Origin of the sequence: Nocardiopsis mwathae (assembly GCF_014201195.1) — a bacterium.
In the GTDB taxonomy this organism is placed as follows: domain Bacteria; phylum Actinomycetota; class Actinomycetes; order Streptosporangiales; family Streptosporangiaceae; genus Nocardiopsis_C; species Nocardiopsis_C mwathae.
In genome coordinates, this window is sequence record NZ_JACHDS010000001.1 from 3,847,470 (window position 1) to 3,904,112 (window position 56,643).

Annotated in this window: 56 protein-coding genes (2 of these 56 running past the window's edge); 26 read left to right on the forward strand and 30 right to left on the reverse strand. The window is 72.3% G+C overall.

The genetic code is table 11. The features are described from left to right. On the reverse strand, positions 1-299 hold the beginning of the coding sequence (locus HNR23_RS16635; RefSeq protein ID WP_184076566.1) for a ferritin-like fold-containing protein. Its footprint begins 433 nt before the window's first position; the window shows 299 of its 732 coding nt (coding positions 1-299); it begins with the start codon at positions 297-299; its stop codon lies beyond the left edge, outside the window. A 704-nt stretch (positions 300-1,003) separates the two neighbouring features. Between HNR23_RS16635 and HNR23_RS16640 the strand changes: the two genes are divergently transcribed. After that, positions 1,004-2,407 (forward strand): DEAD/DEAH box helicase, encoded by a 1,404-nt coding sequence (locus HNR23_RS16640; RefSeq protein ID WP_343070762.1) that lies wholly within the window; start codon positions 1,004-1,006, stop codon positions 2,405-2,407. 293 nt (positions 2,408-2,700) lie between these two features. Then, complete coding sequence (locus HNR23_RS16645) at positions 2,701-3,585, forward strand: alpha/beta fold hydrolase (RefSeq protein WP_184076568.1); 885 nt, start codon at positions 2,701-2,703, stop codon at positions 3,583-3,585. Between the two features lie 228 nt (positions 3,586-3,813). On the opposite strand, the gene HNR23_RS16650 is transcribed toward HNR23_RS16645, so the two are convergent. The 6 genes from HNR23_RS16650 to HNR23_RS16675 all read right to left on the reverse strand — a co-directional run bounded on the left by HNR23_RS16650 (position 3,814) and on the right by HNR23_RS16675 (position 9,699). Next, a complete protein-coding gene (locus HNR23_RS16650; protein WP_184076570.1) occupies positions 3,814-4,800 on the reverse strand; it encodes an MBL fold metallo-hydrolase in 987 nt (328 codons plus the stop codon). A 189-nt stretch (positions 4,801-4,989) separates the two neighbouring features. Further along, positions 4,990-5,892 carry a PHP domain-containing protein gene (locus HNR23_RS16655; protein WP_184076572.1) on the reverse strand — a complete coding sequence of 301 codons (903 nt, stop codon included), beginning with the start codon at positions 5,890-5,892 and terminating at the stop codon, positions 4,990-4,992. Between the two features lie 46 nt (positions 5,893-5,938). After that, positions 5,939-6,592, reverse strand: a complete 654-nt coding sequence (locus HNR23_RS16660) for a DUF6758 family protein (RefSeq protein ID WP_184076574.1) — start codon at positions 6,590-6,592, stop codon at positions 5,939-5,941. Between the two features lie 164 nt (positions 6,593-6,756). Beyond that, on the reverse strand, positions 6,757-8,085 hold the full coding sequence (locus tag HNR23_RS16665; RefSeq protein WP_184076576.1) for a type II CAAX endopeptidase family protein: 1,329 nt from the start codon (positions 8,083-8,085) through the stop codon (positions 6,757-6,759). 64 nt (positions 8,086-8,149) lie between these two features. Beyond that, complete coding sequence (locus HNR23_RS16670) at positions 8,150-9,121, reverse strand: RNA polymerase sigma-70 factor (RefSeq protein ID WP_184076578.1); 972 nt, start codon at positions 9,119-9,121, stop codon at positions 8,150-8,152. Next, positions 9,118-9,699, reverse strand: coding sequence for a carboxymuconolactone decarboxylase family protein (locus HNR23_RS16675; RefSeq protein ID WP_184076580.1), 582 nt, complete (start codon positions 9,697-9,699; stop codon positions 9,118-9,120). The genes HNR23_RS16670 and HNR23_RS16675 overlap by 4 nt, the downstream gene beginning before the upstream one ends. 193 nt (positions 9,700-9,892) lie before the next feature. On the opposite strand from HNR23_RS16675, the gene HNR23_RS16680 reads away from it, so the two are divergent. After that, entirely contained in the window at positions 9,893-11,032 is a 1,140-nt protein-coding gene (locus tag HNR23_RS16680; protein ID WP_184076582.1) for an Mrp/NBP35 family ATP-binding protein, read from the forward strand. Between the two features lie 2 nt (positions 11,033-11,034). Then, positions 11,035-11,526: a nucleoside deaminase gene (locus HNR23_RS16685; protein WP_184076584.1), complete on the forward strand. Its 492-nt coding sequence runs from the start codon at positions 11,035-11,037 to the stop codon at positions 11,524-11,526. 61 nt (positions 11,527-11,587) lie between these two features. On the opposite strand, the gene HNR23_RS16690 is transcribed toward HNR23_RS16685, so the two are convergent. From HNR23_RS16690 to sigE, 4 genes are all read right to left on the reverse strand, one after another. Next, a complete protein-coding gene (locus HNR23_RS16690) occupies positions 11,588-12,715 on the reverse strand; it encodes a S1C family serine protease (protein WP_221308148.1) in 1,128 nt (375 codons plus the stop codon). Between the two features lie 964 nt (positions 12,716-13,679). After that, a complete protein-coding gene (locus HNR23_RS16695) occupies positions 13,680-14,729 on the reverse strand; it encodes a sigma-E factor regulatory protein RseB domain-containing protein (RefSeq protein ID WP_343070592.1) in 1,050 nt (349 codons plus the stop codon). Then, positions 14,726-15,457: a zf-HC2 domain-containing protein gene (locus HNR23_RS16700; protein WP_184076586.1), complete on the reverse strand. Its 732-nt coding sequence runs from the start codon at positions 15,455-15,457 to the stop codon at positions 14,726-14,728. Before HNR23_RS16700 ends, HNR23_RS16695 begins: the two co-directional genes overlap by 4 nt. A 4-nt stretch (positions 15,458-15,461) precedes the next feature. Continuing rightward, the gene (sigE, locus tag HNR23_RS16705) at positions 15,462-16,073 is read right to left on the reverse strand and encodes an RNA polymerase sigma factor SigE (protein ID WP_184076588.1); all 612 of its coding nucleotides are present in this window, start codon (positions 16,071-16,073) and stop codon (positions 15,462-15,464) included. 427 nt (positions 16,074-16,500) lie between these two features. On the opposite strand from sigE, the gene HNR23_RS16710 reads away from it, so the two are divergent. Continuing rightward, positions 16,501-17,112, forward strand: a complete 612-nt coding sequence (locus HNR23_RS16710; RefSeq protein ID WP_184080466.1) for a class I SAM-dependent methyltransferase — start codon at positions 16,501-16,503, stop codon at positions 17,110-17,112. 182 nt (positions 17,113-17,294) lie between these two features. On the opposite strand, the gene HNR23_RS16715 is transcribed toward HNR23_RS16710, so the two are convergent. Continuing rightward, positions 17,295-18,827 (reverse strand): leucyl aminopeptidase, encoded by a 1,533-nt coding sequence (locus HNR23_RS16715; RefSeq protein WP_184076590.1) that lies wholly within the window; start codon positions 18,825-18,827, stop codon positions 17,295-17,297. Positions 18,828-18,880: 53 nt separating this feature from the next. Beyond that, positions 18,881-19,048: a DUF3117 domain-containing protein gene (locus tag HNR23_RS16720; RefSeq protein WP_184076592.1), complete on the reverse strand. Its 168-nt coding sequence runs from the start codon at positions 19,046-19,048 to the stop codon at positions 18,881-18,883. Positions 19,049-19,329: 281 nt separating this feature from the next. Between HNR23_RS16720 and HNR23_RS16725 the strand changes: the two genes are divergently transcribed. Next, positions 19,330-20,121: an enoyl-CoA hydratase-related protein gene (locus HNR23_RS16725; protein ID WP_184076594.1), complete on the forward strand. Its 792-nt coding sequence runs from the start codon at positions 19,330-19,332 to the stop codon at positions 20,119-20,121. A 106-nt stretch (positions 20,122-20,227) separates the two neighbouring features. On the opposite strand, the gene HNR23_RS16730 is transcribed toward HNR23_RS16725, so the two are convergent. The 4 genes from HNR23_RS16730 to HNR23_RS16745 all read right to left on the reverse strand — a co-directional run bounded on the left by HNR23_RS16730 (position 20,228) and on the right by HNR23_RS16745 (position 24,002). Then, the gene (locus HNR23_RS16730; RefSeq protein ID WP_184076596.1) at positions 20,228-21,880 is read right to left on the reverse strand and encodes a serine/threonine-protein kinase; all 1,653 of its coding nucleotides are present in this window, start codon (positions 21,878-21,880) and stop codon (positions 20,228-20,230) included. A gap of 134 nt (positions 21,881-22,014) precedes the next feature. Next, positions 22,015-22,596 (reverse strand): flagellar basal body-associated FliL family protein, encoded by a 582-nt coding sequence (locus tag HNR23_RS16735; RefSeq protein WP_184076598.1) that lies wholly within the window; start codon positions 22,594-22,596, stop codon positions 22,015-22,017. A 213-nt stretch (positions 22,597-22,809) separates the two neighbouring features. After that, on the reverse strand, positions 22,810-23,376 hold the full coding sequence (locus HNR23_RS16740) for a DNA-3-methyladenine glycosylase I (protein WP_184076600.1): 567 nt from the start codon (positions 23,374-23,376) through the stop codon (positions 22,810-22,812). Positions 23,377-23,411: 35 nt separating this feature from the next. Next, entirely contained in the window at positions 23,412-24,002 is a 591-nt protein-coding gene (locus HNR23_RS16745; protein WP_184076602.1) for a hypothetical protein, read from the reverse strand. Positions 24,003-24,085: 83 nt separating this feature from the next. Between HNR23_RS16745 and HNR23_RS16750 the strand changes: the two genes are divergently transcribed. Beyond that, positions 24,086-24,427, forward strand: coding sequence for a hypothetical protein (locus HNR23_RS16750; protein WP_343070593.1), 342 nt, complete (start codon positions 24,086-24,088; stop codon positions 24,425-24,427). A 58-nt stretch (positions 24,428-24,485) separates the two neighbouring features. On the opposite strand, the gene HNR23_RS16755 is transcribed toward HNR23_RS16750, so the two are convergent. The 3 genes from HNR23_RS16755 to HNR23_RS16765 form a co-directional block, all read right to left on the reverse strand. After that, positions 24,486-25,262, reverse strand: a complete 777-nt coding sequence (locus HNR23_RS16755) for an LOG family protein (RefSeq protein WP_184076604.1) — start codon at positions 25,260-25,262, stop codon at positions 24,486-24,488. Positions 25,263-25,351: 89 nt separating this feature from the next. Continuing rightward, positions 25,352-26,467 (reverse strand): succinyl-diaminopimelate desuccinylase, encoded by a 1,116-nt coding sequence (dapE, locus tag HNR23_RS16760; protein ID WP_184080470.1) that lies wholly within the window; start codon positions 26,465-26,467, stop codon positions 25,352-25,354. Positions 26,468-26,650: 183 nt separating this feature from the next. Further along, positions 26,651-27,487, reverse strand: coding sequence for a 2,3,4,5-tetrahydropyridine-2,6-dicarboxylate N-succinyltransferase (locus tag HNR23_RS16765; RefSeq protein WP_184076606.1), 837 nt, complete (start codon positions 27,485-27,487; stop codon positions 26,651-26,653). 255 nt (positions 27,488-27,742) lie between these two features. Here HNR23_RS16765 and HNR23_RS16770 point away from each other — a divergent pair, with 255 nt between their 5' ends. Beyond that, a complete protein-coding gene (locus tag HNR23_RS16770) occupies positions 27,743-28,597 on the forward strand; it encodes a hypothetical protein (protein ID WP_184076608.1) in 855 nt (284 codons plus the stop codon). A gap of 63 nt (positions 28,598-28,660) precedes the next feature. Here the strand turns inward: HNR23_RS16770 and dapC are convergent, their stop codons facing one another. Together dapC and fdxA are read right to left on the reverse strand one after the other, a co-directional pair. Continuing rightward, the gene (gene dapC / locus HNR23_RS16775) at positions 28,661-29,779 is read right to left on the reverse strand and encodes a succinyldiaminopimelate transaminase (protein ID WP_184076610.1); all 1,119 of its coding nucleotides are present in this window, start codon (positions 29,777-29,779) and stop codon (positions 28,661-28,663) included. Between the two features lie 241 nt (positions 29,780-30,020). Next, positions 30,021-30,341 (reverse strand): ferredoxin, encoded by a 321-nt coding sequence (gene fdxA, locus HNR23_RS16780; RefSeq protein WP_184076612.1) that lies wholly within the window; start codon positions 30,339-30,341, stop codon positions 30,021-30,023. Positions 30,342-30,515: 174 nt separating this feature from the next. Between fdxA and HNR23_RS16785 the strand changes: the two genes are divergently transcribed. The 3 genes from HNR23_RS16785 (at position 30,516) to HNR23_RS16795 (ending at position 33,398) form a co-directional block, all read left to right on the forward strand. Next, entirely contained in the window at positions 30,516-30,788 is a 273-nt protein-coding gene (locus tag HNR23_RS16785; protein WP_343070594.1) for a putative acetyltransferase, read from the forward strand. Positions 30,789-30,932: 144 nt separating this feature from the next. Continuing rightward, on the forward strand, positions 30,933-32,267 hold the full coding sequence (locus HNR23_RS16790; protein WP_184076615.1) for a hypothetical protein: 1,335 nt from the start codon (positions 30,933-30,935) through the stop codon (positions 32,265-32,267). Between the two features lie 153 nt (positions 32,268-32,420). Further along, a complete protein-coding gene (locus tag HNR23_RS16795) occupies positions 32,421-33,398 on the forward strand; it encodes a site-2 protease family protein (protein WP_184076617.1) in 978 nt (325 codons plus the stop codon). 69 nt (positions 33,399-33,467) lie between these two features. On the opposite strand, the gene HNR23_RS16800 is transcribed toward HNR23_RS16795, so the two are convergent. Both HNR23_RS16800 and mshB read right to left on the reverse strand, forming a co-directional pair. Then, complete coding sequence (locus tag HNR23_RS16800; protein WP_184076619.1) at positions 33,468-33,926, reverse strand: hypothetical protein; 459 nt, start codon at positions 33,924-33,926, stop codon at positions 33,468-33,470. Between the two features lie 89 nt (positions 33,927-34,015). Beyond that, on the reverse strand, positions 34,016-34,876 hold the full coding sequence (gene mshB, locus HNR23_RS16805; RefSeq protein WP_184076621.1) for an N-acetyl-1-D-myo-inositol-2-amino-2-deoxy-alpha-D-glucopyranoside deacetylase: 861 nt from the start codon (positions 34,874-34,876) through the stop codon (positions 34,016-34,018). Positions 34,877-34,998: 122 nt separating this feature from the next. Here mshB and HNR23_RS16810 point away from each other — a divergent pair, with 122 nt between their 5' ends. The 8 genes from HNR23_RS16810 to HNR23_RS27540 all read left to right on the forward strand — a co-directional run bounded on the left by HNR23_RS16810 (position 34,999) and on the right by HNR23_RS27540 (position 44,509). Next, positions 34,999-37,164, forward strand: a complete 2,166-nt coding sequence (locus HNR23_RS16810; protein WP_184076623.1) for a S9 family peptidase — start codon at positions 34,999-35,001, stop codon at positions 37,162-37,164. A gap of 644 nt (positions 37,165-37,808) precedes the next feature. Next, complete coding sequence (locus HNR23_RS16815; RefSeq protein WP_184076625.1) at positions 37,809-38,987, forward strand: alpha-lytic protease prodomain-containing protein; 1,179 nt, start codon at positions 37,809-37,811, stop codon at positions 38,985-38,987. A gap of 234 nt (positions 38,988-39,221) precedes the next feature. Beyond that, on the forward strand, positions 39,222-40,415 hold the full coding sequence (locus HNR23_RS16820; RefSeq protein WP_221308151.1) for a S1 family peptidase: 1,194 nt from the start codon (positions 39,222-39,224) through the stop codon (positions 40,413-40,415). A 348-nt stretch (positions 40,416-40,763) separates the two neighbouring features. After that, positions 40,764-42,056 (forward strand): MFS transporter, encoded by a 1,293-nt coding sequence (locus HNR23_RS16825; protein WP_343070595.1) that lies wholly within the window; start codon positions 40,764-40,766, stop codon positions 42,054-42,056. A 77-nt stretch (positions 42,057-42,133) separates the two neighbouring features. Further along, positions 42,134-42,514 (forward strand): DUF3054 domain-containing protein, encoded by a 381-nt coding sequence (locus HNR23_RS16830; RefSeq protein ID WP_184076629.1) that lies wholly within the window; start codon positions 42,134-42,136, stop codon positions 42,512-42,514. 75 nt (positions 42,515-42,589) lie between these two features. Further along, entirely contained in the window at positions 42,590-42,967 is a 378-nt protein-coding gene (locus HNR23_RS16835) for a hypothetical protein (RefSeq protein ID WP_184076631.1), read from the forward strand. 76 nt (positions 42,968-43,043) lie between these two features. Next, positions 43,044-43,715, forward strand: a complete 672-nt coding sequence (locus tag HNR23_RS16840) for a TrmH family RNA methyltransferase (RefSeq protein ID WP_184076633.1) — start codon at positions 43,044-43,046, stop codon at positions 43,713-43,715. Positions 43,716-43,870: 155 nt separating this feature from the next. Further along, positions 43,871-44,509 carry a GNAT family N-acetyltransferase gene (locus HNR23_RS27540; RefSeq protein WP_184076635.1) on the forward strand — a complete coding sequence of 213 codons (639 nt, stop codon included), beginning with the start codon at positions 43,871-43,873 and terminating at the stop codon, positions 44,507-44,509. Positions 44,510-44,681: 172 nt separating this feature from the next. Here the strand turns inward: HNR23_RS27540 and HNR23_RS16850 are convergent, their stop codons facing one another. Genes HNR23_RS16850 through HNR23_RS16860 form a run of 3 tightly spaced genes read right to left on the reverse strand, consistent with a single transcriptional unit; the run spans position 44,682 to position 48,067 of the window. Continuing rightward, positions 44,682-45,428 carry a succinate dehydrogenase/fumarate reductase iron-sulfur subunit gene (locus HNR23_RS16850; protein WP_184076636.1) on the reverse strand — a complete coding sequence of 249 codons (747 nt, stop codon included), beginning with the start codon at positions 45,426-45,428 and terminating at the stop codon, positions 44,682-44,684. Further along, entirely contained in the window at positions 45,425-47,365 is a 1,941-nt protein-coding gene (locus HNR23_RS16855; RefSeq protein ID WP_184076638.1) for a fumarate reductase/succinate dehydrogenase flavoprotein subunit, read from the reverse strand. The genes HNR23_RS16850 and HNR23_RS16855 overlap by 4 nt, the downstream gene beginning before the upstream one ends. Then, entirely contained in the window at positions 47,366-48,067 is a 702-nt protein-coding gene (locus tag HNR23_RS16860; protein ID WP_184076640.1) for a succinate dehydrogenase cytochrome b subunit, read from the reverse strand. 79 nt (positions 48,068-48,146) lie between these two features. Here HNR23_RS16860 and HNR23_RS16865 point away from each other — a divergent pair, with 79 nt between their 5' ends. The 4 genes from HNR23_RS16865 (at position 48,147) to HNR23_RS16880 (ending at position 53,324) form a co-directional block, all read left to right on the forward strand. Further along, positions 48,147-49,094: a LysR family transcriptional regulator gene (locus HNR23_RS16865; RefSeq protein WP_184076642.1), complete on the forward strand. Its 948-nt coding sequence runs from the start codon at positions 48,147-48,149 to the stop codon at positions 49,092-49,094. Between the two features lie 509 nt (positions 49,095-49,603). Then, a complete protein-coding gene (locus tag HNR23_RS16870; RefSeq protein WP_184076644.1) occupies positions 49,604-50,422 on the forward strand; it encodes a hypothetical protein in 819 nt (272 codons plus the stop codon). Positions 50,423-50,550: 128 nt separating this feature from the next. Further along, positions 50,551-52,512: a fumarate reductase/succinate dehydrogenase flavoprotein subunit gene (locus HNR23_RS16875; protein WP_184076646.1), complete on the forward strand. Its 1,962-nt coding sequence runs from the start codon at positions 50,551-50,553 to the stop codon at positions 52,510-52,512. A gap of 8 nt (positions 52,513-52,520) precedes the next feature. Further along, entirely contained in the window at positions 52,521-53,324 is an 804-nt protein-coding gene (locus tag HNR23_RS16880; protein ID WP_184080474.1) for a succinate dehydrogenase/fumarate reductase iron-sulfur subunit, read from the forward strand. 57 nt (positions 53,325-53,381) lie between these two features. Here HNR23_RS16880 and HNR23_RS16885 read toward each other — a convergent pair whose 3' ends face one another. Beyond that, positions 53,382-53,813 carry an NUDIX hydrolase gene (locus HNR23_RS16885; RefSeq protein WP_184076648.1) on the reverse strand — a complete coding sequence of 144 codons (432 nt, stop codon included), beginning with the start codon at positions 53,811-53,813 and terminating at the stop codon, positions 53,382-53,384. A gap of 88 nt (positions 53,814-53,901) precedes the next feature. On the opposite strand from HNR23_RS16885, the gene HNR23_RS16890 reads away from it, so the two are divergent. Both HNR23_RS16890 and HNR23_RS16895 read left to right on the forward strand, forming a co-directional pair. Next, on the forward strand, positions 53,902-54,666 hold the full coding sequence (locus tag HNR23_RS16890) for a GntR family transcriptional regulator (protein WP_184080476.1): 765 nt from the start codon (positions 53,902-53,904) through the stop codon (positions 54,664-54,666). Between the two features lie 85 nt (positions 54,667-54,751). Then, positions 54,752-55,297 carry an ATP-binding protein gene (locus HNR23_RS16895; protein ID WP_343070596.1) on the forward strand — a complete coding sequence of 182 codons (546 nt, stop codon included), beginning with the start codon at positions 54,752-54,754 and terminating at the stop codon, positions 55,295-55,297. Between the two features lie 127 nt (positions 55,298-55,424). Here the strand turns inward: HNR23_RS16895 and HNR23_RS26870 are convergent, their stop codons facing one another. Continuing rightward, entirely contained in the window at positions 55,425-55,949 is a 525-nt protein-coding gene (locus tag HNR23_RS26870; protein ID WP_343070597.1) for an FAD-dependent monooxygenase, read from the reverse strand. 34 nt (positions 55,950-55,983) lie between these two features. On the opposite strand from HNR23_RS26870, the gene HNR23_RS16905 reads away from it, so the two are divergent. Further along, complete coding sequence (locus HNR23_RS16905) at positions 55,984-56,436, forward strand: TetR family transcriptional regulator C-terminal domain-containing protein (protein ID WP_184076651.1); 453 nt, start codon at positions 55,984-55,986, stop codon at positions 56,434-56,436. A gap of 34 nt (positions 56,437-56,470) precedes the next feature. Here HNR23_RS16905 and HNR23_RS16910 read toward each other — a convergent pair whose 3' ends face one another. Next, positions 56,471-56,643, reverse strand: the 3' portion of a protein-coding gene (locus HNR23_RS16910) for an FAD-dependent oxidoreductase (RefSeq protein ID WP_184076653.1). It continues 1,000 nt past the right edge of the window; the window shows 173 of its 1,173 coding nt (coding positions 1,001-1,173); the start codon falls outside the window, past its right edge; it ends in the stop codon at positions 56,471-56,473.

Sequence of the window (56,643 nt, forward strand, 5' to 3'; positions counted from 1 at the left end):
TCGGTGCGGGTGTGCCACGCGTTCAGCGGCTCGACGAACGGCCGCATCGCCGCCTCGGGGTCGACGCCCAGCTCCGCCAGGCGGTCGCGCAGCAGCTTGTAGTGCGCGTACTCGGTCGCGGCGACACCGGCCAGTTCGCCCTTGGCCGCGAGGTCCGGGGCCAGCCCGGCGTCGTCCGCGAGCCGGAAGAAGGCCACGAGTTCGGCGTAGGCCATCATCGCGAGCAGGTCGATCACGCCCCGGCCGGGCTTCTCGTCGGGGTCAACCGCAGCGTTGTCGGAGGCAGGGCCGTTCGTCATGCCGCACAGATTAGCGTCCGCCGGGGGTCGGCCGACCCATCGGGATTATCCGGCCCCGGATCGGCGTTGCGTGGTGCGAGGCGTGAACGGCGCCGCGGCAGTGGTGCGCGACCGACCGGCGCATGTGGTACGGACTCCTATATCCGGGCGGAGTGGCCTCGGGTTAGACTCTATGACCAGTGACCGGCCACTGCCGGTCATCGCGCGGAGTCCCCCCGTCGCACCTCGAACGCGGAGAATCGTGAAACTCGGCGCCGACACGCGGCGCCTCGGGGCACGGGCCGATCGCCCGGTGTTCTCCGCCGCGCACCATGACAACACGCGCGCGACGGCGACCGGAGGAGGGGCCGGAGCGCGACAGGACAAGACAGCGGACGACTCCGTGCACTGGCCACGAATCCGTGACCCGCGGCGGCGACGCCGCGGCCGCAGACCAGACGCGCCGAGGCACCGGACGGTATTCCGGTCCTCGTGCCGCGCCGGATTCGTCCCCGACCTGGCATTCGGGGACCCGAGGGAGCGGTGACACATCCCGCTCACGCGCCGCGAGCCGTCCGACCCACCGGGCCGCATCTTTCGATGGCAGGCCCGCCCAGATGGAGGCATGAGCCCTGACAACCACAGATTCGACCAACGAACCCGGACAGACCTTCCGCGATATCGGTGTCAGCACCGAGATCGCGGACGCTCTCGAAGCCGAAGGGATCGTCGATCCCTTCCCCATCCAGACCCTGGCCCTCCCGCTGGCGCTGGCCGGCTCCGACATCATCGGCCAGGCCCGCACCGGAACCGGCAAGACCTTCGCCTTCGGTCTTCCGCTGCTGCAGCTCGCGCAGAGCAGACCGGGTGAGTCCAAGCGGCCGCGCGCCCTGGTGGTCGTGCCCACCCGCGAGCTCGCCATCCAGGTGGCCGCCGACCTCGGCACCGCGGGCAAGCGCACCGGAAGCCGCATCCTGACCGTGTACGGCGGCCGCGCCTACGAGCCGCAGATCGACGGCCTGAAGGCCGGCGCCGACGTCGTCGTCGGCACTCCCGGCCGCCTGCTCGACCTGGAGCAGCAGAAGCACCTCAGTCTCAGCGGGGTGGGGGCCGTCGTCCTCGACGAGGCCGACAAGATGCTCGACCTGGGCTTCCTGCCCGACATCGAGCGGATCCTGAAGAAGATCCCGGAGCAGCGCCAGACCATGCTCTTCTCGGCGACCATGCCGAGCGAGATCGTGTCGCTGTCGCGGCGCTACCTGCGCCGCCCCACCCACGTGCGGGCGGGGGACGACGACGAACCCGGCCAGTCCACCACCGGCCAGATCGAGCAGCACGTCTACCGGACCCACCCGATGGACAAGCCGGAGCTGCTGGCCCGGCTGCTGCAGGCCGAGGGCCGCGGCCTGAGCATGGTGTTCTGCGAGACCAAGCGCGCTTGCGACAAGGTCGCCACGGCGCTGGAGGGGCGCGGCTTCGCCGCCGCGGCCGTGCACGGCGGGCTGGGGCAGAGCCAGCGCGAGCGGGCCCTGCGGGCGTTCCGCAACGGCAAGATCGACGTGCTCGTCGCCACCGATGTGGCCGCACGCGGTCTGGACGTCGACGACGTCACGCACGTCGTCAACTACGAGTGCCCGGAGGACGAGAAGACCTACACGCACCGCATCGGCCGGACCGGCCGCGCGGGGCGCTCGGGCACCGCGGTCACCTTCATCGACTGGCAGTCGACGGCGCGGTGGAAGCTCATCAACACCGCGCTGGACCTGCCGTTCGCCGACCCGGAGGAGACCTACTCCACCTCGCCGCACTTCTTCTCCGACCTGAAGATCCCCGAGGGCACCAAGGGGACACTGGCCAAGGACCGCCGCGAGCGCGCCGGCCTGGAGGCCGAGGAGATCGAGGACATCGGCGACACCGGCCGACCCCGCTCCGAGGACGAGCGGGCCCCGCGCGGCCGTTCGCACAACCGCCGCCGGACCCGCCGCAAGCCCTCGGGCGAGGGCACGCGCGCGGCCGCCGCGCCGGAGCGCACCGAGAAGGGCGCCGAGGGGGCCGACAAGCCCGCTCCGCAGCGCCGCCGTCGCCGCCGCACCCGCAGCGGTGTGGAGGTGAACAAGGAGCAGGACTAGCGGTCGCACCGCAGTCCTCGACGTTCGGGGGAGGCGTCGCGGACGCACCGGCACGGTCGGCGGCGCACTGCCGGAACGACCTGCCGGTGGCATCGGGGCGCACGGGCCGGCGGAGGGGCCGGTTCGGAGCCGCAGGCCACCGCCTCGGCCCCCGAATCGGTACGGCCCCGGAGGAATCCGGCCTCTGGGGCATCACACCGCAAGGTGACCACCCGAATCCGGGCCAATCTCCGAAAAATCCAAGGCCAACGGACGACCCACCGGCCCCGGAAGATCGTCTAAGGTAATCCGTCGTGAGTACACCTCGGTTTCTGGACCTCCCGCCTGGTGTCCGACGGATCGACGTCCCGACGGCCCTCGGCCCGATCGCCGCACTGCACGCCATGCCCACGGCCGGGGGCACCGACCGCCAGACCGCTGTGCTGGTACCGGGGTACACCGGCAGCAAAGAGGACTTCATCGCGCTGCTGCAGACGCTGGCGCAGGCCGGGCGGTCCGTACTCGCCATCGACATGCCCGGCCAGTACGAGTCCCCTGGCCCCGCCGACCCCGCCTCCTACACCCGCGAAGGGCTGGGGCGGGCCGTCGCCGAGCTGGTCCGCGCCCTCGATGAGGGCCCGGTACACCTGCTCGGGCACTCCTTCGGCGGGCTCGTGACGCGCGAGACGGTGCTGGCCGGCGACGTTCCGCTGCTGAGCCTCACCCTGATGAGCTCGGGGCCCTCGGCCATCAGCGGGCTGCCCGCGGCCGACGCCCAGCGCCTGAAGGCCGCACTGGAGGACTCCCCCACGCGCGACCGCCTCCGCCGGATCTGGGAGGAGCACCTGGACCGGCCTGCGCGCTCCAGCGGCATCAGCGAGGAGATCCACGCGTTCCTCCGCGCCCGTATGCTCGCCAACCACCCCGAGGGCCTGGTGCGGATGGCCGGGGCTCTCCTGGACGCCCCCGACCGCTGCGCCGAGCTGAACCGGCTGACCCTGCCGAAGCTGGTGATATACGGCGAGAACGACGATGTGTGGCCCACCGACGTCCAGGCCGACATGGCCCGGCGTATCGGCGCCCGCCGCGTGGTCATCCCCGGCGCCTGCCACTCCCCCAACGTCGAGGCGCCGGAGACCACGGCCAGCGCTCTCACCCGCTTCTGGCACGGCGCCGAGACCCCGGGCCGCGCCGACTGACCCCGTCTCTCCGCCTCTTGCGTCGATCTCGGGGATATCGGGGTGATGATCACGCGCGGTACCCCGATATCCCCGAGATCGACGCAAGAGGTTCGGTGACCGAGCGGCCGTCCGGGCGGCGCTCGCACGCCGCTTCACGAAGTCGAGTCAGGTCGGCTTGACGAGTGAAGCGGCGCGGCGAGCGTCGTTCCGGTGGCCGTGAGCCGGGAATGATCCGCCGAACACGCCCTAAACCCAGGTCTCGAAGTTCTTGCTCTCGGCCGCGACCGTGGTCTCGGGGCCGCGGTCGGGGAGGATGCGGGTGTCCGGCGGGAGGGACATCAGGACCTCGCCGACCGAGTGGAGCTGGCGGGTGTAGTCGACGTAGCCCTCGCCGACGGTGCCCAGTTCCCCCTTGCGCAGGGTGTCGCCGCTGAACACGGCGCCGAGCTCGGAGATGTAGTAGGCGACGCTCCCGGTCGAGGTACCGGGCAGCGGGAGGATGTCGATCTCCTTGTCGCCGGCCTGCAGCGAGCCGCCGCCCTCCACTTCGAGGTCGGGGCGGTGTTCGGCGCCGTGCACGCGGCGCCAGGGGCGGATCTCGCGGCGGTGCAGCGCGATCGGGGCCTGGTCGCGCTCGGCCACCTCCACGGCCGCACCGATGTGGGTGTTGTAGCCGTTGGTGCAGGCGACGAGGTAGATCTCACGCTCGCCGACGGCCTCCAGGACGGCCTTGGCATCGTGCGCCGGGTCGATCACGACGACGCCCTCGTCGTCGACGTCGACGATCCAGGTGTTGCTGACGACGTCGTACTCTTCACCGTCGACCTTCAGGACGCCGGCCGTGCGGACACGCTGGATGCCGTCCGAGTCGGGCTCGTCGGTGCCGGGGACCTCGGGCTCGCGCTCCTCCTCGGTCGCCCCCTCCGCCTTCGCCTCGGCCTTCTCGCCCGCCTCGGCCTCCCCGGCTTCCTCGGCCTTCGCCTCCGCATCGGTCTCCCCGGCCTTGGCGGGCTTCTCGGCGTCGGCGTCGGTGGCGGCGTCGGTGGCGGCGGGCGTCTCCTCGGCCGCCACAGCGGTGGCCGCCGTGTCCGCGCCCTTGTCCTCGGCGGACTGCGGCTCGTCGCGGGGCCCGTCAGCGTCGTCGGCGCCGTCGGCCGTCACCGTCGAGGGCGTCGTGCCGCCGGCCTCGGCCTCCTCGACGTCCTTCTTCTTGTTCTTCCGATTCCAGAACACGGTGCCGACCCTTCGCTTCGCTGGTTGGGAACTCATCGCAAAAGTTGCGCGGGACCATTGTTCCGGCCCTGCGGTGCGGTCGGGTACCCCCTCCGCACGGCCGGTGAGGATCCCACACCGACGCTAAACGGCCGATAAGACGCGGCGGTCCCGCTTCGGCCGGTCATCATGCCACGTCAGGCCGGGATTCTAGCCCCTCGGTCCGATGATGGGCGCCGCTCCGGTGGCGGGGGCGACCAGCTCCTCGTAGGCGGCCGGATCCGTCGTGCGGGCCCCGAGCCGGTGCCCGGTCAGTTCGCCGTGGTCGTCGCTGGACCCGGTGACCACCAGCCCGAGCCGGCCGGCGACCGCGCGCCAGTGCTCGGCCTCGGCCTCGTCATGCGCGGGATGGTCCGCCTCGATTCCGCCGAGTCCCGCCCGGGCCATCTCCGCCACGACCTCTTCGGGGACCGCACCGGTCAGGGCTCCCTCACCCCGCGCGGGGTGGGCGAGCACGCACACCCCGCCCGCCGCCCGCACCAGTCGGACCGCGCGCACCGGGTCCAGGGCGTAGCGGGCCGCGTAGGCGGGGCCGCCGGAGCCGATCCAGCGGTCGAACGCGTCCTGCACGTCCTCGGCGGCGCCGGCCTCCACGATGGCCCGGGCGATGTGCGGGCGCCCGACGACGACGTCGCCGGGCGCGGCACGGCCGACACCGGTTCCCGGCTCCAGGCCGTGGGCGATCTCCCGGACCCGCTGCCAGGTCACCTCGACACCGGCCGCACGCAGCAGCCGGACCATGGTCTCGGCTCGATCGGTGCGGTCGCGGCGGATCCGCCGCAGCTCCTCGGTCAGCTCGGGGTGGTCGGCGTCGAAGAGGTAGGCCAGCAGGTGGACGCTGGCGCCCCGATAGGCGCAGGACAGCTCCATACCGGGGACGAGGGTGAAGCCCGGCGGCACGTGCGCGGCGGCCGCGGACAGCCCGGCGACCGTGTCGTGGTCGGTGAGCGCGAGCACGTCGAGCCCCGCCGCGACAGCGCGGCCCACGACCTTCTCGGGGGGCTCGGTGCCGTCGGAGACAGAGCTGTGCGAATGCAGGTCGATGCGCATCACCCGACGATACAGGGGACATCTCCGCACGGGAGGGGGCGGCTCCCCGTCAGTCCATCGGCCGCAGCGCGGAGGCGAGGAAGGGCGAGGGCGCCCCGAACGGCAGCTGCCGGGACAGGCCGCCCTGGTGGTCCCGGAGGTCGATGACCGCCTTCAGCTCGCAGATCTGCACGCCGACGTCGGCCGGGTTGAACACGATCCACATCCAGCAGCTGTTGGCCTCCCCGGCGTAGACCGCGCGCTCCGTGCCACCGTCGACGCTCCACAGGGCGATTTCGTGCCCGTCGTGGCGGATCTTGGCGTCCGGCGGACCGGCATCGAACCCGCTGCCCGGGTCGGAGCCGTCGAACCCGGCCAGGCGCGCGCCCAGCCCGATGCCCGGGTCCTCGGCGACGATGGCCATCTCGCCGACACCGCCGAGCGGGGCGGGGCCGGAGAGCGCGACCGCGATACCGAGTGCCCCACTGCGGTCGTCACCCGCCTCGGCGAAGCCCGTGACGACCCACCCGGCCGGCAGCGGCCAGGGCATCCATACGGGGACCTCCGCGGACTTGACCAGCAGGTCGACCGTGGAGTCGCCGAGGGGGCGGATCCGGCGCAATGGTGCGACGGGGCCGTGCGCGTCGCACAGCCACGCGCTCGTCCACACGTTCGGCGGATGGATGGCACGGCCGCACCGAGGGCAGGATGGATCCGTTCTCATGGCTGGTGGGAGAGATACCCCGGTGGCCGGTACGGAAACTCCCGGCGCCCAGGGCACAGGCGTCCCCCGCGCCCCGGGCCTCCTGGGACGTGTTCGGCGGATGCTCTCGGGTGAGCGAGCCGCGTTCCGGCGGCCGGGGGTGAGGATTCGGTACGCCGTACCCCCTACGGCGTACCGGGGTCGGCGGGCGGCGGGTGGGCGTGCCCGCCCATGGTGCCCTGAGAGCCGGACAGCCCCGCTGCTCCGGGGGTGCCGCGGCCGCCGAGACCGGGGGCGGGGCCGCCCGGCCGGGGCCGGAGAGGCCGGCTCGGGGCGGGTCCCCGGGGCGGAGCGCCCGGCAGGGATTCCGCGGCGTCGCCGGGCGCGGTGCGCCGGATGCCCAGTCGGCGCACCAGCCACACCACGACGAGGATGAACAGGCCGACCTCCACGGCCGTACCGACCACGCCCTCCCACGACCCGGGGCCACGGGCGGCGGCGTCGAGCGTCCCCTCGTAGGCGCTGATGGAGAAGACCAGCATGTTGTGCAGCACGTGCAGCGCGATCGCCGCCTCCAGCCCGCCGGTGTACCAGGTCAGCCAGGCCAGCCCGGCGCCGAGGAGGGCGACGTTGACCAGCCCCCAGCCGGTGTACTCGTGCAGGGAGGTGAAGACCGCGGTGGTGATGATGATGCCGAGGACGGGTGTGCGCAGGAACGCCGCCCACGCCCCGTCGCCGCGCCGCTCGCCGGGCTCGGCGCCGTAGCCGCCGACCAGCTGCAGCAGGAAGCCGCGCAGCGCGAACTCCTCGGCCGAGGCTTGGAACGGGACCAGCAGCACGATCGCCACCAGGGCGGGGATGAACGCGGCTCCCCCGCCGAAGTCGGCGACGAACGCCTCGCCGGGGGCGGTCAGCCGCTGCAGGACGTACAGCGCGGCGGTGAACACCGCCAGCACCGGGAGGGCGGCCAGCATGCACACGAGCAGCCAGCGCCAGCGCATCCGCCCTTCGACCGAGATCAGCGTGCCGACCGGCCGCCGCTGGATCAGCCGCACCGCCAGCATCACCACCGGCGTCATCAGGGAGATGGTGACCAGCAGGAACACCAGGTCGGGGACGGTGGCGCCGAGCGGCGACTCGGGGCTGAAGCGGTGCCCGTGGAGCGCCGCGATGATGGCGGCCGCGACGCCCATGATGGTCTGCACGAGCAGGTAGAGCGCGGCCGCGAAGATGAACGCCACGATCGGGATCCACCAGCGGTGCCGCCAGGTGTGCCCCATCCGGTGGTAGGCGCTGCCGGGCCGGGGCAGCGCCGGGCCCGACGGCCGGGGCGGTCGGCACCGCTCCGCCGGTGGCGGCCATGCCCAGGCCTGGGCGGGCTGGGCACTGGCCGCCGGAGTCCCGGGCGGCCATGCCCACGCCTGTTCGTCCGGGTTCGCTGACGTCTCCCGTCCGCCGGACTGCCGCGGATCGGGCTGCCAGGACGAACCAGGCGGTGGCGGCGTATTTCTCATCGTCTGCCGAGATTACTATCCGCCCGTGTATCGGCGGCGTTAAGGACGCAGGGCGATCGATCGGCTACTCACCGATGCCTCCGTCGTGCCCGTGTCCGGCGCCCCGCCCGGCCGTGTCCGCCATCAGCCGCCGTAGGTGCGTCAGCTTGTCCGGGTTGCGGACCATCAGCACCTCGGTGATGGCGCCGTCGGTGACCTCCACCAGGGCGACGGCCTCCACGTGGCCCTCCGCGTCGCGGAAGACGATGCCCGGCGCGCCGTTGACCTCGGCCCAGGCCACCAGCCACCGTTGCTCCTGGAACCGGGGGCCGATCCCGGCCATGAAGCGGGCGCACCGGTCGGCGCCGAACAGCGGGCGGACCGCCGCCGCGGCCTTGCCACCGCCGTCGGTGAGGACGATGGCGTCCGCCGCGAGCAGCTCCTTCAGCCCGGCCACGTCACCCTCCGAGCAGGCGGCCAGGAACCGTTCGGTCAGGCGGCGCCGCTCGTCGGGCCCCGCGGTGTGGCGGGGGCGGCGGGCGTGCACGTGCTCCCGCGCCCGGTGGGCGAGCTGGCGCACGGCCGCCTCCGACTTGCCGACGGCCTCGGCGATCTCGGCGTGCGGCACCCCGAACACCTCGCGCAGTACGAACACGGCACGCTCGACCGGGTTCAGCGTCTCCAGGACCACCAGCATCGCGTAGGAGACCTCGTCGGCCCGCTCCACCTCGTCGGCGACGTCGGGCGCGGTGACCAGCGGCTCGGGCAGCCACGGGCCGACGTAGGACTCGCGCCGGCTGCGCGCCGCGCGCAGCCGGTTGAGGCTGAGGTTGGCGGTGATCCGGACCAGGTAGCCCTTCGGGTCGGCCACATCGGACCGGTCACCCCCGGTCCAGCGGATCCACGCCTCCTGTACGCAGTCCTCCGCGTCGGCGACGCTGCCCAGCATGTCGTAGGCGACGGTGAACAGCAGCCGCCGGTAGCGCTCGAAGACCGCGGTGCCGTCGGTGCCGTCGGTGCCGTCGGCCCTCCGCTCGGCCGAGTCGACCGTGTTCACGCCTGTTCCTCCTGTCGTGCGTGCGGTACCGCCTGCGCCACCTCGCAGGTGTCCGTGAACCCCTGGCTGGTGAGCCCGAGGGCGTGGTTGAACCGCGACCTCCGGTTCTCCACGGCGACGATCGCGGTCAGCTCGACCAGTGCGGCCTCGCCCAGTTCGGCGAGCAGCTCGGCGACCATCGCGTCGGTGGTCTCCATCGGGTCGGCGCTCATCGCCTCCGCGTACTCCATCACCCGCCGCTCCAGCGGGCCGAACAGGTCGCTGTCGCGCCACTGCGGGACCGCGCGCAGCTTGGCGGGGTCGAGGCCCCGGTGGGTGTGCTCCCAGTAGCCGAAGTCCATGCACCAGGAGCAGCCGATGCGCGCCGCCGACGCGGTGACCGCGAGCGCCTTGAGCGTCGGATCGAGGCGCTTCCACGTCGCCACACCCGTCTCGTTCAGGAGATCGGTGACGAGGACCCGCCCGTTGTGCGCCATGGCCTTCCCCGGGTCGGGGACCATGCCGAAGCGGCGCCGGGCCAGGGGCATCAGCAGGCGGTTGAGCAGGGTTCGGGGCGGTTCCAGTGAGATGCGGGCCATGACGGCCTTCCTTTCCCTCCGCGTTCTCCGATGATTCCCCCATAGAGACCCGCGGCCCCCCGCAGACGTGACAGGGCTGGGAAAGAAGAATCGCCGGAGATCCGGGAATACGCCTGTGACCTGGGGGAACGCGTTTTCCGGCGAGGCGTGCCCGCTGGTGTGTGCACGCGCAGGCTTCACTACCATGGAGTACATGTCCTCCACACCCACCACCGAGCAGGTGCACGCGGCCCTGGCGACCGTCCAGGACCCCGAGATCCGTCGTCCCATCACCGACCTCGACATGGTCAAGAGTGTCGAGATCGCCGACGGCGGCGTCGTGAACGTCGGCATCTACCTCACGGTGGCCGGTTGTCCCATGAAGGGGCGGATCGAGAAGGACGTCACCGAGGCCGTCTCCACGGTCGACGGCGTCACCGCGGTGCGGGTCGAACTCGACGTCATGAGCGACGAGCAGCGCAAGGCGCTGCAGACCAAGCTGCGCGGCGGGCAGGCCGAGAAGGAGATCCCCTTCGCCAAGCCGAACTCGCTGACCAAGGTCTTCGCGGTCGCTTCCGGCAAGGGCGGTGTGGGCAAGTCCTCGGTGACCGTGAACCTCGCCGCCGCTCTGGCGGAGCAGGGCCACAAGGTGGGCGTGGTCGACGCCGACATCTACGGCCACTCGGTGCCGCGCATGCTGGGTGTGTCCGAGCACCCGACCAAGGTCGAGGACATGATCATGCCGCCGTCGGCGCATGACATCAAGGTCATCTCCGTGGGCATGTTCACCCAGGGCAACCAGCCGGTGGTGTGGCGCGGCCCGATGCTGCACCGCGCGCTCCAGCAGTTCCTCGCCGACGTGTTCTGGGGCGACCTGGACGTGCTGCTGATGGACCTGCCCCCGGGCACCGGCGACATCGCGATCTCCGTGGCCCAGCTGCTGCCGAACGCCGAGATCCTCGTCGTGACCACGCCGCAGCAGGCCGCGGCCGAGGTCGCCGAGCGCGCCGGCGCGATCTCCGCGCAGACCCACCAGCGTGTGGCGGGTGTCATCGAGAACATGTCGTACTTCGTGGCCCCCGGCAGTGACGAGCGCACCTACCTCTTCGGCGAGGGCGGCGGCCGGACGGTCGCCGAGGGCCTCACCCGGTCGCTGGGCGCCCAGGTGCCGCTGCTCGGCCAGGTCCCGCTCGACATGCGGATGCGCGAGGGCGGCGACGAGGGCGAGCCGCTGGTGCTGACCGACCCCGAATCCGAGGCCGGCGGCGTGCTCCGCCGGATCGCCGAGGACCTGGTCGGCAAGCCGCGCGGGCTGTCCGGCATGCAGCTGGGCATCACCCCGGCCGGCCGCTGACCATGACCGGAACCGACACCCGGAGCACCGCTGCCACTGCGCGCTACCGCGACTGGCTGCGGATCGCCGTCGAGGAGGCCGAGGCCGGACTCGCGGAGGGCGGTATCCCCATCGGGGCCGCGCTGATCGGCCGCGACGGCAGGGTGCTGGGACGCGGCCGCAACCGCAGGGTGCAGGACGGCGATCCGTCCGTGCACGGCGAGACCGCGGCGTTCCGCAACGCCGGTCGGCAGCGCTCCTATGCCGGGACGACGATGGTGACCACGCTGTCGCCGTGCTGGTACTGCAGCGGCCTGGTGCGGCAGTTCGGCATCTCCCGCGTGGTCATCGGCGAGTCCACCACGTTCACCGGGGGCCACGACTGGCTGGCCGAGCACGGGGTGGAGGTCGTCGTCATCGACGACCCGCGCTGCGTGGAGCTGATGACCGGCTTCATCGCGGCCCACCCCGAGCTGTGGCACGAGGACATCGGCGAGGACGGCACCGGGGCCTGAGCACGGCCCCGCCCCGTGCGCCGACCTCGGGAGAGGTCGGCGCACGGGGCGGGGAGACCGGTCAGTCCTTGGCTTCGCCGAGGGTGATGGTGGTGGTGCGCTTCTCGCCGTCGCGCTCGTAGGCGACCTCGACCTTGTCGCCCGGCTGCTTCTGGGAGAGGAGCAGCCGCAGCTCGGTGGAGTCGGAGACCTTCCGGCCGTCGAACTCCACGATCAGGTCCCCCGCCTTCAGGCCCGCCTTGTCCGCCGGGCCGTCCGGGACCACCGCGTCGCCGCCGGCCTGCTCGTCGGAGACGATCGGCGCGCCGTCCTGGCCGAAGCGCATGTCCAGGACAGCGCCGATCACGGCCTGGCGTATGTCGCCGTTCTCGATGAGCTCGTTGACGACCCGCTCGGTCTGGGACGACGGGATCGCGAAGCCCAGCCCGATGCTGCCGCTCTGCTCGCCGGGCATCGCGCCCATGGTGGCGATCGCCGAGTTCACGCCGATGACGCGGCCCTGCGCGTCGACCAGCGGCCCGCCCGAGTTGCCCGGGTTGATGGCGGCGTCGGTCTGCAGCGCGTTGATGAACGTCTCCTGGCCCTCCTCGCCGACGGTGACCGGCCGGTCCACGGCGCTGATGATGCCGGTGGTGACGGTCCCGGCCAAGCCGAGCGGAGCGCCGATCGCGATGACCTCGTCCCCCACCGTGACCTGGTCGGAGTCGCCGAACTCCAGGGCCTCGACGTCGATGGGGTCCTTCAGCTTGAGCACCGCCAGGTCGGCGCTGGGCGCCGAGCCGACGACGTCGGCGCCGCTGGTGTGCCCGTCGCTGTAGACGACCTCGATGCCGCCGCGCTCCAGTGCCGAGGAGACGTGGTTGTTGGTGACGACGTGGTCGCCCTCGATGACGAAGCCCGAACCGTTGCCGCTCAGCCCGGGGCCGCTGGCCTGGATGGAGACGACGCTGGGACTGACCCGCTGGGCGACTCCGGCGATGGTGTCGGGGGCACGGCTCGGGGCGCCCGTGGGGGGCGGGTCGTTGAGCGACGGGCCGCCGGCCGCTGCGGACTCGCCGTTGCTCAGTCCCACCTGGGCGCCGACGGCGCCGCCGACGCCGGCTGCGGCCACGGCGACCAGCGCGACCACGAGTACAACGGACCAGACCGGCACGGTGCGGCGTCGGCGCTGCGGGGCGGGCAGGTGCATGATGGCGGTGCCACCGGGGGTCGTGCCCCACGGGCCGCCGCCGGGAAAGCCGTCTGCGGGGCCGCCGGGACCGGGGGGCCGACCGGGCCCGCCGGGAGCACCGGGCCCTGAGGGACCGCCGAGGCCGCCGACGCCGTGAGGCAGGCCGGGGCCGCCGGTGTTCCCGGGACCGCTCGGGCCCATGGGGCCACCGGGGTACGGTGGGCGGACCGATCCACCGGGGCCACCGAAGCCGCCCGAGGCGAAAGCGCCGGTCGTGCCGGGTGGGGTTCCGCCGAACGCCCACTGGCCGGTTCCGGTCGGCGGCGGGCCGGGCATCGCGCCGCGGCCGCCATCGCCGCGGGGTGCTCCTGGTGGTCCCGGTATCCCCGATCCGGTCTGCGGGCGGGCGGGCGGCCCCTGGCCCGCAGGGTCCGAGTCCGGGGCCGGCCGCTGGTCATCGGGGGCCGAACCGGGCGACGCCAGTAGGTCGCCGCTGTTCGGCGGAGCTGAGTCGGCGCCTACCTGGGGCTGTCGTTCCGGCGCCGCGTCCGCCGCTCGGCCGCGCTCGTCCGCGCGTTCCGCTCCGGGCGGAACCGACCAGGTCTGCTCCCCGTCCGCGGCCGGGGGGCGGGGTCCGGTCTCATCCGTCATGAATTCTCCGTGTTGTCGCTGCCGCCTCCATTGTGGGGCGACCGACATAAGCCGTTGGTTAACAGACCCTCGGTGGGATGTGCCTACTGGCGCACCTTACGCCCCCACCGGGGCATTCGTACTCTTGGTGGTGTCGGCCGGTGGTCGACGCTCAGGTAACCTGTGCCACCTAGGGCGTGTTTGACGGATCATTCCCGGCTCGCGGCCACCGGAACGACGCTCGCCGCGCCGCTCCACTCGTGAAGCCGACCTGGATTGACTTCGTGAAGCGGCTTGCGAGCGCCGCCCCGGACGGCCGCTCGCTCACCGGAAAGCATCCGCCAAACACGCCCTAGGCGCCCGGCCAGGAGCCGATCCGCTCGAACCCGCGCGCCACCCGGGACCAGAACCCGCTCCCGTCCGGGCCCGGAAGGCCCCCGACCGCCGCCGCGACCGTCTCCTCGGGGGCGTCGGCCAGCACGGTGAAGACGAATCCGTCGGCTTCCCAGACACGGCGCCGCTGCCCCGCGTCATCGACGAGGACGGTGCCGCCCCCCTCTACGACGGCGGTCAGCCCGTCCCCGGTTCCCCCCGATTCGTGATCGAGCCGCCCACGCTGGACGAACACGGACACCACCGACAGCCCATCGGAATAGGACAGGTGCAGGACCCGGTCCTCGGCCTCGCCCTTCGACCACACCTCGATCAGCCGGAGATCCCAGTCCAGGTGGTCGGGCACGGGCCAGCCGTCCCCGCGCGGCTCCTCGCCCGAGGCGACGGCGGTCCACGGCCACGCGTGGTGCGCCGACATGGGGGCGGCGTCCGCGCCGACATCGGTCCGGAATTCGGTGAACTCGGTGGAGTGGGCGATCCGCCCGGCCGCGTCACGGACTTCCCGGCGCAGCGGCAGCCCGGTGGTGTCGTCGATCCAGAAGCGCCCGGCGACCGTGTCGTTGGCGCGCCGCGCCTCCACGACGGTCGCCGCCCGGCCGCAGATGGTGCCGCTTCCGGCGCGGGTGACCCGGTAGTTGTCGGCCAGGGCGCGCAGCAGCTTGCCGTCCATCTCCAGCAGGGTCGACGAGGGCGCCACCACCACGGGCGCGGCCCCGGTCGTGCCGGGCGGGCCGCCGTACTCGGTGCCGCTTCCCGCCCGGTGCACCACCTGGACGACGCGGGTCTCCGCCTCGGGGCCGGTCCCGGAGGTCACCGCCTGGACGCCCGCGTAGGAGGTCTCGTGGGCCGCCTTGGCCGCGCGGCGCAGCCACGCCATCCCGTCATCGTCACCGTCCGGTGGCGCCTGCCCCGCCCGGGACGACGAGGCGGCGGTCACCGGCACCAGGATCAGCAGCGCCAGCAGGACCAGCACAAGGGCCGGAGGGCGCCATCGGTCCTCGCCGCTCACCGGGGCCGGGGCGCATCAGGTCCGGGGGCGTCGGGCGCGGGGCCGCTCACCGGAGCGCGGACGACCGCATCGACGCCGGCCGGGGTGGAGGCCGGCGCGGGAGCGGTGGCCCCGGGGAGCGCCCCCTGGCGGGCGGTGACCGCGTGTTCGACCGCGAAGTCCTCCAGCGCGGGCCTGACGACCGGAGCCGGCTGCTCGTCGCCCCCCGCGACGAAGGCCGTCCCCAGGGTCAGCGCGACCACGGAGACGCCGGCGACGGCGAAGCGCGCGCCCGGCCACCCCGGGCGCAGGACCGACAGCGGCTCGGCACCGCGCCGTCTGCGCAGCTCCCGCAGGGCGGAGGAGGCAGAGGGCGCGGGAGCGGGTCCGGTGGTCGCACCGAGCGCGCCGGATGCCGGGGAGGGCAGCGGGTCCGCGCCGAGCGGGGCGCGGCTACCCAGCGGCCGACTGAGGACGCCGGGGCCGCCTCCGGGGGTCGTGCCCCCGAGCGGCGGCCCCGCGGGTGGTTCCGCGGGCGGCGGTCCGTTCAGTGCGGACAGGCGCCCCATGAAGTCGGTGGAGGGCGCGGGTTCGTCGAGCCCGTGCAGGCGCCGCTTGAGTCGGCGCATCATCTCGGCCTCGAAGCGGCAGGACTCGCAGGAGGCCAGATGGATCAGCGCGCGGTCGCGCTCGGCCTCCCCCAGTTCGCCGTCGACGAGAGCTGACAGCCGTTCCCCCAAGTGGTCCATTTGTTCACTCCACCTCCCGGCCCCAGCCATGAGCCTGTGTCACGTTCGCGTGGGCGGCGCCTTCCTCGGCGGCGATGCGCTTGCGGTGCTCCAGTGCCTTGCGCAGCTGGGCGCGGCCGCGGTGGATGCGGCTGCGCACGGTCCCCAGCTTGACCCCGAGGGTGGCGGCGATCTCCTCGTAGGAGAGGCCTTCGATGTCGCACAGCACCACGGGCGCCCGGAACTCGGCGGGAAGCGCGTCGAGGGCGCCCTGGATGTCGGCGTCGAAGTGCTTGTCGTCATACGACTGGGCCGGTGAGGGTTCCCGGCCTTGGAGGCGCTCGTCGGCGTTCTCGGCGAGACCTTCGAAGCGGATACGCGCCTTGCGGCGTGCCATGTCGAGGAAGAGGTTGGTGGTGATGCGGTGCAGCCAACCCTCGAAGGTCCCGGGGGTGTAGTTCGCCAGGGAGCGGAAAACGCGGATGAAGACCTCCTGGGTGAGGTCTTCGGCGTCGTGCTGGTTGCCGGTCAGGCGGAAGGCGAGGCGGTACACGCGTGCCGAGTGGTTCCGCACCACCTCGTCCCAGCTGGGCGGCTCCCATTGCTCGAAATCCACAGCAGAGTCGGAGCCTGCCACCGGCTACCCCCTATCTTCGGCGCGATCCCGTCGGCGCGGCGTCCCCGTCCGGCCGCGTCAGCGATCGGCCGGATCGCCCGGATCGCCCGGACGGTCCGTCGGCGTCCGCGAGGACCCTTCACCCGATTGCAACGCCGCGCGGCGGCAATTAAGTTCCCTCGGCCCCGTACCGCTTGCGTACGGGCTAGTCTTTGCCCAGGAACATCGTCTCACCGTAATCACATGACGACACTGAGTGACGATCGCGGTGGTCGCGTTCCGCATTCCACACCGGAAACTCTCCTAGCCGGGCCGTGCCGCCCCGTCCCGACACGACTGAGCGCCCCCGCACCCTCCCCACCGCGGGGTCCGCCCGGCGAGCAGCCGTCATGTCCGTATCCATGCGCGGGAGGCCGCCATCGCCAGCCGAGACGACACACTCGCTTACATCGATTCCTACGTCACCGAGGACGACGCCCTGTCCTCGGCCCGCGAGGCCGGGAGCCGCACGGACGCGCGCCCGATCAGCGCCGCCGGCGGAGCCTGTCTGCGCTTCCTGGCCACCGCGATCGGCGCTCGCGCGGTCGTGGAAGTGGGCACGGGGTGCGGGAGCTCCGGGATCTGGCTGCTGCGCGGCATGCGGCCGGACGCCATTCTCACCACCGTGGACGTGGACCCCGAATACCAGGAGATGGCCCGGGCCGCCTTCCGGAGGGCCGGGTTCCCCGCCAACCGCGCCCGGCTGATCCAGGGGCGCGCCATGGACGTGCTGCCCCGGCTCACCGACGGCGCCTACGACATGGTCTTCGTCGACGCGGCCAAGGAGGAGTACCCGCGTTTCCTCACCGAGGCGCTGCGCCTGCTGCGGGTCGGCGGGATCGTGGTGTTCAACAACGGGCTGGAGGCGGCGCCCGTCCCCGACGGACCGCTGAGCGTGCCCGGGGCCCAGCGGTCCGTGCGCGAGGTCGGCCGCCTGATCAGGGAGGACGAGAGCCTGGTCCCGCTGCTGCTCCCGGTCGGCGAAGGCCTCCTCGCGGCGATCCGCGAGGAGGCCTCCTGAAGCGTGTCCGGTTCCGCGGCGACGGCGGCGTGTTCGGCGGGAGCTCTCCGGTCGGCGATCGGCCGTCCGGGGCGGCACCCGCGGGCCGCGCCCCGACGTCGATCCTCGGCCGGACGGGCGGAGCGGCGCAGCGAGCGCCGCTCGGGTGGCCGCGAGTGAGGATCCGACCGGCCGGACACGCGTTACGGCATGGCCGTCAGCCAGTGCAGCAGCAGCCGCGTGGAGAAGCCGGTGCCGCCCTTGGTGATGGGACCGTCGTCTCCGGTGGCACGGCCCGGCCCGGCGACGTCGAGGTGCGCCCACGGCAGGCCGCCGGAGAACTCCCGCAGGAACAGCGCCGCCTCCGTGGCACCGGGGTGGCCGTAGTCCTTGCTCGTGCCGATGTTGGCCAGGTCCGCCACGGTCGAGTCGAGCGTGTCGCGGTACTCCTCCACCAGCGGCATCCGCCACACCGGTTCCCCGGAGGTGCGGCCCGCGGCTTCGAGCGCCTCGGCCAGCGCGTCGTCGGAGCTGAACAGCGCGCCGGTCTGGGTTCCCAGCGCCACCTTCGCCGCCCCGGTCAGGGTGGCCACGTCGACGATGGTGTCGGGAGCCAGCCCCGCGACGGCGTAGGCCATGGCGTCGGCCATCACCAGCCGACCCTCGGCGTCGGTGTTGAGCACCTCGACGGTGCGCCCGTCGTAGGTGGTGATCACGTCGCCGGGACGCTGCGCCGAGCCCGAGACGGAGTTCTCCGCCAGCGGGATCAGGCCGGTGACGCGCACCCGCGCCCCCAGGTCCCCGAGGGCCGACAGCACGCCCAGCACGATCGCCGACCCGCTCATGTCGGTCTTCATGAGCACCATGTTGTCGGTCGGCTTGATCTGCAGACCGCCGGTGTCGAACGTGATGCCCTTACCGACGAGGACGACGTGCGAGGTCGGGTTCTCGGGCCGGTAGTCGAGCCTCACCAGCCGCGGCGGCCGGGCCGAGCCCTGCCCCACGGCGACGATCGCGCCGAAGCCCTCGCGCTCCAGCCGCTCCTCGTCCCACACCTCGACGTCCAGGCCGGCCTCGGCACCGATCTCCTCGGCGCGCCCGGCGAGCCACTCCGGGTCCTTCTCCAGCGAGGGCATGTTGATCAGGTCGCGGGCCAGAGCGGTGGCCCGGGCCAGCGCCGTGCCGCGCCGCACCGGCTCGGCGGCGGCGCCGTCATCCGCCACGAGGTCGATGGCACCGACGGGCCGCGGCCCCTTGTCGGCCGACTTCATGGTGAACGTGTAGGAGGCCAGCAGCGCCCCCTCGGTGAACGCGGACAGCGCGGCCGCGCGGCCGGACGCGTCATCGGCGCCGCTCCGGCCCTCCTGGACCAGGGACGGGGCCGCGACGGCGGCGCGCTCGCGCCCCTTGGCCAGGCGGGCCAGAGCGGCACCCGCCGTCCGGAGGTCGTCGGGCGAGGACGCGCCGACGCCGAGCAGGGCCAGCCGGACCAGCCCGCCGCCGAGGTCGGCCGCCAGGGAGGCCGTCTCACCGGGCTTCCCGGTGAGTTCGTAGTGCGCGATCAGGTCGGCCAGTGGGGCCGGAAGCCGCGCGTCGAACTCCTCCGGGGAGTGGCCCGTCCCGGCGGTGACCGCGACGGGGCCGTCGTCACCGGAGCGGACGGGTACCGCCACCACGTCGGCGGCGGAGTCGGCGAGGCCGCCCGGGACCGGGCGGATCTCCGTAGCGAAAGGCACGGGCGCTCACAATCTTGGCAAGAGGGCGGATAGGGGACGGCCGGGGCCGGTCGCTAGCCGACGGCGCCCTCCAGAGCGGACTTCAGGTCGCGGGCCTCATCCGGAGTGAGCTCGACGACGAGGCGGCCGCCGCCTTCGAGCGGGACCCGCATGATGATGCCGCGACCCTCCTTGGTGACCTCCATCGGACCATCACCGGTCCTCGGCTTCATCGCCGCCATGTGCGTATCCCCTTTCGTAAGGAAACTCTCGCGGGTGAATGGGCCACACCGTCGGAGGGGGCGCGCCTGCGGCGAGCCGGGTCCGCTCCATCGAGCCTCATCCGCGTGACTCAGGGAATGAATCACTGTTCCGTCATTATCTCAAGCTTTCGGACCTGAATGGGAACGATCGGACAGCCCCCGGGCCCTCGGCTGCTGAGAATCCGAACAGTAAGGTTATAGCCGCGGCGCCGGACCGTGGGCGCCGGGACCTTTCGGCCGACCGCACCAGGGAGATCCGCGTGCCCGAGTCAGACAGCGTTGTCTACGACCTCTCCGATGGCGTCGCGACGATCACGATCGACCGCCCCGACGCGATGAACTCGCTGACCACCGAGGCGAAGGACGGCCTGCTCGCCGCCGTCGAACGCGCCAGAACCGACTCCGGCGCCCGCGCCGTGCTGCTGACCGGCACCGGAAGGGCGTTCAGCGCAGGCCAGGACCTGCGCGAGCACGCCGACAGCCTGGGCGCCGGCAAGGGCCTCGACGAGACGGTCCGCAAGCACTACAACCCGATCGTCCTCGGACTCACCCGTATGCCCAAACCCGTCGTGGCCGCCGTCAACGGGGTGGCCGCCGGCGCCGGGGCGTCACTGGCCTTCGCCTGCGACCTGCGGGTGGCCTCGGAGAAGGCGTCGTTCCTGCTCGCCTTCGCCAACGTCGGGCTCGGCTCGGACTCGGGCGCCTCCTGGACGCTGCCCCGGCTGGTCGGCCACGCGCGCGCCATGGAGCTGCTGATGCTCGCCGAGCCCGTCAAGGCCCAGCGCGCCCTGGAGATCGGCCTGGTCAACAAGGTCGTCCCGGCCGAGGAACTCGACGCGGCCGCCCGCGAGCTCGCCGTACGGCTGGCCAACGGCCCCACGGTCGCCTACGCGGCGATCAAGGCCGAACTGACCTTCGGCTCCGGGCTGGACCTCGCCAACGCCCTGGAGATGGAGGCGAACCTGCAGGACCAGTGCGCCGAGACGAGCGACCACATGAACGCCACCCTGGCCTTCCTGAAGAAGGAGAAGCCCGCCTTCGAGGGCCGCTGACCCCCGCCCCCGTCCCCCTTCGGTCGGTCTCGGTGATGTGTGCCGCATCACGGCGATCATGCGGTGCGCGTCGCCCAGACCGGCGAGGGACACACGCGGGGGAAGGTCAGTAGGCGGTGCCGGCCGCGTTGAGCAGGCCGACGACCAGAAGGCCCGCGAGCACGGCCACCACGGCGACGCCGCCCAGGACACCGAGCAGCAGGCCGACGTTGACCCGCCGCGGCGGCACCGAGGGAACAGGGTGCCGCGGCCGCGGGGGCGCGCCGGGAGGCGGCAGCGGACCGTGGGGGCCCGGGTAGGGCACCGCGTGCGGACCGGTCGACGGCGGCATCGGCCCGCCCTGCACCGGGCGGCCGGGCGGACGGCCGCCGGAGGCGGAGGGGTGGCCGCCGGTCGGCACGGATGGGTGGGCAGGCGGCCGCGGGTGCGGTCCCGCGGGCGCACCGGGCCACACGGGCGCCCCGGGCCGCATCGGGACCTGTCCGCCGGTCCCCGGCGGCGGGTACGGACCGGACGGTGCGTAGTGACTCGGCGCGGCACGGCCGACGAAACCCGGCTGCGGCCCCGATGCCGGGCCCGGCCCCGGACGCGGCCCGGACGGCGGACCGCCCGGGGGCGCCATCGGCCCGGCATACGGCCCCGGGGCGCGGTGGGAGCCCGGGGGCGCGGCCGCCGGGGCGGCCTGCCCGCCGGCGCCGCTCCGAGGCGCCCTTTCCGAGCTCCGATCGCGCGTTCCGGGGTCGGAGACGTCGACCGGCAGCGGTCCCACTCCGGGGTGGGACCGGTGGACCTCGGCCGCCGCGCGCCGCTGCGCCTCGGGCCCGGCCGCGGTCACCACGCCCACGGCCAGCGTCTGCAGGGGGACCGCCGCAGTGGCGTCGGGGGCCGAGGCGGCGGCCTCCTCATCGTCCACCGCGGCACCGGCGGAGGTGCCGGGTGCCGCCCCCACCGACTCGATCCCGAGCAGCTCCATCAGCGTCTCGGCCGCCCCGGGGCGCACCGCGGGATCCTTGTCCAGGCAGCGTTCGGCGATGCCGCGCAGCGCCCCGCCCAGATCGCCCAGCTCGGCGGGTTCGTTGCAGACCCGGTGCAGGACCGCGCGTAGCGAGTCGTGGCCGAACGGCCCCGTGCCGTTGGCCGCGTACACGATGGTGGCGCCCCACGCGAACAGGTCGACCGCGGGGCCCAGGCGCCCGCCCGTGATCTGCTCGGGCGCCATGTAGGCGGGGGTTCCGGCGACGTTCTCGGTGAGGATGGCCGTCCCCTCCAGTACCCGGGCGATACCGAAGTCGATCACCCTGGGGCCGTCGGGACCCATCAGGACGTTGCCCGGCTTGAAGTCGCGGTGCACGATCCCCGCCCGGTGGATCGCGGCGATGGCGGTGAGCGTGCCGATGGCCAGCCGCTCCAGGGCGGCCCCGGACAGCGGGCCGTCGCGCCGCACGGTCGCCCGCAGCGACGACCCCTCGATGTACTCGCTGACGACGTAGGGCGGGTCGGCGTCCAGGTCGGCGTCGACCACCTGGGCCGTGCAGAACCGCGCGACCCGGCGCGCCAGGTCGACCTCCTCGGCCAGCTGTTCGCGCAGCCCGGCCACGTCCAGCGCGTCGGCGTGCAGCGTCTTCACCGCCACCGGCACCTCGTCGGGCCCCTGGCCGAGATAGACGACGCCCTGGCCGCCCCTGCCCAGCCGGCCGGTCAGCGCGTAGTCACCGATGCGCCGGGGATCCTCATCGGTGAGCAGGGCGACACCGCTCATCTTCCCTCCTCGGCCCCGCCGCGCCGACGCGCGGACCTCCGCCGTCACCCTAACAACGGCTCGTAGGTCCGACGGCGTGCGGGAGCGGGCCCCCGGCCGGCGGGAACGCGGGGCCGCGCGGCGAGCTGCGCCGACTAGCGGAGGGTCCCCCTGGAGGTCATCGCGGTGCCGTCGTGCGAGACGGCATTCCAGGTCGCTTCCAGCGTGCCGTTGATCTGCCCGGGGCGCAGCACCAGCTCGGACTCGTCGATGCAGCGCGAGTCGGGGTCGTAGGTCTCCACGTAGTCGAAGACGAGGCGGTCGCCGTCGCGGGTGGTCAGGGTGAGACTGCCCCGGCAGTTCAGCGTCGTCCACACCGCGACGCCCCGCTCGGCACCGGACTCCAGCTTGACCTGGGCATCCCAGTCGAGGATGTGGTCGCCGTCGGCGTTGCGCTGAATCATGGTCCCGGTCCACGTCCCGGCGTGCGAGTCGGGGACGCTGGTCTCGGTCGCGACCGGGGGTTCGGAGTCGCCGCGCAGCGCCCAGGCGGCCCCGCCGACGCCGCCCAGCAGCAGGACCGCGGCCGCGCCCAGGAACAGAGCGCTCCTGCGCCGCTTGCCGCTGTGCCGGCTGGACCTCGGCGGGGGCCACAGGGACATCTGCCGGATCGGCGACGCGCCGGTACCCGCGCCGGCACCGTCGGGGGCCGGCCGATCGGTCGGCGCGCTGCTCACCAGGGGTCCCCGGGCAGGCGCGCGGCGGTGCCGGTTGCGTTCGTCATCGCGTGAGATTCCTCCAGGGCGAACGGCTGCCGAAGAACCGCTCGCGTGTACAGCGACAGAGAATAGGGCACGCTGGCCCTCCGCAGGCAGGGATGCGCCGTGAGCGGAGGCCCGGGGCAGGGGTCCGAGCCCAGGTCAGAGGTGGGGCGAACGGGTTTATCCGACTCAGCGGAAGCAGTCGGCGAGGTGGTCGTCGACCACCCCGGTGGCCTGCATGGCCGCATAGGCGGTGGTGGGGCCGACGAACCGGAATCCGCGCTTCTTGAGGGATGCGGCCAGCGCCGCGCTCTCCGGGGTGGAGGCCGGAACGTCGGCCACGGTCGCGGGGGTCGGGTGGTCCTCGGGCGCGTGCCGCCACACCAGGTCGGCCAGGCCCTCCGGCAGCTCCAAGGCGGCCCGCGCGTTGCCGATGACGGCCTCGATCTTGGCTCGGCTCCGGATGATCCGCGCATCGCCGAGCAGCCGCTCGACGTCGCCGGGGCCGTACCCGGCGATAGCGGCGGGGTCGAAGTCGGCGAACACCTCCCGCAGCGCCGCGCGCTTGCGCAGCACGGTCAGCCAGGACAGCCCCGCCTGGAAGCCCTCCAGTGCCAGGCGCTCGAACATGCCCCGGTCATCGCGTACCGCGACACCCCACTCGGTGTCGTGGTAAGCGAGCAGGTCCGGGGTGGCCAGCGCCCAGTGGCAGCGGCGCAGCCCGTCGGCTCCGGGCCGGGCGGTCATGTCGGTCATCGGGTCGTCTCGTCGTTCGTGGCGGGCGGGATCGGTCAGCCGTGCCGCGCGGAGCGCGCGGCCGGGGCGTCACCGTCGGCGGGGTGGTCGGCGGGGTGGTCGGCGGGGTGGTCGGCGGGATCGGCGGCGGGGGGGCCGGCCGGCTCCGACGGCTCGGAGTGGGCGGACGGCTCGGGCAGGTCGGGCCGCTGCGTCCCCTCGGCCTCGCCGTAAGCCGACGCGGCGCCGCCCGCCGGCGCGGCACCCTCGGCCCGCGCGGCGGCGTCCGGGGCCGCGGCGTCGTCGGGGTCGATCCGCGGGTAGAGCAGGCGCGGGCCGGTGGAGGTTCCACTCTCACGTACCCGGCGTTCCAGCTCGGCGATGCGCGCGTCCCGCTCGTCGAGCGTCCCGGACAGACGCACCAGCAGCTCGTCGACCGCCCGCACGTGGTACCCCCACAGGGCCAGCGGCAGCGTGACCCCGCTCATGTCGGAGCCGGTCAGCGGCCGATCGGTGGGCAGGTCCAGTGGAGGGTGGTCGGCCTCGAAGCGGGCCAGTTCGCCGCCCTTCCCCATGACCACGTACGCCACACCGGCGAGGACGGCGAGCGCGGCCACGGCGGTCAGGATGAGGATGGTTGGATTCACGGCACCGATGGTGCCACACCTTCGACACCCCGAGGCGGGCACCCGGTTACCCGATCCTCCGGCGCGATGGCAGACTCTGGGGCGTGGGCGCGGATATCCCCTTCCAGGTCGTGGCCGTCGACGCGGTGGTCGACGGTGCTTTCGACGCAGGTCACCGCCCGAGTGCTCGCCGGGTCCGCGAGCTGGTGGCGGGCGGTCGCCCGGTCCTGGTGCGCTGCGCGACGGACCCCGCCGACGGCGGGACCGCCGCCCGGGACAGCGCGGCGGCGGCCGCCGAGGTCATCGCGCTCATCTCCGTCTACGCCCGGCTGGGCGTCCGGTACTTCGCCACCGACCGGCCACGCGACGCACGCCAGGCCCTGGACATGGTCGCGTCGATCGAGGGAACCCGACCGCCCGCCGTCGCCCGTCGCGGCCTGGCCTGATACGGCGCGGTCCCGGCGGTCGCACCGCTCCCGGCGGGCACGGCTCCGGCGGGCACGGCTAGGTGCCGTTCTCCGTCTCGGCCTCCGCGTCCTTGCGGGCCAGGTTCACGTGGGCGTCGCGGATGATGGAGACGACGTCGTCGGGGTCGTCGGTGAGGTACATGATGTCGGGGTCGCCGGGCGAGATCAGCCCCTCCTCCAGCAGGTTCTTGCGGATCCAGTCGCGCAGTCCGCCCCAGAACGCGGTACCGACGAGCACCACGGGGAACCGCGTCACCTTGCCCGTCTGGACCAGGGTGATCGCCTCGAAGAGCTCGTCGAGGGTGCCGAACCCGCCCGGCATCACCACGAACGCCTGCGAGTACTTCACGAACATGGTCTTGCGCACGAAGAAGTACCGGAACGTCACGCCGATGTCGATGTACTCGTTGAGCGACTGCTCGAACGGCAGCTCGATACCGAGCCCGATCGAGGTGCCCCCGGCCTTCTGGGCGCCCTTGTTGGCGGCCTCCATCATGCCGGGCCCGCCCCCGGTGATGACCGTGTACCCGGCCCCGGCGAGCTTGGCGCCGACCGTCTCCCCCAGCGTGTAGTGCGGGCTGTCCGGCCGCGTGCGCGCCGACCCGAACACACTCACCGCCTGGCCGACCTCCGACAGCAGGCCGAAACCCTCGACGAACTCCGACTGGATGCGCATGACGCGCCACGGATCGGTGTGCACCCACTCGGCCGGCCCGCGGCGGTCCAGCAGGCGCTGGTCGGTCGTGGTCTCTGGGATGGCTTCACCGTGGAAGGTCAGCGGACCCGCCCGGCGGATTTTCCGTGATTCCGTCATGTCGCAAAACTATCCGGATCTTGGGCACGCCCGCTGAATCCCAGGTCACCTCATGTCGTCGGGTCGGACAACGATCGCGTCGGCGCCGGTCAGGCGGCGCCCGCCTCCCCGGCACCGGACTCCACGACGGCGCTGTCCTGCGGCTCGGCCCCGGTGAGCCAGCCGACCATGCGGCGCTCCGCGTCGACGATGGCGTCGAGGACCACGAACTCGTCCTTGGTGTGGGCGAGGGTCGGGTCGCCCGGGCCGTAGTTGACCGCGGGGATGCCCAGCTCCGACATCCGCGCCACGTCGGTCCAGCCCAGCTTGGCGCGGGCCTGACCGCTGCCGACCGTGCGGACGAACGCGGCCGCGGCCGGGTGGTCGAGCCCGGGGCGCGCCGACGGCGCGGCGTCGGTGACGCGCACGTCGAACTCGGCGAACACCTCGCGCAAGTGCGCCTCGGCGTCCTGCACGCTCAGGTCCGGGGCGAACCGGTAGTTGACCGAGACGACGCACTCGTCGGGGATGACGTTGCCCGCGACGCCGCCGGAGACGAACACGGCGTTGAGGCCTTCGTGGAAGCGGAGTCCCTCGACCTCCGGGCGGCGCGGCGCGTAGGCGCGCAGGATGTCGATGATCCGCCCGGCCTCGTGGATGGCGTTGTGCCCCATCCAGGAGCGGGCGCTGTGCGAGCGCTTGCCCCTGGCGGTGACCTCGACGCGCATGGTCCCCTGGCAGCCGCCCTCGATATAGCCGCCGGTGGGCTCCATCAGCACGGCGAAGTCGCCGTCCAGCCACTCGGGGTGCTGGGCGGCGAGCCGGCGCAGACCGTTGCGCTCGGCCTCGATCTCCTCGCAGTCGTAGAAGACGTAGGTGACGTCGTGCACCGGCTCGGGTACCGCGGCCGCCAGCTTGAGCTGGACCGCCACCCCGCTTTTCATGTCGCTGGTCCCGCAGCCGTACAGCCGGTCGCCGTCGACATGCGAGGGCACATTGCCCACGATGGGGACGGTGTCGATGTGGCCGGCGATCACGACACGCTGCTCCCGGCCCAGCTCGGTGCGGGCCACGACGGCGTCGCCGTCCCGGTACACGGTCAGATGCGGCAGGGCGGTGAGCGCCTGCTCGATCGCGTCGGCGAGGGCGCGTTCGCCGCCGCTGACCGACTCGATGTCGACGATGCGGGCGGTGAGGGTCCGGACGTCCGAGGTGAGATCCAGCATGTCGGGCACGCTTTCGTGGTCGGGGCCGATGGGGCCTCCCCGGCATCCTTGCCGTCGATCTCGGGAGAACGGTCGGAGTTCTCGCCGGATCTCCGACCGTTCTCCCGAGATCGACGGAAGGACCGGGGGCACGGCGGGCCGGGTGGCCGCGGCCCTGCGGGTCGCGGCCACCCGTGCCGTTCTTCAGGCGTTGACGCCGTGCTCGCGGAGCATGTCGTTGAGGGCGAGCTTGTCGTGCTCCTGGCCCTCCTCCAGGCGCTTGAGCACGAGCAGGACCGGCATGCCGAAGTCGCCGCCGGGGAAGCTCTTCACCCGGTTGGCGGTGACGCACACCGACCAGGCCGGGGCCTCGCCGCGCGCCAGCTCCTCGCCCGACTCGGCGTCGAAGACGCGGGTCGAGGAGGTCAGGATGGTGCCGGCGCCGAGCTTGGCGCCGCGGCGGACCCGCGCACCCTCGACGACCATGGTGCGCGAGCCGAGGAAGGCGTCGTCCTCGATGACGACCGGGGCGGCCTGCGGCGGCTCCAGCACGCCGCCCACACCCACACCCCCGGACAGGTGCACGTTCTTGCCGACCTGGGCGCAGGAGCCCACGGTGGCCCACGTGTCGACCATGGTCCCGGAGCCGACCCAAGCGCCGATGTTGGTGAAGGACGGCATCAGCACGACACCGGGGGCCAGGTAGGCGCCCCAGCGGGCGATGGCGCCGGGGACGACGCGGACGCCGTCGAAGCGGGTCTTGAGCGGAATGCGGTCGTGGTGGTAGAAGTCGCCGACCTTCGACTCCTCCATGCCGAGGACCCGGAAGCCCAGCAGGATCGAGCGCTTGGCGCGCTCGTCCACGACGACCTCGTCGGTCGCCTCGTCCACGAACGCGACCCGGGCCCCGCCGGCGTCGATGTCGTCGATGGCGCCCACGATGATGTCGCGGGCTTCCTTGTGGTCAGGGGTCAGCTCGGTGCGGCGCTCCCACAGGTCGTCGATCTCCTGGGGCAGCGGACTGATGAACGCGGTGGTCATGGCCCCCGAGCCTACTGCGTCCGCGCGCGGGAGAACCAACCCGAACCGGTGCGCCGGCACCGGTGTCGCCGCAGCGGCGCGCGCCGGTGGAGGAGCGCCGCCACCGGCACGCTCTACTATTCGGGGAGTACGCCACTGTCCCGGTCGTGCGGTCCCCCGGCCCCGTGGCCTGTACCCGGGCGCATCGATCCCTGTCAGCCAGGCCGCTCCGGCGCCCCGCCGGGCGCGGCCGCCGATGAGCAAAACGGTCTGCCTGTGCCTCGAAAACAGCGAAGAATCTCCGCCTTCTTCAAGATCATGGCCGTGCTAACCGTCACCTGCGGCCTGCTGGTCGCGGGCGGTTACTACGCCATCACCTCGCTCCAGCCGCTCCAGGTCGCCGAGCCGGAGCCGACGGAGAGCTGCACGGTCACCGCCCGCGGAGACACCGACAGCCTCGACGTGGACCAGGCGGCCAACGCCGCCACGGTCAACGGCGTGGCGTTCGCCATGGACATGCCCGAGGACGCGGTCGTCATCGCCTATGCGACGGTCTGGCAGGAGTCGAAGTTCTTCAACATCGACTACGGGGACCGCGATTCGCTCGGCCTCTTCCAGCAGCGCCCCTCCCAGGAGTGGGGCGAGCCCGAGCAGATCATGGACCAGGTGTACTCCACCCGGGCGTTCTACCAGGGGCTGCGGGAGGTCCCCGGCTACCGGGAGATGCCGGTCTACGAAGCGGCGCAGGCGGTGCAGCGCAGCGCCGACGGGTTCGCCTACGACCAGCATGAGGGTCTGTCCCGAGTGATGGCCGCCGCGTTCAACGGCTCCGAGGGGCCCGCGGTGAGCTGCTGGTTCGACCCGCAGAGCAGCGCGGCGAGTGATGTCGAGGGGGCGGAGAAGGAACTGGAGCGGGTGTTCGGTGCCGCACCGGGCGACCTTCCCATCACCGACGGCCCGCGCACCGGCGACATCGGCTGGTCGATGGCGGTGTGGGCGGTGTCCCACGCCCGCGACTACGGCCTGACATCGGTCACCTACGGCGACCAGCGCTGGACGGCCGCCACCGGCGACGAGGGCTGGTCCACCGTCCCCGACGGCGCGGTCCGCGACACGCTGGTCCTGAAGTAGGCGTCCGGCTCCCCCGCCGACGCGGCCGCCGAGCAGGCCGCGCCCCCACGGCCCCCGACCTCCTCAGCCCGCCAGAGCCTCCAGGCGCTTGGCGCCGGCCTCGACGCGTTCGTCGGTCGCGGTGAACGCGACACGGATGTGGCGGTCGCCGGCGGGGCCGTAGAAGTCGCCGGGGGCGACCAGGATGCCCTGTTCGGCCAGGGCCGCCACCGAGCCCCAGGCGTCGTGGCCGGGGTGGGACGCCCACAGGTACAGGCCCGCCTCGGAGTGGGTCACGGCCCACCCTGCGGACTCCAGTGCGGCGCGCAGCCGGGCGCGGCGGGCGCGGTAGCGCTCCTTCTGCTCCTCGGCGTGGGCGTCGTCGTCGAGGGCGGCGGACATGGCCGCCTGGACCGGCGCGGGGACGATCATTCCGGCGTGCTTGCGCACCTCCAGCAGCTCGCCGACCAGGGCGGGGTCCCCGGCGAGGAACGCGGCGCGGTACCCGGCGAGGTTGGAGCGCTTGGACAGGGAGTGCACGGCCACCAGGCCCTCGTGCGAGCCGCCGCACACATCGGGGTGCAGGACCGAGACGGGGCGGGTGCCGTCCCAGCCGAGGTCCAGGTAGCACTCGTCGGAGGCGACGATGGCGTCGCGCTCGCGCGCCCACTCCACGACCTTGCGCAGGTGGTCGACGCCCAGGACGCGGCCGGTGGGGTTGGCCGGGGAGTTGATCCACACCAGCCGGACACGGGCGGGGCCCAGCGCGGTGAGGCCGTCGGAGGCCACCGGTGTGGCCTCGGCGATGCGGATGCCGACGTCATAGGTCGGGTAGGCGAGCTCGGGGTAGACCACGGTGTCGCCCCGGCCCAGGCCGAGCAGCGTCGGCAGCCATGCCACCAGCTCCTTGGAGCCGACGAGGGGCAGCGTGGCGGCGGGCTCGACGGTGACCCCGTGGCGGCGGTGCAGCCAGCCGGCGATGGACGCGCGCAGTACCGCCGTACCGTGCGTCATCGGGTAGCCGGGGGCGTCGGCGGCGTCGGCCAGGGCGGCCCGCACCTTCTCCGGGACCGGGTCGACCGGCGTCCCCACGGAGAAGTCGACGATGCCGCCGGGATGCGCGGCGGCGGTCTCCTTGTAGGCGGTCAGCCGGTCCCACGGGAAGGTCGGCAGCCGGTCGGCCACGCGTCGTCGGTCGGCCATGTCGTCGTGGTTCCCCCTTGTTCCGCTCGCCCGGTCGGGCGCCGCGGCCCCCGGCCGCTGTTTCACCATCACACCTGGACGCACCGCAACGGCGCACCGGAACCGCCGCCCCATCCGGCGTGCGCGGATGGCGCGGCGGTCGCGCGCCGTCCGTGCGGGTGCGCCCACCGCCCGCGCCGAGCGGGACCGGGACCACCGCGGTGCCGCGGCTCGGTTCCGTTCCGGCCGTCGTGGTCGCGCCCTACTCCGCCTGCGGCGGCAGCTCGGCCACCACCGGGTGGTCCTTGTCGATCTGCCCCACCTTGGAGGCGCCGCCCGGGGAGCCGAGGTCGTCGAAGAACTCCACGTTGGCCTTGTAGAAGCCGGACCACTGGTCGGGGAGGTCGTCCTCGTAGTAGATGGCCTCCACAGGGCACACCGGCTCGCACGCGCCGCAGTCGACGCACTCGTCCGGGTGGATGTAGAGCATGCGCTTGCCCTCGTAGATGCAGTCGACGGGGCATTCCTCGATGCACGCCTTGTCGAGCACATCGACGCAGGGCTGCGCGATGACGTAGGTCACGTCTTACTCCTCCTCGGTCTTCGCCACGTTGACCGCGTATCAGGTGCCTTCGCTGTCGTAGCCTGGGCGGTGCCGGGGCTCCGGCACGCGGATCCGCCCGGCGTCCGGCACACGATTCGCAGCTTCCAGTATTGCGCTCATCGCGCTCTCATGCGCACTTGGGGGGTCGATCACGTGGGTTTCGTCTCGCGGTTCACGGCCGAGGTGACGCCCGAGGACGTCGGTCGCCGTGCCACTCTGCGCATCCAGCTGCCCGACGGCCGCTTCCGGGATATCGTCGGTGTCCTGGAATCCTGGCAGAACGGGCTGATCAGCGTCCGACGGCGAGACGGTACTGTGACTGAGGTCATAGCCGACGACGTGGTCGGAAGCAGGATCGTCCCGCAGCAGCCGCCCCCGCGCCGGGGCGGACCGGGCCCCGCTGCGCCCGGCGGCACCGGCGGGTGACCGGACGGCCGCGGGGTGTGTAGGGGGATTCCCCGTGGAGAAGAAGTACGTCGGAGAGCAGAGGGTCACGGGAAAGCGAGAGGGACGGCCGACCGCACAGGCCAGGGCGGCCACCTGTGATGGGGAAGGTGGTGCAAGCGCGCCATGCAGGAGACGGTCGCGTCCGCCCTCGCTCAGCTGGCACGCCTGGACGCCCGGGCGGCCCAGGTGGCGGGCAGCGCCCTGGCCACCGTCACCGCCGGGCAGAAGCTGGAGACGCTGACCCAGCGGGCGGTGCAGGAGTTCTGCTGGTTCGCCCTCCCGGTGCGGTTCTGCGCCGATGCGGTCGAGCGCGTCTTCGTCTCCCAGTCGCTGGGCGACCTCTTCTCCCTCCTCGGCTTGGACCGCTACGCCGAGATCTGCACGTCCGACCAGACCCGGGAGATCCTGGACGCCTACGGGGTCAGTCGCGACAGCGGCCTGTCGGCCTACCGGCGCGCGATGCGCGGCTCCGGGGTCCAGCCGCCCGATCTGCCCGATCTGACCTGGGGCACGACCCTGGGCAGTGCCGAGATCGAGGCCTACGAGGCCACCTCCGCCGCCCTGGAACTGGCCATCTCGCTGCGCGAGATCCGCCCGGGGAGCCGCGGCTGGCGCTCGGCCCAGGAGCAGTTCGCCCGCACGTTCCTGGCCCAGCCCGACGACCAGGGCCGCAGCCGCCTGGACCGGATCCGCGAGGAGCGGGTCCGCAACTGGCTCAGCTCCCCCTCCCAGCCGCACCGGCACCGCTTCTGGCCGCTGCTCGGCCAGCTCATCAACGGCGCGGAGCCGCCCTACGACGCCGCGGCGGCGCTGGCGCCGCTGCAGCGCCTGCTCGACTACGCCGACGACGGCATCAGCATGACCCAGATCGGCTACATCTCGCCGACCGTGGTCCGCGAGCTGTGCGCCGAGTTCGGGTGGTCCACCTCTCCATCGCCGCCGCGCAGCGAGACCGACGTCATGCAGCTCCTCGCGCTGAACAAGCTGCTGCGGCGGATGCGCGCGGTGCGCCGTTCGGGGCGGCGGCTGGTGCTGACCCGGCGCGGCCGCCGACTGCACGACGACACCGCCGCCCTGTGGCGGGCGGCCGCCGAGGCCGTCCTCGACACCGACGGGCTCGGGCAGGCCACCACCGAGACCCTGTTCGGGCTGCTGCTGGCCCGCTCCCCGCGGTCCACCGGCAGCCATGCGCGCGCCGACGACCTCGACCTCGCCGAGGAGATCCGCGAGACGCTGGCGGACTCCGGGTGGGGCGGGGAGAAGCCGGCCAAGCTCCCCGAGAGCCACCAGGTGCACTCGCTGGTGATCACGACCACCTGGCTGCTGGAGACCCTGGGTTTCGTCGACGGCCGCACGACCGGGGGCGAGTCCGCCGACCGCCGGCTCACCCCGTCGGGGCGGGCGTTCGCGCTGACCGCGATGCACCTCGCCGCGACCGTGCCCTACGCGACGGTATGAGCGCTCCGGTTCCGGTGGAGCCCGCGGCGGCGGACATGGCGTGACCCGGTGCGGGACCGCTGCCGACCCCTCATAGCCTGGAGGGCGGGTCCGGGACGTTTCCCCCCGCGCCGGAACCGCCGACCAGCACACCGACCGATCAGTGGGAGCAGCATGTCCACGCCCGAGCCGACCGACGACACCGGCGCCGACCCGTCGGCGGACACGGCGACCCTCGCCACGGACACGGCCGCCGAACCGGCCGGGCGGACGGCGGGGGATGCCGCCGCCGGAGACACGGCCGAAGCCGAAGACACGGCCGAAGCCGGAGACACGGCCGAGGACACCGCGGCGGCGAGCACCGGCGGGGCGGACCGGTCGGCCTTCCTGCCCAGCCCCCTGTTCGTCCTCCTCCTGGGCGTCACCGCACTGGCCGGGTACTTCTCCTGGACCCGCGCCGAGGTCGACTGGACCGGCGACGCGTCCACCGTCTACCTGCCGTTCGTGTTCATCCTGGGCGGCTGGATCATCTCGCTGGCGGTCCACGAGTACGCCCACGCCCTGGTCGCCTACCTCTACGGCGACCGGTCCCTGCGGGGCAGCGCCTACCTGCGGCTCAACCCGTTCCGGTACCGGCACCTGTTCGCCGGGCTGCTCATGCCGGTGGTGTTCCTCCTCCTCGGCCCGCTGGGGCTGACCGGCCCCGCCCTGCAGGTGGACCGGTCGGCCGTGCCGAGCCGGCTGGAGCGCACGGTCATCGCACTGTCGGGCATCATCGCCAGCCTGCTGCTCGCGGTCGGCTTCGCCGCGGCCGTGTGGCTGCTCGTCCCGTCGCACATGGTCACCGACAACTGGATGATCGGCGGCCTGATGTTCCTGTGCTACCTGAACGCCACCGCCGCGCTGGTGAATCTGCTGCCGGTCCCGGGTACCGACGGCTTCGACGCCATCGCCCCCTACCTGCCCGAGCCCATCGCCCGCCAGGGTCGCGACGCCGGGCTGTTCGGCGTCATCGCGATCTTCGCGGTGCTGTGGTTCCCGCCGGTGAACGCGGCCTTCATCAACTTCATGTTCGGCCTGTTCGATCTGGTGGGCATGCCGCAGCTGGACATCGGCTTCGGTGAGCTGTTGGTCCAGTTCTGGGTGTCCTGATCCCGAGCCCCGAGAACCCCGGATCGGCTCCGCCGGGCGCGCCGCGCGGGTGCGCCCGGCCCGCTTCCGTCAGGAGCGGGCCGGTGTGAGCACGACCGCGAGCGCGAGAGCGGCCAGGCCGCCGTACAGGTAGACGAAGTCGACGGCGGTGGCGGTGAGCACGATGGAGCCACCGGTGGTGTGGACCAGATAGGCGAACGCGGCCAGGGTCCAGCCGACCGCGGGCATCACCGCGCCCAGCCGCGAGCCCATGGCCCACCCGGCGACCCGGCCTCCGGTGTAGAGCAGAACCAGGGCGAGCCCGGCCGCGACCGCCGCCGCGACGCGCGCGCCGGTCCCCGCCGCCCACAACCACGACAGCCAGCCGGCCGCCAGCCCGCCGACCAGGCCCACGGCGAAGCCCAGCACCAGCAGGGCGGTGTAGGCGAGGAACGACACGGCCACGGCACCGCGGTGGCCGCGGCCGGGTCCGGGCGACTGCGCGAGCACGTCGGGCGACTCCGAGTCCGGCGATAGCGAAACAGACACGTCAGCAGCCTATGGGAACGTTCCCGCACCCCCGCGCACCTCGCCGGGTGTCCCGCTGCTCGCGCCGCCCGCGGGAGTGGGGGGAGGGGTCAGGCGAAGAGGTCGGTCTCCAGGCCGTCGGCCCCGGGCTTGGGTGTCGGGCCGCGGAGCAGGGTGAAGTACTCCACCGCATCGATCTCCTGGGCCACGTCGTTGGACAGCGCGAAACGCTCGCCGTCGACGGTGATCTGGGTGGCGTGCGCGCGCATGGCCAGGGCCTTGGCCGCCCAGTAGCGGGTGGCGTCGATGCGGGTGGTGACCAGGCGGTCGGGGGTGCCGGGCGCGATGTCGGCGGTGGAGGCCGGAGCGGTGAAGGGGCCGGGGTCGTGCCGCAGCCGCTCGACCCGCTCCTCCAGCACCGACTGGGGCTGGGCGATGGCGTACAGCTTGCGCACCTGCCAGGGCGTGCCCGGGACGGAGCGGTCGACGGCCTTGGTGAAGGCGCGCACGGCGACGCGGTGCGCCTGGATGTGGTCGGGGTGCCCGTAGCCGCCGTTGCCGTCGTAGCTGACCATGACGTGCGGCCGCACCTCGCGGATGATGTCGACGAGGCGCTGCGCGGCCTCCTCGACGTCGGCCCGCCAGAAGCAGTCGGGACGGTCGTTGGACGGGGCGCCCATCATCCCGGAGTCCGTGTAGCGCCCGGGGCCGCCGAGGAAGCGGTGGTCGCGCACGCCCAGCGCCACGCAGGCCTTGTCCAACTCGCCGATGCGGTACTGGCCCAGGCCGCCCTCGCGGTCGGCGGTGAGGTGCGCCAGCTCGTCGGGGATGACCTCGCCCTCCTCACCGAGGGTGCAGGTCACCAGGGTCACGTCGGCGCCCTCGGCCGCGTACTTGGCCATGGTGGCTCCGGTGACGATGCTCTCGTCATCAGGATGGGCATGTACCAGCAGCAATCGACGGTCCGTCATGCAATGGGACGATACCGGGAAAACGCCGCCGACGCGCTCATTCGGGCCCCGAGCCGCCGGGTGGCGGCGCCGCTCCCGCGCCCGCGCGGTCTCCGGCGACGGCTATGCGGAACAATCGACGCATGAGCTTTCCTCGGCAACAGGCCCGGACCCAGCACTTCAGCCTGGGGGTCCCACGGGCATTCCAGATCTCACCGGACGGCCGACGCGCGGCGTTCCTCCGCGGCAGGCACGGCACCGACACCGCCACCTGCCTGTGGATGCTGGAGCTGGAGAGCGGGCGGGAGTGGGTGGTCGCCGACCCGCGCGCGATGGGCGCCGTCGACGAGGACCTGCCGCCCGAGGAGCGGGCCCGGCGGGAGCGGCTGCGGGAGACCCGGGGCGGGGTCGTGTCCTTCACGGTCGACGACTCCTTCACCCGCGCGGTGTTCACGCTGTCCGGGCGCCTCTTCTACGCGGACCTGGTGGGTGACGACTGCGAGCCGCGGGAGCTGCCGGCCTCCGACTCGGTGGTCGCGCCGGTGATCTGCCCCCGCGGCGACCGGATCGCCTATGTCAGCTCCGGCGCCGTCCGCGTCATCGACATCAACAGCGGCAAGGACCGTGCGCTCGTCGAGCCCGACGGGCCGAACGTCACCTGGGGCCTGGCCGAGTTCATCGCGGCCGAGGAGATGGGCCGCTACCGCGGCATGTGGTGGTCGCCGGACGGGTCGGCGCTGCTGGCGGCACGGGTCGACGACTCCCCCGTCACCCGGTGGAACATCGCCGACCCCGCCAACCCCGAGGACGACCCGCAGGTCATCGCCTACCCGCCGGCGGGGTCGGACAACGCCGAGGTGCGTCTGGCCGTGTTCGACGCCGCGGACGGCGGCGCGCCGCGGTGGGTGGAGTGGGACCGCGGGGCGCTTCCCTACCTGGTGCGCGCCGGGTGGACCACCGGCCCCGACGGGAACGCGACCGTGGTGTTCAGCGCGCAGAGCCGCGACCAGCGCACCCTGACCCTGTTCAGCGCCGACCCCGCCACCGGGCTCGCCTTCGAGCTGCGCGGCGACGGCGACGAGGTGTGGGTGGAGATCATGCCGGGGGTCCCGGACTTCACCAAGGACGGCGAGCTGGTGTGGATCGGGCGGGAGCGCGGGGAGGATCAGCGCCGCCTGTACGTGGGCGACCGCGCGGTCGGCCCCGAGGGCGTCTACCTGCGCTCGGTCCTCGACGTCGACGGGCGGCGCGTGCTGTGCTCGGCGTCCCCGCCGGACCGCCCGGAGGAGGTCGGCCTGTGGCTGGTCGACCTCCGGGAAGGCGGGGCCGCGCCCGTGGAGTTCCCCGGTGCCGGGAGCGGCGGGGTGCACAGCGGCACACTGCGCGGCGACACCCTGGTGCTGCAGCGCCGCGACCTGGATTCCGACGGGGTGCGCACGGTCGTCGTCCGCAACGCCTCCACGGTGACCCGCCAGGAGGTCACGACGGTGGAGAGCCTGGCCGAGCGGCCCGAGCTGCCGACACCGGACGTGCGGCTGCGGAAGGCCGCCGGGCGGATCCCCACCGCCCTGGTGCTGCCGTCCTGGTATGAGGAGGGGTCCGGGCAGCGGCTGCCGGTGCTGATGGACCCCTACGGCGGCCCGCACGCTCAGCGCGTCCTGGGCGCCCGGTCGGCCTACCTGACCTCGCGGTGGTTCGCCGAGCAGGGCTTCGCGGTGCTGATCGCCGACGGCCGCGGGACACCGGGTATCAGCGTCCCCTGGGAGCAGGCCGTCCACGGCGACCTTGCGACTCCGGTGCTGGAGGACCAGGTGGCGGCGCTGCACGACGCGGCGGAGCACTACGGCTGCCTCGACCTGGAGCGGGTGGCGATCCGGGGCTGGTCGTTCGGCGGCTACCTGGCGGCGCTGGCCGTGCTGCGGCGCCCCGACGTGTTCCACGCGGCCGTGGCCGGGGCGCCGGTGATCGACTGGCGCCTGTACGACACCCACTACACCGAGCGCTACCTGGGTACTCCCGAAGGCTGGGAGGAGGCCTATGCGCGCAGCTCGCTGCTGGACGACGCCGCGGGGCTGAGCCGCCCGCTGATGCTGATCCACGGCTTGGCCGACGACAACGTGGTATTCGCGCACACGCAGCGGCTGTCCACGGCGCTGCTGGCGGCGGGGCGGCCGCACACGGTGCTGCCGCTGTCGGGCATCACGCACATGCCCTCCGAGGAGGCCACCGCGGAGAACCTGCTGCTGCTCCAGATCGACTTCATCAGGGGCGCACTGGGGCTCGGCGGGGACCGCGACCGGGAACGGTAGTCGAGCCGCCGCCGTGGCACCGGCGGAGGAGAGACCGGGGGCGTCGGTGACGGCGCCCCTCTTCTCATTCCCCCGTCTTCCCCCGTCCTGACCCTCCGCCTCCCGGGGCTCCGGTGCGTCCGCGGGCACCCGCGCCCCGGCTTCGACACTCGGCGCCGGAAACGCCGGTTCGGATCGACATCCCGCGCAGTCGCGACCGCGAATTCCGGTTGATTCGTACAAAACGGACGAAACATCGTGTGATCCCACAACGCAAGGGGAGTTTCGAACATTGGCCGCATCCGGCCACCCCGCACGCCACAGAGAATTGAAAACCTACTTTTCGGTAGGTCGTTCCAGGTTGACCGAATCGTGGACCCACGTCGGCATTTGGCCAGAACCGGCCACCACACCCGTCCGGCAAGGCACATCAAAGCGTCTGAATATCGACATGGAGTGATTTCTCAGACTCTCAGAAACTCTGTCGTCTACGCCTGGCATGTCCTATGGTGCGAATCGTTTACCGGCCAGTCGGTGAACAGCGGCCAACGGCCTCCCCGCAAGGGATGTCACCTGCCGCGAACAGGGCCTTCTCCTCGTTGAGTCCCCGCTCATCCACGAGGACACCGCCCATCCGTCTTTCACAGCAGAAAAGGACTCAGACAGTGCGGAAGTCCCCCACACTCCGAGTGCTGGGCGGCGGCGCCCTCGCACTCGGCCTCGTCGCCGTCGGCGCCACCATCGCCACCGACAGCGGCGGTACCGACGCCACCACCGTCTCCTCCGACAACGCCGCTTCCGCCGGAGCCGCCGGAGCCGCCGATGACCAGCTCACGGCCCTCCAGCGGGACCTGGACCTCAGCGCCGAGGAGGCCACACGGCTGCTCGACCGGGAGGCCGAGGCGCGCACGCTCGACAGCGAGCTGCGCACCGAGCTCGGCGACGCCTTCGGCGGCAGCCGCTTCGACATCGACACCGGCGAGCTGACCGTAGCCGTCACCGATGAGGCGGCGGTCGGTGCGGTCGAGGACGCCGGCGCTGCGGCCCGTGTCGTCACCTACGGCGAGAGCGGCCTGGCGGAGATCGTCGACGACCTCAACTCCCAGGACACCGAGCTCTCCGACGGTGTCACCGGCTGGTACCCCAGCACCGATGACGACACCGTCGTCATCACGGTCCTGGAGGGCGAGCGGTCCGCGGCGGAGAAGCTCATCGCGGACGCCGGCGTCGCCGAGGACGCCGTCAAGGTCGAGACGACCACCGACAAGCCGCGCACCTACGCCGACATCGTCGGTGGCGACCCCTACATGATCGGCGGCAGCGGGCGCTGCTCCATCGGCTTCGCCGTCGACGGCGGTTTCGCCACCGCCGGGCACTGCGGCGCCGTGGGCACGCCGGTCGCCTCCCAGGGCGGCAGCGGTACCGGGACGGTCGGCGGGTCGATCTTCCCCCTCCGCGACATGGGCTTCGTCGAGGCCGACGACAACTGGACGCCGACCAACCTGGTGAACGACTACAACGGCGGCACGGTCCCGGTCGCCGGTTCCGAGGAGGCCCCCGAGGGCACCTCGGTCTGCCGGTCGGGCTCCACCACCGGGTGGCACTGCGGCACCATCGGCGCCAAGGGCCAGACCGTCGTCTACCCCGAGGGCCGGGTCGAGGGCCTGACCCAGACCGACGTCTGCGCCGAGCCCGGCGACTCCGGCGGCTCCTGGATCAGCGACGACCAGGCCCAGGGCGTCACCTCCGGCGGCTCGGGCAACTGCTCCTTCGGCGGCGTCACCTTCTTCCAGCCCCTGACCCCGATCCTGCATGAGTGGAACCTCACCCTGACCACTCGGTAGTGATCCACCGACCCCCGGTGCCCTCCCCAGCGGGGGCACCGGGATCTCGCGCAGCCGAGTGTCCGCGGTTGCACGAGGCCGGCCGACGCCCCCCACATGTCCATCCCCAGGCGTCGGCCGGCTCCTCCACCCCGCCCCCGACACCCGTCTCCGACCCGACCGACGTCCGTGCGGGCCACCGCCGGGCGCCGCGGCGCCCTGGGGCCCCATCCCCCACACCACGGAGCCGACAACATGCGAACGTCCATACCGAAATCCCCGCTCGTCGCCGCCATCGGCAGCGGCGCACTCGCGCTCGGCCTGATCACGGCGCCGGGCGCCGCCGCGGGCGAGCCCAGCACACCCGCCGCCCCGCCCCTCTCACCCGACCACCTCCAGGCGCTCCATCGCGACCTCGGCCTCGACCCGCGGCAGGCGGCGGAGCTGTCCCCGCGGACCGACGCCGCCCGGAACCTGGAGTCGGCCGCCCGTGAGGCCGCGGGAGCGGCGTTCGCCGGCGCCGTCTTCGACATCGGTACCGGGGCCCTCACCGTCGGCGTCACCGACCGGGACGCGGCCGACGCCGTGGACCGGCTCGGTGCCGCGACCGAACTCGTCGAGCACAGCGAGGACGAGCTGCGCGACGTCAAGGCGGGACTCGACGGTGCCGAGGACGCCGCCGACGATGCCGTGACCGGCTGGTACCTGGACCCGGCCGACAACACGGTCGTGGTGACCGTGCTCGACGGAGGCGCCGCGGCAGCGGCCGACCTCGTCGAGCAGGCCGGGGTGGACGCCGACGCGGTGACCGTCGAGGAGGTCACCGAGAGGCCGCGCACCCTGGCGGGAGCCGCGGCTCCCGCCGACGGCACCGACATCCAGGGCGGCGACCGGTACTACTACCCGATCGACGGACGGCCTTTCGTCTGCTCGGTCGGATTCGGCGTCGAGGGAGGCTATGTCACCGCCGGGCACTGCGGCGCCGAAGGCGAGGGCGCCTTCCAGAACACCGGGCTGAGCGTCGAGATCGGGCGGGTCGCCGGCTCGGAGTTCCCCGGCTCCGACATGGGCTGGGTGCGGACCACCGGCGACTGGTCCACCACCCACCGGGTGAACGACCACGACGGCGGCTCGGTCGCGGTCGCAGGCGCCGAGGAGGCGCCGGTGGGTGCCGCGGTCTGCCGCTCGGGCGCCACCACGGGGTGGCGCTGCGGGACCATCCGGGCCAAGGACGAGACGGTGCGCTACGAGGAGGGCGCCGTGAAGGGCCTGACCCGCACCGACGTCTGCGCCGACGGCGGCGACTCGGGCGGCCCATGGGTCGCCGGCGACCAGGCCCAGGGCGTGACCTCGGGCGGAACCGGCACCTGCCGCCGCGGCGGGACCAGCTACGTTCAGCCGCTCGCCCCGGTCCTGGAGGCCTACGACCTCACCCTGCTCATCACCTGAGGCCTCCCCGGGCCGCCTCTGCTCCGGGCGGCCCCGGGGGCTCCCCGACCGCGGCCGACCGCACTCGACCTCCCCTCCCCGAACCCGGGCCCCGCGCGACCGTCCCGCGCGGGGCCCGTCTCTACTCCGGGCCCGCACCGACCGCCGACGGACCTCGGCGTGGGCGAGGTCACCTCCCCCTCATCTCACATTGTGGGATATCGGTCTCACAGGGCAGGCGACCGCCCTATTCTGATCCGGTCACGGAACCACAAACGGGGAGGAAGGTCCGACGTGGCCACGCAGACGTCCGCAGGGGAACACGAGAGCGGGTCGCCCGGACCACCGGGCTCACCGGCGGGACCTCCGGTGAACCGCAGAGGCCGGGTGATCGTCGCCAGCCTGGCGGGCACGTCCATCGAGTTCTACGACTTCTACATCTACGCCACCGCGGCCGTCCTGGTCTTCCCGTACCTCTTCTTCCCCACCGGGGACCCGGCCGCCGCGACCCTGCAGTCGTTCGCCACCTTCGGGATCGCCTTCATCGCCCGCCCGGTCGGCTCCGCGCTCTTCGGCCACTTCGGCGACCGCGTCGGCCGCAAGGCCACCCTGGTCGCCTCCCTGCTCACCATGGGTGTGTCGACCGTGCTGATCGGCCTGCTGCCGACCTACGCCCAGGTCGGCGTGGTCGCACCGCTGCTGCTGGCGCTGTGCCGGTTCGGCCAGGGGCTGGGGCTGGGCGGCGAGTGGGGCGGCGCCGCACTCCTGGCCACCGAGAACGCGCCCCCGCGCAAGCGCGCCCTGTACGGTACAGCCCCGCAGCTGGGCGCGCCCATCGGGTTCTTCATGGCCAACGGCGTGTTCCTCATCCTCGCGCAGAGCATGAGCGAGGAGGCGTTCATGTCCTGGGGCTGGCGGGTGCCGTTCGTCCTCTCCGCCGTCCTGATCATGATCGGGCTGTGGGTGCGGATGACGCTGCACGAGAGCCCCTCCTTCGCCCGGGTCGTGGCAGAGGGGACCCGGGCGCGCCGACCGGTCGTACAGGTCTTTCGGACCAGCACCGGCGGGGTCGTGCTGGGCACGCTCATCATGGTCGCCACCTACGTGTTCTTCTACCTGATGACCGTGTTCTCGATGTCGTACGGCACCAGCCCCGACGGGCTGGGCCTCGACCGCACCGACTTCCTGGTCATGCTGCTCGTCGGCGTGGTGTTCTTCGGCCTGTTCACCCCGGTGGCGGGGCTGGTCGCCGACCGCTTCGGCCGACGCCCCACCCTGATCGCCGTCACCGTCGCCATCCTGCTGTTCGGCTTCGCCCTGGAGCCGATGCTGGCCTCGGGGTCGACCGCGGTCGTACAGGTCTTCCTGATCCTCGGCCTGTCCCTGATGGGACTCACGTTCGGGCCGATGGGTGCGCTGCTGCCCGAGCTGTTCCCGACCAACGTCCGCTACAGCGGCGCCTCCATCGCCTACAACCTCGCCGGGCTGCTGGGCGCGTCGCTCGCACCGTACGCCGCCACGAAGCTGGCCGCGGACGTCGGGCTATGGGCGGTCGGCGGCTACCTGAGCGCGGCCGCCCTGATCACCCTGGCCGCACTGATCCTCGCGCGGGAGACCCGCGACGACTCGCTGGAGGAGACCCCCACCCGCGCCCGGGCGTGACGGACCGCGCGGCACGGCCTCCGGGCGGGGCGCCCACCCCCGGACGCCCCGCCCGGAGGCGCCCATAACCTGGGACCATGCGTCTTCCACTGGTCCCCGTGGCCGCTGTCCTCGACCTGACCTGCGTCACCGTGTTCGTCGTGGTCGGGCGCGCCAGCCACGGCGAGGGCGACACGCCGGTCGGCATCCTGGGCACCCTGTGGCCGTTCGCGCTGGCCCTGGTCGTCGGCTGGATCGCCACCCTGGCCTGGCGCGATCCGCTGCGCATCCTTCCGGTGGGACTGGGGGTGTGGGCCGTCACCGCAGGAGGGGGCCTGCTGCTCCGCATGGCCGGCGGGGACGGGGCACCCATGTCGTTCGCGATCGTCACCGCGCTGTTCCTCGCCGCCACCCTCCTCGGCTGGCGCACCATCGCCCGACTCACGCGGTCCCGCACCCCCGCCGACACCCCTTCCTGACCCTTCGCATGGCGGCGCGTGCCAGAGTGGGAAGCCGTGGAACAGCCCCCCATTCCCGGATCCGGAGGAGCCCCCATGGCCGACCCGATCACCCTGGCCGTCGCCGCCGCCGTCGCGGGCAAGGTCACCGAGGCGCTGGACGACGGCGCCCGCGCGATCCTGAGGAAGCTGCGAAAGGCGCTGCGCGACCGGTTCGGCGACGACCCCGATGCCCGCCGCGCCCTGGATGCCGCGCGTGACGACGACGGCGAGGACGCGATCCTGGTCGAGGAGCTCGCCACGCACATGGACGGCGCGCGGCGCGACGACGCGACCATCCGCGAGCTCATCGCCGAGCTGCGCCCGTACTTCGACTCCGGTGGCGGCAACGTCACCAACACCATCACGGGCAACGTCGAGGGCATCGCCATCCAGGCGCGCGACATCCGCGGCATGAACGTCGACCGCCCCTGAGCCGAAGCACACCGCCGAGATCGACCGAGATGCGGTGGTGGACGGCGGGTACCGGTCGCGCCCTAAGCTGGAGCGCGTGAACGAGCAGGTCGCGACGTCCCCATCCGCATCCACCGGCACCGAGGCCACCGACTCCGCACCCCAGGTGGGGGTGGGACCGTGGCAGGGTCCATGGCCGGAGGGCGACCGCTACGACCCTGAGCTGCTGGCCCACGGCGACCGGCGCAACGTCGTGGACCGGTACCGGTACTGGCGGCGCGAGGCCATCGTCGCCGACCTGGACACCCACCGCCACCCGTTCCACGTCGCCGTGGAGAACTGGGAGCACGACTTCAACATCGGCTCGGTCGTGCGCACCGCCAACGCCTTCGGCACCGCGGCCGTTCACATCGTCGGCCGCCGCCGGTGGAACCGGCGGGGCGCCATGGTCACCGACCGCTACCAGCACGTCCACCACCACCCCGACACCGGGGAGCTGGTGGCGTGGGCCGCCGAGCGCGGTCTGCCACTGATCGGCATCGACAACCTCCCCGGCTCCGTGCCGCTGGAGACCTACCCGCTGCCGCGCGCCTGCGTCCTGGTGTTCGGCCAGGAGGGACCGGGGCTGTCGGAGGAGGTGCGCGCGGTGTGCCAGGCGGTGCTGTCCATCGCGCAGTTCGGCTCCACCCGCTCCATCAACGCCGGTGCGGCCGCCGCCGTCGCCATGCACGCCTGGATCCGCGCGCACGTCTTCGACCAGCACCTGTGACGCGGCCGAGCCCCTGACGCCCGGTGTCTGCGGAGGTGGGGCCGGCCCCTCCTCCGGAGACACCCCCAGGCACCACTGTGCCGCCGGCACGCGGCGATCTAGGGTGAGGGGCCACGGTAGGTCACCGTGTGGTCGGAGAACCGTGAGGGAGTGCCGTGGCCGAGAGCGGCGAGTTCGACATCAGGACGGCACGGTCGGCGGATGTGCCCGGCATCGCCCGGGTGATGAGCCGGTCCTTCTTCGACGATCCCCTCTTCGCCTGGCAGTATCCGCGGCGCAACACCCGGCTGATGCTGTCGGCGCGGGCTTCGGCGGCGCAGGCCGGGTTCCTCTACGTGCCCCTCGGCCACACGCGGGTCGCCGTGTCGGCCACGTCCTCCGGCACCCGGCCCGGGATCCTCGCCACCGCGATCTGGCAGCCGGCCGACGCGCCCGGCCCCGGCCCCCTCGCGTGGCTGCGGTGCCTTCCGCACGAACTCCCCCTGCTCGGCCCGCGCCGGGCCTGGGCCAACATGCGCTTCCTGCGCCTGCTGCGGGAGATCGTCCCGCGCGAGCCCCACGGGGAACTGGTGCTGTTGGGGGTCGACCCGGCCGCACAGCGCCGGGGGATCGGCAGCGCCCTGGTCCGCGACGGCCTGGACCAGGCGGACCTGGCCGGGTACCCGGTCGCGCTGGTGACCACCAACTCCGACGACATCGCCTTCTACCGGCGCTTCGACTTCAAGGTCTGCGGTGAGCTGGACCGCTCCGGCTTCCCCCGCGCCCACTGCATGTGGCGCGACCCCGCGTTCTAGGGCGTCGTTCGGCCCCGGCCGGGGCCGAACGACGGGGCGGCGAACGGCGAGGGGCCGCCCCCCGGATGAACTGCTCCCCGGAAGTCGGACTGGGACATCCAGTTCCATCTGCCGGCGGCCGGTCAACGGACGGGACGGCCCCTCGCTCTGCCGTGTGGCCGCGGCCGACGGGCTACAGCTCGCCGCTCGACAGCGCGCCCAGCAGGTCGCGGTTGAGCTGGGAGATGGTGTCCAGCGGGATGCCCTTCGGGCAGACCGCGGCGCACTCGCCGATGTTGGTGCAGCCGCCGAAGTCCTCCTCGTCGTGCTGGTTCACCATCTTGACCACGCGGGCCGCCCGCTCGGGCTGGCCCTGCGGGAGGCTGCCCAGGTGGGTGATCTTCGCGGCGGTGAACAGCATGCCCGAGGCGTTCGGGCAGGCGGCGACGCAGGCGCCGCAGCCGATGCAGGTGGCCGCGTCGAACGCGCGGTCGGCGTCGGCCTTGGGCACCGGGGTGGCGTGCGCGTCGGGGGCGGTTCCGGTCGGGGCGCTGATGTAGCCCCCGGCCTGGATCACCCGGTCGAACGCGCCGCGGTCCACCACGAGGTCGCGGACCACGGGGAACGCCTTGGCCCGCCACGGCTCGACGGTGATGACGTCGCCGTCGCTGAAGCTGCGCATGTGCAGCTGGCAGGTGGTGGTGTTCTCGGGGCCGTGGGCGACACCGTCGATCACCACGCCGCAGGCGCCGCAGATGCCCTCGCGGCAGTCGTGGTCGAAGGCCACCGGGTCCTCGCCGGCCAGCGTGAGCTTCTCGTTGAGGACGTCGAGCATCTCAAGGAAGGACATGTCGGGCGACACGTCCTCGACCTTGTAGGTGACCATCCGGCCCTCGTCGTCGCGGCCCTTCTGGCGCCAAACTCGCAGGGTGATGTTCACTTGTAGCTCCGCTGCTTCATCTCGACGTACTCGTACTCCAGGGCTTCCTTGTGCAGCACCGGCTGCTCGCCCGCGCCCGTGAACTCCCAGGCGGCGACGTAGGCGAACTCGTCGTCGTGCCGCAGCGCCTCGCCGTCCTCGGTCTGGCTCTCGGCGCGGAAGTGGCCGCCGCAGGACTCGCGGCGGTGCAGCGCGTCGACGCACATGAGCTCGCCGAGCTCCAGGAAGTCGGCCACCCGGCCGGCCTTCTCCAGGGCCTGGTTGAGCTCGTCGTTGGCCCCCAGGACCTTGACGTTGGTCCAGAACTCCCGGCGCAGCTCGCGGATCCGGTCGATGGCCTTGCGCAGGCCCTCGTCGGTCCGCTCCATGCCGCAGTACTCCCACATGATCTGGCCGAGCTCCTTGTGGAAGGAGTCCACGGTGCGCTCGCCCTGGATGGAGAGCAGCTCGTCGATGCGCGAGCGCACCGCGTCGGCGGCCTCCTTGGCCTCCGGGTGGTTCTCGTCGATCTTGTCGAACGGCCCGTCGGCGAGGTAGTCGTTGATGGTGTTGGGCAGCACGAAGTAGCCGTCGGCCAGGCCCTGCATCAGCGCGCTCGCGCCCAGGCGGTTGGCGCCGTGGTCGGAGAAGTTGGCCTCACCGGTCACGAACAGGCCGGGGATGGTGCTCTGCAGGTCGTAGTCGACCCACAGCCCGCCCATGGTGTAGTGCACGGCCGGGTAGATGCGCATCGGAACCTCGTACGGGTTCTCACCGGTGATGCGCTGGTACATGTCGAACAGGTTGCCGTACTTGGCCTCGACGGCCGGGCGGCCCATCCGCTTGATCGCGTCGGCGAAGTCCAGGTAGACGCCGAGGCCGCCGGGGCCCACGCCGCGGCCCTCGTCGCAGACGTTCTTGGCGGCGCGGGAGGCGATGTCGCGCGGCACCAGGTTGCCGAAGGCGGGGTAGATCCGCTCCAGGTAGTAGTCGCGGTCCTCCTCCGGGATCTGGCGGGGGTCGCGCTTGTCGTCGCCGCTCTTGGGCACCCAGATGCGGCCGTCGTTGCGCAGCGACTCGCTCATCAGGGTCAGCTTGGACTGGTAGTCGCCGCTGACCGGGATGCAGGTGGGGTGGATCTGCGTGTAGCAGGGGTTCGCGAACAGCGCGCCCTTGCGGTGCGCCCGCCAGGAGGCGGTCACGTTGCAGCCCATCGCGTTGGTCGACAGGTAGAAGACGTTGCCGTAGCCGCCGGAGGCGAGCACGACGGCGTCGGCGAAGTGCGTCTCGATCTCGCCGGTGACCATGTCGCGGGCGACGATGCCGCGGGCCTTGCCGTCGACGACGATGAGCTCCAGCATCTCGTGGCGCGTGTGCATCTCGACGGTGCCGGCCGCGACCTGGCGCTCCAGCGCCTGGTAGGCGCCGATGAGCAGCTGCTGCCCGGTCTGGCCGCGGGCGTAGAAGGTGCGGGAGACCTGCACGCCGCCGAACGAGCGGTTGTCGAGCAGGCCGCCGTACTCGCGGGCGAACGGCACGCCCTGCGCGACGCACTGGTCGATGATCTCGACGCTGACCTGCGCCAGGCGGTGGACGTTGGACTCGCGCGAGCGGAAGTCGCCGCCCTTGACGGTGTCGTAGAACAGCCGGTAGATGCTGTCGCCGTCGTTGCGGTAGTTCTTGGCCGCGTTGATACCGCCCTGGGCGGCGATGCTGTGCGCGCGCCGCGGGCTGTCCTGGTAGCAGAACGATTTGACGTGGTACCCGGCCTCGCCGAGGGTCGCGGCGGCGGAGGCGCCGGCCAGGCCGGTACCGACGATGATGACCGACAGCTTGCGGCGGTTGGCCGGGTTGACCAGCTTGGCGGAGAACCGGCGCTTGTCCCAGCGCTCGGCGATGGGACCGGTGGGCGCCTTCTCGTCGCGGATCGGGTCGCCTTCGATGAAGAGCTCAGACATTTATCCCACCAGCCCGAAAGTCACGGAGAGCGGGGTGACCAGGAAGCCGATCGTGACGACCAGCGCGATCACCGTCGCGATGATGTTCAGCGGCCGCTGCCGCGTCGCCTTGTTCTGCCCCAGCGTCGTCAGGGCGCTCCAGATGCCGTGCCGCAGGTGGAACCCGACCGCGATCACGGAGAGGACGTAGAACAGGGTGACGTACCAGAACTCCGGCTGGAACCCGTTGACCAGGCGCTCGTAGGGGCTGTCGGAGGCCCCGCCCGGCGCGATGTCGTTGGTCGTCAGGTGCAGGATGTGGAAGACCGCGAAGAGCGCGATCAGCACGCCGCCCCAGCGCATGGTGTAGGACGCGTACGTGCGCTGCAGCGCCTTCTTGTTCTGGTAGCGGACCGGCCGTGCCTTCTTGGCGCGGGCCCACAGGGTGAACGCGGCATAGGCGTGGATCAGGATGCTCGCCAGTAGGACCACGCGCATGATCCACAGGAAGCCCTCGTAGGGGAGCATCGGCTGGCCCAGCACGCGCAGGTGGTGGGAGTAGTTGTCGAAGGCCTCCTGGCCCGCGAACACGTTCAGGTTGCCGTACATGTGCGCGATCAGGAAGAGGACGAGGATCCCGCCGGTGGCCGCCATCGCGGACTTGAGGGCCACCGTGGATCTGAACGCCTCTGATCGCTGCTTGGTCAGGGTACTGTTCGCCACAGTCCGTCACTTTATTTGCCCTTAACAGATACGTCTAAGTCATCGGACTGCTGGTGTCGATAGCCGTAGGCTATGAAGCATGCAGTTCCAGCAGCTGACGTACTTCCTCGCGGTGGCCGAGACGCGCCATTTCACCCGCGCAGCAGAGCTTTGCCGCGTCGCGCAGCCGAGCCTGAGCAAGCAGATCCGCAACCTCGAAGAGGAGCTCGGGGCGTCGTTATTCAGTCGTGCCCGGGGAAATATCACACTCACACCGGCCGGTGAGGCTCTGCTACCGCTCGCCCAGCGCATCGTCGCCGACGTCGAGACGGCCCGACGCGAGGTGGGCGAGCTGGCCGGGATGCGCAGGGGCCGGGTCCGCCTGGGCGCCACGCCCTCGCTGTGCGCCGGGCTGCTCGCCGACGTGCTCGCCGGGTTCCACACCCGCTTCCCCGGGGTGGAGCTGCTGGTCGAGGAGGGCGGGTCGCGCGACCTGATCCGCGCCCTGGGCAAGGGCGAGCTCGACCTCGCGCTGATCATCCTGCCGCTGCACAGCAGCGACCCGGCGTTCGTGACCACGCCGATCCTCCGGGAGAACCTGGTGGTGGTCAGCCCGACCAGCCGGCCATCGCCCAACGGGCGCGCGTCCATGCGCATCACCGAGCTGCGCGACCACCCGCTGGTGATGTTCCGCCGCGGCTACGACGTGCGGGAAGCGACCCTCCACGCGTGCCGCGCCGCGGGCTTCGAGCCGGAGCTCGCGGTGGAGGGCGGCGAGATGGACGCCGTACTCCGCTTCGTCGAGGCCGGGCTGGGGATCGCCGTGGTCCCGAGCATGGCCCTGAAGAACCGCCCCGGCCTGCGCGGCACCCCGCTGGCGCGGCCGCGCCTGCTGCGCACGATCGCGCTGGCCCACCGCAAGGACGTCGAGCCGCCGCGCGCGGCCAAGGCGTTCCACCGCCACCTGATGAACCACCTGGGCCGACTGACCCCCGAGGAACTCGGCGAGGACCTGGAGGTCATCAGTGAGCGCGGCCCCGACCACTGACCCCGCACCCCGACGCGACCGCACGCCGCCGTTGATCTCGGGAGTGTCGACCGAATACCGGCGAGTATTCGGTCGACACTCCCGAGATCAACGAAGGAAGGGCGGCCTCGCGCCGAATGGGGTGCGGATCACACCGCGAACCACCGCGAACCGCGCACCGAATCCACTTCCGGCGGATAAATTCGACAAAGGGCAGTGGGATGACGCGGGTGATCACATCGGCACCTTGAGCCCCAACAACACCAAGCGCGACAGAATTCTCTTTTCGCGACAAAGCGCATAATTCCCCGACAAAACATGCCAACCCAGTGAACGGGAGTGGCATTTTTCACATTCGCTTCCCCTGTTTCGCGCGAATTTCTTGCTGATTCCGTGACGGCGCGGCCCTAACGTTGCTTCCCATACGCATCCGCACGGCCTTGTCAGTGGCTGAGGGCGACCGGTCCGCTTCGCACGACCCCGTGATTTCCTCCGGCCGGCTCTCCGCCCGAGATGGAGAACGTAAGGGAATGACAGCGACACTTCCCCCGACGGACGGCGCCCGCGCCACCCGCGCCCGCCTCCCGGTACGGACACTGCGCACCGACCGGTGGTGGCTCGGCCCGCTGCTCACCGTGCTGGGACTGACCGCCTTCCTCGTGTACGGCCTGGCCCGGGCGCTCCAGCAGGACTACTACTGGGTGGCCGACTACCACTACCTCACGCCGTTCTACTCACCGTGCCTGTCGGCGTCCTGCGAGCCGGGCTCGGCCCACTTCGGCACGTTCCCGTGGGCCTTTCCCTGGTTCCTCCCCTATGCGGTGATCAGCCTTCCGCTCCTGCTGGCCTTCCGGTTCACCTGCTACTACTACCGGAAGGCCTACTACCGCGCGTTCTGGCAGTCGCCCACCGCGTGCGCCGTGCGCGAACCGCACGGCCGCTACACCGGCGAGACCCGCTTCCCGCTCCTCGGGCAGAACCTGCACCGCTATTTCTTCTACGCCGCGCTCGTCATCTCACTCATCAACACCTACGACGCCACCAACGCGCTGTTCCACGGCGCGAACGGCGGATTCGGCGTCGGAGTCGGAAACATCATCCTGTTCGGCAACGTGACCCTGCTCTGGGCCTACACACTCAGCTGCCACTCCTGCCGCCACATCATGGGCGGACGGCTGAAGAGTTTCAGCGGCCGACCGGTGCGCTACTGGATGTGGACCCAGATCTCCCGGATGAACACCCGGCACATGCACTACGCCTGGATCACGCTGGGAACGCTGGTGATAACGGACCTTTACGTCGCGCTGGTCGCCGGAGGAGCAATCACCGACCTGCGGTTCTTCAACTGAAACGGGGCCGGCGGCGCACCGGCCCCATTCCCCGACCGCGGATACGGCGCCACCCCGCAACCCGATCCCCGCCTCCCAGGCGACCGGTCGGGGCGCCAGAGGTATCGACGCAATCGAAAGTCAGGCAGATGTCCGAGATCACACGGCACACCTACGACGTGGTGGTGATCGGTGCCGGCGGCGCCGGTCTCCGCGCCGCCATCGAGGCACGCGAGCAGGGCAAGAAGACCGCCATCATCTCCAAATCGCTCTTCGGCAAGGCGCACACCGTCATGGCCGAGGGCGGGGCGGCGGCCGCGCTGGGCAACGTCAACCCCGGCGACAACTGGCAGGTGCACTTCCGCGACACCATGCGCGGCGGCAAGTTCCTGAACAACCCCCGCATGGCCGAACTGCACGCCCGCGAGGCCCCCGAGCGGATCCTGGAGCTGGAGTACTGGGGGGCGCTGTTCGACCGCACCGCCGACGGCCGCATCAGCCAGCGCAACTTCGGCGGGCACGAGTACCCCCGCCTCGCCCACGTGGGCGACCGCACCGGCCTGGAGATGATCCGCACCCTGCAGCAGCGCGTCGTGCAGCTGCAGCAGGCGGACGCCGCCGAGCTGGGCGACGCGGAGGCGATGCTGAAGGTGTTCGCCGAGACCACCGTCACCGACCTGGTCAAGGACGGCGAGCGGATCTCCGGCGCGCTGGGCTACGTCCGCGAGAACGGGGCCCTGGTGCTGTTCGAGACACCCGCCGTGGTCCTGGCCACCGGCGGCATCGGCAAGTCCTTCAAGGTCACCTCCAACTCCTGGGAGTACACCGGCGACGGCCACGCCCTGGCCCTGCTCAGCGGGGCGAGCCTGGTCAACATGGAGTTCGTGCAGTTCCATCCCACGGGGATGGTCTGGCCGCCCTCGGTCAAGGGCATCCTGGTCACCGAGTCGGTGCGCGGCGACGGCGGGGTACTGCGCAACTCCGACGACGAGCGGTTCATGTTCCGCTACGTGCCCGACGTGTTCCGCTCCCAGTACGCCGAGACCGAGGAGGAGGCCGACGGCTGGTACTCCGACCCGGAGAACCACCGGCGGCCCCCGGAACTGCTGCCCCGCGACGAGGTGGCGCGTGCCATCAACACCGAGGTCAAGGAGGGGCGGGGCTCCCCGCACGGCGGCGTCTTCCTGGACATCGCCAGCCGCCTCCCGGCCGACGAGATCATGCGGCGGCTGCCGTCGATGCACCACCAGTTCAAGGAGCTGGCCGACGTCGACATCACCGCCGAGCCCATGGAGGTCGGCCCGACCTGCCACTACGTGATGGGCGGGGTGGAGGTCGACGCCGCCACCGGCGCGGCCCTGGTGCCGGGCCTGTTCGCGGCAGGCGAGGTGGCCGGCGGCATGCACGGTTCCAACCGTCTGGGCGGAAACTCGCTGTCGGACCTGCTGGTTTTCGGCCGCCGGGCCGGGCTGGGCGCGGCAGAGTACGTCGACGCGCTGGGCGGCGAGCGACCGGCGGTCGACCCCGACGCGGTGGAGCGCGCCGCAGCGAACGTGCTGGCGCCGCTGGGCCGCGAGGAGAGCGCCGAGAACCCCTACACGGTGCACGCCGAACTCCAGCAGACCATGAACACCCTGGTCGGCATCATCCGGCGGGGGTCGGAGATCGAGCAGGCGCTGGACGCGCTGCACAAGCTCAGCGACCGCGTCGCGCGCGTCGGCGCCCCCGGCGGCAGGGTGTACAACCCCGGCTGGCACCTCGCCCTGGACCTGCGCAGCATGCTGCTGGTCGCGGAGGCGATCGCGCGGGCGGCTCTGGAGCGGGAGGAGTCGCGCGGTGGCCACACCCGCGACGACTTCCCGGCGATGTCGCCGGAGTGGCGCCGGATCAACCTGGTCGAGTCGCTGGGGCGGGACGGCCGGGTGCGGCTGCGCCGCCAGCCGGTCGACCCGCTGCGGCCCGACCTGGTGGAGCTCTTCGACCGCGAGGAGCTGGCCAAGTACTTCACCGACGAGGAACTGTCCGCGGTCCCGACGGCGGCCGTCCCGGAGCCGGCGGCGGCGTCCGGGGCCGAGTCCGGCGCCGCACAGGAGGAGGACAAGCAGGCATGACCAGCGACATGACCGGCAAGCGGACGTTTCGCGTGTGGCGCGGCGGCGGCGACGGGGACCTCACCACTTATGAGGTGGAGGTCAACGAGGGCGAGGTGGTCCTCGACGTGCTGCACCGGCTGCAGGCGACCCAGGCCCCGGACCTCGCGGTCCGGTGGAACTGCAAGGCGGGCAAGTGCGGGTCGTGCTCGGTGGAGATCAACGGGCGGCCGAAGCTGGCCTGCATGACCCGGATGAGCACCTTCGCGCCCGGCGAGACCGTGTCGGTGACGCCGATGCGGACCTTCCCCGTCATCCGCGACCTGGTGTGCGACGTCTCCTACAACTACGCCAAGGCACGGGAGATCCCCTCGTTCACCCCCGACCCCGCGACCGCGCCGGGCGACTTCCGGATGCGGCAGGAGGACGTGCAGCGCTCACAGGAGTTCCGCAAGTGCATCGAGTGCTTCCTGTGTCAGAACGTGTGCCACGTGATCCGCGACCACGAGGAGAACAAGGAGAACTTCTCCGGGCCGCGGTTCCTGATGCGGGTCGCCGAGCTGGAGATGCACCCCGAGGACACCGCCGACCGCCGGATGATCTCCCAGGACGAGTTCGGCCTGGGCTACTGCAACATCACCAAGTGCTGCACGGAGGTGTGCCCCGAGCACATCAAGATCACCGATAACGCGCTGATTCCGATGAAGGAGCGGGTCGCCGGGCGGCGCTACGACCCGGTGGTCTGGCTCGGCTCCAAAATCGGCCTGCGCAAAGGGGCCGACACCCCGATGGTGCCCAACACCCGCGAGCCGGTGTCGGCGCCGGAGCGGTAGCGCGGCGGAACGGGCTTCGTTCGGATCCGGGCACCGGCCGCCTGGTGGCCGGATCCGTCACCGCTCCGGGGCGGCGCCGGGGACGAGATCGTGTCCGTCGTGCGCGCGGACGCACGGCGGGCCGGAGCCCAGGGCGTCCAGCAGTCGGCAGGCGTAGGCGGGGGCCATGCGCAGGCTGATCTCGTCGGGCGTGAGCCATTCGATGGCGGTCGTCTCGTCCGATAAGCGCACTTCCGTGGTTTCGGGCACGCATCGGAAGACAAGGGCGACGATGCCCTGCTTGATGTTCTTGTAGACACCGGTCAATGTATCGACATGGACGGTCAGTCCGGTCTCCTCGAAGATTTCGCGGCGTACCCCGGACTCGATGTCCTCGTCGAGTTCGAGCACTCCGCCGGGAGGTTCCCAGTGCCCGTTGTCAGCCCGCTGAATGGCGAGTATTCGGCCGTCCGCATCGACAACCGCACCCGCTACAGAAACTGAGTGCATGGGCGTGGAACCACCTTGTAATGTCTGATTGCTCTTGTATAAGAGAGGGCGCACCAAGGAAGCAGGTGTCGAGTTGGAGAAGCCGACCATGTCCAACGGTGGCCGACCGCGCTACCTGCGCATCGCTCAGGATCTCAAGCTGCAGATCCACAGGGGCGTGCTGCCCGCGGGTTCGCGGGTTCCCAGCGAGTCCGAACTGATCCGACGCTACGGCGTCGCCCAGGGCACGGTCCGCAAGGCCGTCACCGAGCTGCGCGCCGTGGGCCTGGTGGAGACACACCACGGGAAGGGGACGTTCGTCCGCAGCCGCCCGCCGGTGCGGCGGAAGTCCTCCGACCGGTTCCGCCGTTCGCACCGCGCCGCGGGGAAGGCCGCCTACCTCGCCGAGTCCGACCAGGCCGGCGTCGAAGCCGAGGTGCGGGTCAGGTTCGTCGGCTCGCTCGACGCGCCGCAGGACATCGCCCGCCGACTCGGATTACGGCCCGGCACGAAGGTGCTGGCGCGGCGCCGCCTCTACCTCAGTGACGGCACGCCCACCGAGGAGGCGACCTCCTACATCCCGTGGGACATCGCCAAGGAGACGCCGGAGCTGTTCGCCGAGAACCCCGGCCCCGGCGGCATCTACGCGCGCCTCGAAGAGCGCGGCCACCACCTCGCCGAGTACGTCGAAGAGATCGCCGTGCGCATCGCCACCAAGGAGGAGACGTCGGCCCTGTCCATGGGCACCGGCTCCCCGGTCATGCACCTCGTCCGCGAGGCGGTGGACAAGAGCGGCCGCATCGTGGAGGTGTGCGACACGATCATGTCCGCCAGTCAATTTGTCCTCGAATATCGCATTTCGGCCGACGACTGACCGACCGACACGCCCGCGTTTCCGCAAAGCGCTTGACGTGCGATAGCGGAGTCGAGCACCCTTGATACATCACTCCTTTATATGAGTGAAGAAGTTGCATATCAGCTTCTCGTCGGGGGTCCTCATGTCGGTCGCGTCGTCCACCCCTTCCTTTCACACGGTCCGGTGGGAGCCGCGCATCTATCCGGGGGACCTCGCCCACACCGCCCAGGTGCGCGCCGACGTCCATCGCGACCTGCGGGGGTTCCCCGAGGACCTGATCCGGACCGTGCAGCTGTGCTGCTCGGAGCTCTACGCCAACGCGGTGCTGCACACCGTCTCCGGGCAGGGCGACGGAGAGGTGTCCCGGCGCCTCTGGCTGCACCGGCCCGACACCCTGCGGCTGGAGGTGGCCGACGGCGGCTGGACCAGTGCCCGCCCCGCGATCCCCCGCGACCGCGACGACGCCGCCTGGATGTCCGCCGAGGACGGGCGCGGCCTGGGCATCGTCGCCGCCTGCTCCCTGGACTGGGGCTACTACCAGGTGCTTCCCTATTCCACCCTCAACCTCGGACTCGGCGTGTGGGCCGACTTCGGCGTCGACCCCGGCGACGTGCCCCGGGGCCTGGACCACTTCATCTTCACCGGCTGAGCCGCACCCGCGCAGCCACCGGGCCGCCCTGAGGAGGGGCCAGGGCGGTCCGGTCCCATCCCCGACAGGCGCCGACTCTCTCGGGCCCTCTTCCCGTGTCCCTCCGGTCGCCGGCACCGGCCCGGTCTCAGCGGGCCGCCGCGGCCACCTGCGGCGGGGTCCAGTCGAAGACATCGTCGAACGAACCGAGGAACCTCCCGGGCGCGAGGCGCCACAACCCTTCGAGCGCGGCGTCGCGTCCGGCCGCCCACAGGCGTGACTCCGACCCCAGGAACCCCCCGATCCGTGCCGAACGCCGCACGATCCGATCGGCGCGGGGCAGCCGGACGCGCGTGTACTCGGCCAACCCCGTGTCCAGGCTCGGTGACGACGCCACCAGGTGGGCCAGCGTCACCCCGTCCTCGATCGCCTGGCAGGCACCCTGCCCCATGTTGGGCGTCATCGCGTGCGCGGCGTCGCCGAGCAGTGCCACCCGCCCCTGGTGATAGGCGGACAGCGGGGTGCGCATCCACCACACGTCGTTCCGGATGACGTCCGCTGCCGTGGCGATGACCTGTGGCAGCGGGTCGTGCCAGGCCCCGAATCGGCGCAGCAGCCCGCGCCGTTCGTCGCCCTCGCGTTCGCCCGGCTCGACCTCGTACCATGCCCGCACCCGGGCCCGACTGGTCGAACTGGCCCTCCGCCACATGACCGAGGAGGAGCACCTCCGCGTCGACCCCGACGCCCTCATCTCCGCCGCCACTGCAGACGGCAATGCGACCGAGACACTGGCAGCCGCGCTGGCGGGCTTCCTGCACGGGACGATCACCGAGCACTCCGAGTACACGCTAGCCCGCTTCGAACTGGCCCTGGAGGCCAACCGCCGCCCGGAACTACGCGAGGTCTACGACCGGTTGGGGCTGCGGTTCCGGACGATGGCCGCCGAACTCCTGACCCGGCTCGGCTCCGCCGATCCGGAGCGCCAGGCCCGGTCGCTGCTCTCCTGGACGGACGGCATCCTGTTCAACTTCCTCGCCGGCGCCGACTCCGCCCGCCATCCCTCGTACGGGGAACTGCACGCCGACGCGACGGAGTTCCTCCGGGCACTCCTCGCCCCCGCCGCGCCTCCCGGTACCGGGCGTGGAGGCGCCACCGGATGAGGCCGCTTCCGGCGGGGCGGTCCGCGGCCGCGCCTCACATCTCCGAGGGCGGCCACCAGTCGTCGATCGGACTCGTGTAGCGGGCGAGCAGCGCGGGGGCGAACCTGCCGACGACCCCCGCCGCGGTGTCGCGCAGCGTGGTGATCAGCGGCGAGTCGTTCTGCACCGCCTCCGCCAGCTGCGCGGACCGCTGCACCAGCGCGCTGG

Coding starts and splice junctions, on each gene's coding strand:
- HNR23_RS16660 (WP_184076574.1), bottom strand. CDS start 6,592: ATGAGAACGGATCCATCCTGCCCTCGGTGCGGCCGTGCCATCCATCCG.
- HNR23_RS16665 (WP_184076576.1), bottom strand. CDS start 8,085: ATGAGAAATACGCCGCCACCGCCTGGTTCGTCCTGGCAGCCCGATCCG.
- HNR23_RS16675 (WP_184076580.1), bottom strand. CDS start 9,699: ATGGCCCGCATCTCACTGGAACCGCCCCGAACCCTGCTCAACCGCCTG.
- HNR23_RS16680 (WP_184076582.1), top strand. CDS start 9,893: ATGTCCTCCACACCCACCACCGAGCAGGTGCACGCGGCCCTGGCGACC.
- HNR23_RS16685 (WP_184076584.1), top strand. CDS start 11,035: ATGACCGGAACCGACACCCGGAGCACCGCTGCCACTGCGCGCTACCGC.
- HNR23_RS16690 (WP_221308148.1), bottom strand. CDS start 12,715: ATGCACCTGCCCGCCCCGCAGCGCCGACGCCGCACCGTGCCGGTCTGG.
- HNR23_RS16700 (WP_184076586.1), bottom strand. CDS start 15,457: ATGGACCACTTGGGGGAACGGCTGTCAGCTCTCGTCGACGGCGAACTG.
- HNR23_RS16720 (WP_184076592.1), bottom strand. CDS start 19,048: ATGGCGGCGATGAAGCCGAGGACCGGTGATGGTCCGATGGAGGTCACC.
- HNR23_RS16730 (WP_184076596.1), bottom strand. CDS start 21,880: ATGAGCGGTGTCGCCCTGCTCACCGATGAGGATCCCCGGCGCATCGGT.
- HNR23_RS16740 (WP_184076600.1), bottom strand. CDS start 23,376: ATGACCGACATGACCGCCCGGCCCGGAGCCGACGGGCTGCGCCGCTGC.
- HNR23_RS16755 (WP_184076604.1), bottom strand. CDS start 25,262: ATGACGGAATCACGGAAAATCCGCCGGGCGGGTCCGCTGACCTTCCAC.
- dapE (WP_184080470.1), bottom strand. CDS start 26,467: ATGCTGGATCTCACCTCGGACGTCCGGACCCTCACCGCCCGCATCGTC.
- HNR23_RS16765 (WP_184076606.1), bottom strand. CDS start 27,487: ATGACCACCGCGTTCATCAGTCCGCTGCCCCAGGAGATCGACGACCTG.
- dapC (WP_184076610.1), bottom strand. CDS start 29,779: ATGGCCGACCGACGACGCGTGGCCGACCGGCTGCCGACCTTCCCGTGG.
- HNR23_RS16790 (WP_184076615.1), top strand. CDS start 30,933: ATGCAGGAGACGGTCGCGTCCGCCCTCGCTCAGCTGGCACGCCTGGAC.
- HNR23_RS16795 (WP_184076617.1), top strand. CDS start 32,421: ATGTCCACGCCCGAGCCGACCGACGACACCGGCGCCGACCCGTCGGCG.
- mshB (WP_184076621.1), bottom strand. CDS start 34,876: ATGACGGACCGTCGATTGCTGCTGGTACATGCCCATCCTGATGACGAG.
- HNR23_RS16810 (WP_184076623.1), top strand. CDS start 34,999: ATGAGCTTTCCTCGGCAACAGGCCCGGACCCAGCACTTCAGCCTGGGG.
- HNR23_RS16820 (WP_221308151.1), top strand. CDS start 39,222: ATGCGAACGTCCATACCGAAATCCCCGCTCGTCGCCGCCATCGGCAGC.
- HNR23_RS16830 (WP_184076629.1), top strand. CDS start 42,134: ATGCGTCTTCCACTGGTCCCCGTGGCCGCTGTCCTCGACCTGACCTGC.
- HNR23_RS16835 (WP_184076631.1), top strand. CDS start 42,590: ATGGCCGACCCGATCACCCTGGCCGTCGCCGCCGCCGTCGCGGGCAAG.
- HNR23_RS16855 (WP_184076638.1), bottom strand. CDS start 47,365: ATGTCTGAGCTCTTCATCGAAGGCGACCCGATCCGCGACGAGAAGGCG.
- HNR23_RS16865 (WP_184076642.1), top strand. CDS start 48,147: ATGCAGTTCCAGCAGCTGACGTACTTCCTCGCGGTGGCCGAGACGCGC.
- HNR23_RS16870 (WP_184076644.1), top strand. CDS start 49,604: ATGACAGCGACACTTCCCCCGACGGACGGCGCCCGCGCCACCCGCGCC.
- HNR23_RS16875 (WP_184076646.1), top strand. CDS start 50,551: ATGTCCGAGATCACACGGCACACCTACGACGTGGTGGTGATCGGTGCC.
- HNR23_RS16880 (WP_184080474.1), top strand. CDS start 52,521: ATGACCGGCAAGCGGACGTTTCGCGTGTGGCGCGGCGGCGGCGACGGG.
- HNR23_RS16885 (WP_184076648.1), bottom strand. CDS start 53,813: ATGCACTCAGTTTCTGTAGCGGGTGCGGTTGTCGATGCGGACGGCCGA.
- HNR23_RS16890 (WP_184080476.1), top strand. CDS start 53,902: ATGTCCAACGGTGGCCGACCGCGCTACCTGCGCATCGCTCAGGATCTC.
- HNR23_RS16905 (WP_184076651.1), top strand. CDS start 55,984: ATGACCGAGGAGGAGCACCTCCGCGTCGACCCCGACGCCCTCATCTCC.